The sequence below is a fragment of the Bacillus sp. AFS073361 genome, from assembly GCF_002567005.1.
Lineage (GTDB): Bacteria > Bacillota > Bacilli > Bacillales > Cytobacillaceae > Neobacillus.
In genome coordinates, this window is sequence record NZ_NUZU01000003.1 from 1 (window position 1) to 57,671 (window position 57,671).

Consider the following 57,671-nt stretch of genomic DNA (forward strand, 5'->3'; position numbering starts at 1 on the left):
ATCAAAAGTAAATCCATTATTGTAGATGCCACCCATACAAAAGCTCGCTACAATCAAATGACACCAAGAGAAATACTGATGGACCGTTCTAAGAAGCTGAGAAAAGCTATTTATCAGATAGATGAATCTATGAAAAATAAGTTTCCTGTCAAAAATACAACTGATGTTTTAGAAGATGAAATCGCTTATTGCCAGGAACTTATTGACGTGATTGAAAAGGAAGAAACTCTTATCGAGTATCCAAAAGTAAAGGAACAGTTAAACCTTTTAAAAGAAACAGTTACCGACGATATCGAACATTTACAAAGCTCTGATGATATGGATGCAAAAGTAGGTCATAAAACAGCTGATACATCCTTTTTTGGATATAAAACTCACATTGCGATGAGTGAAGAAAGAATTATTACCGCCGCAACAGTTACGACAGGGGAAAAAAATGACGGAAAGCAATTAGAATCCCTGATTGAAAAAAGCATTAAGGCTGGTCTGAAAGTTGAGACTGTTATTGGTGATGCAGCGTATTCCGAAAAAAGTAATATCGAATTTACAAAAGAAAATAATATAAATTTAGTAGCCAAATTAAACCCTTCGGTAACTCAAGGTTTTCGTAAAAAAGAAGACGAATTTGAGTTCAATAAAGATGCTGGAATGTATGTTTGTAAAGCTGGTCATATGGCTATAAGGAAAGCACGTCAAGGTAAAAAAGGTATCGCAGCTAATCAAGTTGACACATATTATTTTGATGTAGAAAAGTGTAAAAATTGCCCATTTAAGGATGGCTGTTATAAAGAAGGAGCTAAAAGTAAAACTTATTCTGTGACTATTAAATCAAATATACATACAGAACAGGAACAATTCCAAGGAAGCGACTATTTTAAGGAAAAATCGAAAGAACGATATAAAATAGAAGCAAAAAATAGCGAATTAAAACACAGACACGTGTATAATGTTGCAAAATCCTCGGGTCTAGTTGGTATGCAATTGCAAGGTGCCATGGCAATATTCACCGTGAATTTAAAAAGAATATTGAAACTAATAGATCAAAGGTAAGAGTAAAATATAGTCTTAATGAATAAAAAAGACGACTTAAAATTCATATTTAAGAATTTTTAAGCCGTCTTTTTTTGTCGTGATTTAGAAATTTTCGAGAAACCGAAGGTTTTTCAGTGCCCTCGATGATTCCAATGTCTTTTTTAGTGTGAAAGGCTTTTCTTTAAAATTTTCAAAAAGTTGTAATAATTGCAACCGTTTCCGGGCATAATAACTGTTAGAATAGGAACTAAGGACGGTGATACCGATGAGAAAACCAAGAAAACGCTCATTTGCTGAGCTAGTATCTGAAAATAAAACACAACTATTAAAAGATCGCGCTGCGATGGAAAAGATTGAACAGCGCTTAGAAGAAAAACGTCTCGGTAAAGCAGAATAACTAAAAAAGTTTACCAATCATGTTTTCCTCCCACTAGGACAAAATGTAAATAAGGAGGGATCATGACATGGGTAAAAAATATCAAACGAAACGTTTTCAACCAGATCACGTGGGAACACAACCACGTGGCTTTAGCGGGAATAAAGGAAAGAAAATGAATGATACTTCAGGCGAACACGCCCAAGTAATACAAACAAAAGGTGAATAACAATGAATTTAAGACTTGACTGGTAAAACCAGCAAGTCTTTTTTGTTTTTAAAAAATTCTTGTTTATTTTTTTCAGTCCGAAACAAACTATATCTGTACCAATTACACCCTAGGAGGAAATACAATGGCCTATAATAACAAACCGAATCCAGATGACCGCAGTGATAACGTTGAAAAGCTGCAAGCAATGATTCAGAATACTGAAAATAATATTGAAGCAGCGGAAGAATCATTAGCACTTACCGACAGCGAGACACAACGCCAAGAAATTGAGGCGAAAAACGAACGCCGTCGGGAAAGCATTGACTCCTTCCGGTCAGAAATTAAAGATGAAGCACACAACCAACAAAGCTGAAATCGAGGGCAGACCTGTTCATTGTGGACAGGTCTTTTGTTTAGGTATGGAGTGATTGTTATGGTAAGATAGAAAGGAAATTTTGAAGAAGAAGTGATGATTTTGAGACAAATTGTAAACCAGCACATTAATAATAATGAGGAAAAACTCAAACGATGGGAAATGGAACTAAATCAAAATGGTTCGATTTCTAATGAAAGTGCATTAATTTCTGCGTTGACAGATGAATCCAATCCTGTCACCTTATCAAAACTGTTAACAATTGCCGCTCTCTCGCGGATTGGCCGAAATGAACAGGATAAAATGGCTGCAATTTGGATGGAAAGAGCACTTAATTTAAATCCAAATAATCAAGCGGCTAGAGAATATATGTTACAAAAGGATTGGAAAAAATTAGCCGATATACTCTTGCCTCTTACATTTCCTGCAATGCGAGAAACAGATAACCGGACGGCAAAAAAGAAAACAGCCGAACAGTACATAGAAGTATGTCAAAATTTTTTAAATAATGCAGACAAAATACAAACAGATTTAGCCGCAAAAAGAGAATTCTCTGCAACCTTGAGTACGAAGGAAGTGTATCAACGGTATAATCAGATGTTTGAATTATACTCTGCTGCAATTGATGAAACAGGCAAGCTATTAAAGGCCGTAGAGGAGTATGACCAATCAATTACAGGTGTTTTCCATACCTCCACCTATTATGATGATTTAAAATTGCATTTATCCAATTTAGATGAAATCAAAGAAACTTGGCAAAAGCAATTTTACGAAGAAAACATACAATCTGTCACCGATCAAATCAATGCATTAGATCAACTAAATGATATGGTTGGAATGGAGTTTGTCAAGAATCGGGTAAATGACTTTTACCGCTTTCTCAAGTATCAAAAAAAGCGGAAAGATTTAGGATTTCAAATGCAGGACGATTTGAGTCTAAATATGATTTTAACAGGAAATCCGGGAACAGGGAAAACCACACTTGCCCGCTTATTAGCAAAAATTTATCATGAGTTAGGAGTCCTGCCTCGAGAGGAAGTGATCGAGACCGACCGCTCCCAGCTTGTGGGTTCCTTCGTTGGACAAACCGAAGAAAATGTCCGCACCGTTGTGGAACGCTCCATTGGTGGTGTGTTATTTATTGATGAAGCATACAGTTTGAAGCGCGAGGGTCAAACAGGAAATGATTATGGTCAAGCTGCCATTGATACGTTAGTTTCCCTGATGACTGGAAGTGAGTTTGGCGGGAGATTTGCAGTTATTTTGGCTGGCTATCCCGAAGAAATGCGCACCTTTTTGGATGCAAATCCAGGGTTACGCAGTCGCTTTCCACAGTCAAACCTCATTCATTTACCTAATTATTCAAATGAAGAGTTAATAAAAATAGCTGAAAAAGTTTCAGCAGATAATGATTATTTCCTTAGCGACGAAGCGAAAATTGAAATTAATCATCGACTAGAGCGTGAGCGGGTGGATGATACCTTTGGAAATGCACGAACAGTCCGCAATATCGTCATCGATGCGATTTTCAAAAAGGGCTCTAATAAGGAAGTCTCTGACGATAATATCCTTGAATTTATGTTATTGAATCAAGAAGATTTTCTAATCGCAAAAGAAGAAGTTGAAGAATCCCCTTATGAAAAATTAGACCGGCTTATTGGTTTAGACGAATTAAAGATGGAAATGAGGTCATTGATTTCCTTTGTTAAGATGCAGCAATACCGGTCGGAAAAAGGGCTTTCTCCAGTGCCTATTCAATTACATGCGGTTTTCACCGGCAATCCTGGAACAGGAAAAACAACCGTAGCTAAGATTTATGCAGAGCTTTTAAAGGACTGCGGTATGTTAAAACGAGGTCATCTAATTGTCGCAAGCAGAGCAGACTTTGTGGCAGGATATGTAGGACAAACTGCCGGAAAAACGAAAAAAAAGATTAAAGAAGCTCTTGGGGGAGTCCTATTTATTGATGAAGCCTATTCACTTTTCAGTTCGACCTCAGGAGATTTTGGTAAAGAAGTCATCGATACACTAGTTGATGAAATGACAAAGCACAATGAAAACTTAGTGGTAGTCCTGGCGGGTTATCCACATGAAATGGACCTGCTATTAGAAAGTAATCCAGGGCTTCGCTCAAGGTTTAAAAAGTTCTTCTTATTTCCAGACTATTCTTCTGAAGAACTGCTTGAAATTATGACTGTATATGCAGAAAGTTATCAATACCAGTTATCAAGTGAGGCTAAAGGGCTGTTATTGAGTAAAATGGATCAAGAATCCTTTAAAGGAAATGGGCGTTTTGCTACTAATATGGTGGATGAAATGATTCAAGCACAGGCCTCAAGGTTAATGGAAGTGGAAGATGGGGAAGATCTTTTTGAAAAGTCACTCCTGCTTGAGGTTGAAGATGTAATAAAGGCGATCAATAAAATGTAATGACCAATCGAAGAAAGGGTGAGGGCCCATGGAAAACTATTTTATTTCAACTCGAGAAATTCAACTCTATTATGCGGACACGGATATGATGGGAGTCATTTACCACGCTAATTATCTTAAATTCTTTGAACTTGGCAGAACTGGGTTTATTGAGGACCTAGGCTATAGTTATCTCGCAATGGAGGAGTCAGGTTATTTTGCCCCAGTATATGATGTCCAAGCGACCTATAAAAAACCGTTACGGTATGGTGATCGAGGTTTTGTAAAAACTTGGGTTGAATTAAATGACGGCATCAAAACGGTATATGGTTATAAGGTTGTAAATGGTGATGACGAGATATGTGTGGAGGGGAAGACCACACACATTATTGTTAAGAAAGATAACTTTAGACCGACTTCCTTCAAAAAAGCCTTCCCAGAGTGGTTCTTAAAATATGAAGATATTAAGAAAAAATAAACAATTTATAACACATGTGAGGGCATAAGTCTTTTAGGAATGGGGTGACTTAGATGGCTTTTGGAATCAAACGGCAGGAAGTCATCGAGTGGAAGAGAAAAATTGATAATGGAGAATTAGCTTTTTTAACCCATTATTGGTTAGATGACCGCTTTCCAGGATGCAATACGGTAACCAAGGTTGGTTGTAACAATCTTGAGCAATTAGCAGCATGGGGACAAAAACATGGATTAAAAAAAGAATGGATTCATGTTCGTAAGGATGGTTATTCTCATTTTGATTTACTTGGTGAGCGCCAACGAGACATTTTACATAAAGAAGGATTGTTAGAACATATTTGGAAAAAGAATCAGGGCACACTTGAAGAGTAATCATCTTTAAGTGTGCTTTTTGCTATGAACCAAAATATACAGGGATGGACATTACCCCGTTTAGTAGCAAGATGGTTGTGACGTATGTATGTGCAATCATCGCAGGAAGAACACTTCGTGATTTGACCGTTAAAAAAGCTAACATGAATCCTAGAAAAATATAAATCATATATATTATTACTGAAAAACCAAACATGGTGGTGTTGATACCGAAAGCGATGCTCGTAATGACTATCCCAATTGGTTGCGAGGTATGTCTGATCAGTTTCGGGAGAAGGATTCCACGCCATAATATTTCATCAAGAATCGCATTTACCAATGCGAATAACAAAATCAATAGAAACGGAAGCCAATGCAGGCCATCTTTTTGAAATTGTAGTGTGATACCTAAAAATAGAACAGCCATTAGTGCAAATATAAGAACAAATCTCTTAAAGGAAAAAACAATTTTAAAAGGAAGTTGAATTTCTTCAGTGAAAATCGGCCGGTGAAAGTAAGGCGTTATTTCTTGGTTAAACTGCTTAACCACAAAGCTAATCATTAAAATAGGAATCAACAATAATAATTGACTCATCATGATAAGCAAAAAAGGAGATAAATGAAAACTCTCAATAAAATGATCCATGTATCCAAGCAAGAGATTTCCGAGAAAAAATGAAATAATCATCCAACCAAAAAGGCGATTCTCTTCTTTTAAAAAAACAATGATTAAAAATAAACCAATTAATAACACAAAAAAAGGATTGTAAAATCCTCTCGTAAATAGAAACATCATGAGTAAAAAATACCCGGAAATCCAGAGCCCTTTCCGCTTTATCCATTCCATCCGATCTTCTCCTGTCATTCATCTGAGAATAAAAAGGCTCCGTTTTAACGGAGCCACTTCATCATGTGATCTTGAATTTCCGTGTACTTTCCTTTGGCATTACGAAGACCAAATGAACCTGCATTTTCTAAAGGGATTACACGGAAATTATGATTTCTTTTACTAGCGACATAGGTGGGATAAAAATACGGGTTCGATAACTCAATCGAGTTTCCATTACCTGATATATGTTTTGTAATGCCAATCGTAGCTAAACCACCAATATCCTTATAATCATTACGTTGTGATGAGATAAAATTTCCTAATGAATAGACAACAAACGCTTTTCTTCCATCCTTTGTTTTGATCCATTCCATGGGTTGAAGAACATGCGGATGGGATCCAAAAATAATATCGACACCTTCATTTGCGAGAAATCTGGCCAAATCCTTTTGTTCTTTGTTAGGCATTCGGTGGTACTCATCTCCCCAATGGATACTCATAACAATGACATCGGCTTCCTTTTTGGCGCGATGAATCTCATCACGCATCGTTTCACGATTTATAAGATTGACGAGAAAATCCTTTCCGTTTGGAACCGGGATTCCGTTCGTTCCGTATGTATAGGAGAGAAAAGCAATCTTTATCCCATTTTTATTTAAAATCCGCAACTTTTGGCGGTCCTTTTCATCAAGGAAGCTTCCAACGTGAGGTAAACCAATACTTTCTAAATAGTCAGCCTCTGACTTAATCCCTTTTTCACCTTTATCTAAGGTATGATTATTGGCAGTAGATACAATATCTACTCCTGTGTGTACAAGAGCATCTGCCAACTCGTAAGGACTATTAAACCGTGGATAACCAGCAAGCCCTAATGTTTTTCCGCCTATCGTGCTTTCTTGATTGGCAGTTAATACGTCTGGTTTTTTTAATAGAGTTTTTACGTTCTCAAACATCGGGTCAAATTCATATGTAGCTCCATTAAAGGCATCTTGATATACATTATCGTGAATAAGAATATCTCCAATAGCTCCAATGGTTATTTTTTCTGTCATTTCTCGATTGACCAGCAATGAAGAACGGGTTTGAAGATTTTTTGCCGGTAAAACCTTTTGTTCATCCTCGGTCGTGTTTTGCCATTGTTGAATAAAAAGGAATGATGCTAAAGCAATACAAACAAAAATAATTATAACTGAAGGTAGGGCATGCCTTTTCATAATTACTCCTTATCTTTTATCTGATAATTATACTATAGTATATTCTTGTATAATTTTAAAACTATTCTTTGCTTAATTAGGAGTTTTTAACATATAAAAAAGAACCGAAAAATCCCGGTTCTTTTTTGCTATAGCCATTTAATCTTGGGCTCGGTCTTATTCATAATTCGTTTAATATTTGCTCGGTGACGATAAATGACAAACGACGCAAGGAACAGGACGACGATGAGAAGAGGGATGTCCCATTCACCAACTACCCCTGAAACAATGGCAAACATCACGGCTGTAACCCCTGCAACCATCGATGATAAGGAAACATATTTTGATAGGTATAAACTAATAAAAAAGAAAATTAATACAGTAATAAACATATAAGGTGCATAAAACAATACGACACCACCAGAGGTAGCAACCGCTTTTCCGCCACGAAACCCGGCGAAGATTGGATAGGTGTGTCCGACGACTGCAAAAATACCTGCCAATAATGGGTTTATATCAACTTGGAAGAGATGCGGCAAAGCGGCAGCTAAGGTCCCTTTCAGGATGTCAGCAAGTGTAACGACTAATCCAGCTTTCACACCGAGGGTACGAAAGGTATTGGTTCCTCCTAAATTTCCACTCCCATGTTCACGAATATCTGTTTTATAAAAAACCTTTCCGATAATTAAACCAGAGGGGATCGAACCAAGTAAATATGCCAGAATAACTACTAAAATAATTTGAATCATTAACAAATTCTCCTTCTACAAAAAGATCCAGTCCTTCTATTTTACCATGGAATTAAGAAAAAACACTATTAATCCTTTCACATGTTCTTGCTTTTTTGATTAAGGTCAAAAGTAAGAACAAATAGAGTCAAATTTATTACGAAAATAAGGAGAATTTTCAAACCATTTGTTAATTCATTGAAAGCCTTGCATGGAGTCAATATAATTTAGATAAAATCATAGAAATACATACTAAACCGGCCCAAGTTTCGTAATCAATGGTCGGTTTTATCATATTATCCTGAATGATAGAAAGAGGTGCTTCAAAAGTGGCGGCTAATAATCACCCATACTTAACTTACCAATACAAAGATGTGAAACAGCATGAAAAAGAAATATCCAAACAAAAGAAGTTAACGAGAGCTTTAATGAACTTTCAAAATCACCTAATCTTTGTGATTGACAACGAGGAGATTATCGAATTCAATCAAGCTTTTATTAATTTTACTCGAATTAGTAAGGCCCAGACACAGCAATCTATATTGAAATACCTCTCTAGTTTTTTTGTAGATGATGCCAATTATTTTTATCCAATCGACAAAAGTAGATGGTTTGAAGAAATCATCGAAACGGGGAAAAACTCTGTAAATATGCACTGGATCAACAGCAGTCGTGAAGAGAGTTACTTTAATTTACAGTATGAGTCCATACCGGGTTCAAACCAATACTTATGTGTCTGTATGGATATCACTCATTTAGATAATGAGAAGAGTGGGAACAGACAATTATTCCTAATGGATTCTTTAACATACAGTATAAACCAATTGGAAATGAATGCGATCTTAGAAGTGGAAATGAGGCGAGCAGAACGATTAAACCAGGCCTTATCGATGATTATCATGGATATTGATTTCTTTAAACAGGTGAATGAACAGTTCGGGTATGATGCAGGTGATAAAGTACTCTCTACTATTTCCATCATCGTTCAACAACGGATTCGCGAATCAGATATTTTTGTCCGTTGGGGTGGAGAAGAATTCATATTACTCACTCCTGGTACCGACGGAAATGGGGCACAGGAATTAGCAGAATCCATCCGTTCAATTATTGAGGAATTTCACTTTGAGAATATCGATCAAATCACTTGCAGCTTTGGAATCTCCGTGTTTTCTAAAGGGAAAGCGAAAGAGGAGTTAATTTTGGAGGCGAATCATGCACTGTCTATTTCAAAAGACCGTGGAAGGAACGGTGTAACTCTTTACAACTAAGAAGTAAAGATTGAGACCCTTTAAGCTGTTTATTATGTTTTTTTGAAAAAATAGGTAAAATAAAGAAAAAGACCCTAGGAGTGAATATGATGACTATTGAAAATCCAAGTCGCAATGAAATTGGTAATATTTTAAAAAAGGCAAAAAGAATTGCGGTAGTTGGTTTGAGTAATAATCCTGAACGAACTTCTTACCAAGTGTCTGAAGCGATGCAAAAAGCTGGCTATGAAATTATCCCGGTAAATCCCACAATTGATTCTGCATTAGGAGTAAAGGCTGTTGCATCTCTCAAAGATATCGAAGGACATGTGGACATTGTTAATGTTTTCCGCAGGTCAGAACAATTGTTCGATGTAGCTAAGGAGTTTGATGAGATTGATGCAGATATCTACTGGGCACAGCTTGGCCTTGAAAACGAAGAAGCCTATGAATTCTTAAAAAACAAGGGATATACGGTTATAATGAATCGTTGCATTAAAGTCGAACATGCGATATCTAAAGCTTAAAAATCGAACCCTAAAACTGCTAATATTTAGCAGTTTTTTTATTTTTAACTCGCTTCAAACCGATGATTATATTATTACAAAAATATGTTGTTTAAAATTACGTATTTGCTAAATCGAAATAAATCGCTACAATATAGCATAGACGCCGCAAGATTTATGTTAAAATAAGAAGCGGCAAACATTGGTTCTATTTTTTAATTTTATAAAAGATTATATAAAGAATGACTAATCAATTAGTTCATGAGCAATTAGAAGGATACTTCTTTTTGTAGGGAATGAAAGGGGTATTTTAGTGGCAAGAAATCAGCAAGTTTTTGATTATAATGATGATGCCATACAGGTACTTGAAGGTCTTGAGGCGGTTAGGAAACGTCCAGGAATGTACATTGGCAGCACTGATTCACGCGGTCTCCATCATCTTGTTTATGAGATTGTCGACAATTCTGTCGATGAAGCTCTTGGTGGATTCGGTGATCAAATCATTGTAAAAATACACAAAGATAATTCTATTAGTGTAAATGACCGTGGACGCGGAATGCCTACTGGTATGCACAAAATGGGGAAACCAACACCAGAGGTTATATTAACAGTGCTTCATGCCGGCGGTAAATTTGGCCAAGGCGGTTATAAAACAAGCGGCGGTTTGCACGGTGTAGGGGCATCTGTTGTTAATGCCTTATCAGAATGGCTAACTGTCACCATTAAACGGGACGGTTTCGTATATGAACAGCGTTTTGAAAATGGGGGAAAACCGATAACAACCCTCGAAAAAATCGGCAAAACCAATCAAACGGGTACAACGATTCATTTCAAGCCAGATCCAACTATTTTTTCAACGACCACTTTTAATTTCGAAACGTTATGTGAAAGGTTAAGGGAGTCAGCCTTCTTGTTAAAAGGTTTGAAAATCGAAATTATAGATGACCGAAATGATTTCCATGAAATCTTCCATTATGAAAATGGGATTGAAGCATTCGTTGCCTATTTAAACGAAGAAAAGGATGTCCTCCATCCAGTTGTCAGTTTGGAAGGATCCCAGCATGGAATTGAAGTGGACTTTGCGTTTCAATTTAATGATGGCTATTCTGAAAATGTCCTCTCCTTTGTCAATAATGTCCGCACAAGAGATGGCGGTACCCATGAAGCCGGGGCAAAAACTGCGATGACAAGAGTATTCAATGATTATGCTCGTAAGGTATCATTCTTAAAAGACAAAGACAAAAACCTTGATGGCGCAGATATCCGTGAAGGATTATCGGCAATTATCTCCGTTCGAATCCCGGAAGAATTGCTCCAGTTTGAAGGACAAACAAAAGGGAAATTAGGAACAAGTGAAGCTAGATCAGCCGTCGATTCAGTTGTTTCTGAACACCTCTCCTATTTTCTAGAAGAGAATCCTGATATTAGCTCCCTTCTTATCAAAAAATCAATCAAAGCCTATCAAGCAAGAGAGGCAGCCAGAAAAGCACGTGAGGACGCACGCAGCGGAAAAAAACGCAAGCGTTCGGATGCTGTCTTATCTGGTAAACTAACACCTGCACAATCACGTAATCCGCAAAGAAACGAAATCTACCTGGTTGAAGGTGATTCTGCGGGAGGCTCAGCGAAACAGGGACGTGACCGACGTTTTCAAGCAGTTCTTCCACTCAGAGGTAAGGTCATTAATACGGAAAAAGCCAAGCTCGCTGATATTTTTAAGAATGAAGAAATCAATACGATTATCCATGCCATCGGCGGCGGAGTCGGTTCCGATTTTAGTGTCGAAGATATCAATTACGATAAAATTGTCATTATGACCGATGCCGATACAGATGGGGCACATATTCAAGTTCTACTGCTTACTTTCTTTTATCGCTATATGAAGCCGTTGTTAGAAGCAGGGAAAGTGTTTATTGCCTTACCTCCGCTTTATAAAGTAAGCAAGGGAACGGGCAAGAAAGAAATTATCGAATATGCTTGGAATGATGATGAACTTCAAGGAGCCATCAAGAAAGTAGGCAGAGGCTATATTATCCAGCGCTATAAAGGACTTGGCGAAATGAACGCCGATCAACTATGGGAAACAACGATGGATCCTGAAACAAGGACGTTGATTCGGGTAAAAATCGATGATGCGGCTAGAGCAGAACGCCGCGTTACCACTCTTATGGGCGATAAAGTTGAGCCGCGCCGTAAGTGGATTGAGACGAATGTCGCATTTGGGTTAGAAGAAGATGACACCATCTTAGAAAATGAAAATATTACGGTCGCCGAGGAGGGTTCTGAAGGATGAGTGCAACTGAAAAATTCCGAGACTTGCCTCTAGAAGATGTCATTGGTGATCGTTTTGGTCGATATAGTAAATATATTATTCAAGAACGAGCCCTTCCAGATGCACGTGACGGTCTAAAACCGGTGCAGCGGAGAATTCTTTATGCAATGCATTTTGAAGGAAATACTCACGATAAAGGTTTTCGTAAATCTGCAAAAACTGTCGGTAACGTTATTGGTAACTACCATCCACATGGTGATTCCTCTGTTTACGAGGCCATGGTACGGATGAGTCAGGACTGGAAGGTTCGAAATGTTCTTGTGCAAATGCATGGTAACAACGGAAGCGTCGATGGTGACCCGCCTGCTGCGATGCGTTATACAGAAGCAAGGCTATCCGCGATTGCCGCAGAATTAATGCGTGATATCGAAAAAGATACGGTTGAATTTATTCCTAACTTTGATGATACTTCCAAAGAACCAACAGTTTTGCCAGCGATGTTCCCAAACCTTCTTGTCAATGGATCAACAGGAATCTCTGCTGGGTATGCAACAGATATTCCTCCGCATCACCTTGGTGAAGTCATTGACGGAGTAATTAAGAGAATGGACCATCCTGATTGTTCCGTAGAGGAACTCATGACGATTATCAAAGGACCAGATTTCCCTACGGGCGGTATCATTCAAGGCATTGATGGAATTAAAAAAGCCTATGAAACTGGTAAAGGAAAAATTATCGTTCGCAGCAAAGCCGACATTGAAGAGGTTCGCGGCGGTAAGCAGCAAATCGTTATTACGGAAATTCCCTATGAAGTGAATAAAGCCAATCTCGTCAAAAAAATGGATGAGTTCCGTCTTGATCGTAAAGTGGAAGGAATCTCTGAAATTCGTGATGAAACAGATCGGACCGGCCTCAGAATAGTTATTGAACTGAAAAAAGATGCCGATTCAGCAGGTGTCTTGAACTATTTATATAAAAATAGTGATCTTCAAGTAACCTATAATTTTAATATGGTTGCTATTCATAAGAAACGTCCGAAATTAATGGGTCTTAGAGAATTATTGGATGCTTATATTGAGCACCAAAAAGAAGTGGTCACAAGAAGATCTCAATACGATCTGAATAAAGCCAGAGAACGACAACATATTGTTGAAGGTCTGATGAAAGCTTTATCGATCCTTGATGAAGTAATTGCTACCATTCGTGCATCTAAGGACAAACGCGACGCGAAGGACAATTTGATTGCAAAGTTTGACTTTACAGAGCCGCAATCAGAAGCAATTGTTTCCTTACAGCTATATCGTTTAACAAACACCGATATCACTGCCCTAAGACAGGAAGCAGAAGAGTTAGCGAAGAAGATCGAAGAGCTTACAAGCATTTTAGCAAGTGAGAAAACTCTTTTCTCCGTTATTAAAAAAGAATTAAAGGACGTAAAAAAACGCTTTGCAGATGAACGGCGTTCGAAGATTGAGGCAGAAATTGAAGAATTAAAAATCAATCTTGAGGTTACTGTCCCAAGTGAAGATGTTATTGTAACGATTACGAAACATGGATACGTAAAACGGACAAGTACTCGTTCCTATGCAGCTTCCAATGGTCAGGATTTAGCAATGAAGGATTCAGACCGTTTATTAGCGCAACTCGAAATGAATACGAAGGATGTCCTGCTTCTCTTCACAAATAAAGGAAACTACTTATTCTGTCCTGTTCATGAGCTGCCAGATATTCGCTGGAAAGACCTTGGACAACATGTGGCTAATATCATTCCAATTGACCGTGATGAAGAAATCATCCAGGCGATTCCAGTCAAAGACTTTGAGGCTGACCTATTCCTTGTCTTTATCACGAAAAATGGCATGGCCAAGAAAACGGAGCTAAAACAGTATAAAGCACAACGATATTCTAAACCACTTGTTGGTATCAATCTAAAGGATGATGATCAAGTAATTGATGTTCATTTAACCGATGGAACAAATGAATTATTCTTGATTACCCACTTAGGATATGCCTTATGGTTTCATGAAGAAGAAATTAGTATTGTAGGTGCTCGTGCTGCAGGTGTGAAAGGGATTAATTTAAAAGAAGATGATTTCGTGATTGGTGGAAAAATCATTCATCCAGACAGTAACGAAACGATCGTTATCGCTACACAGCGTGGAGCTGTAAAGAGAATGAAAATGAAAGAATTTGAAAAAGCTACTCGTGCCAAACGCGGTGTAGTCATTTTAAGGGAACTTAAATCAAATCCACACCGCATTGCAGGATTTGATATTGCCAATGAGCAAGATGTGATTTTTATCCAAACGGAAAAAGGACATCTCGAGGAACTTAATACAATCGATATTCACTACAGTGACCGTTATTCCAATGGTTCATTTATTTTGGATGAAGAGGAAAACGGAAAGGTTACGGCTGTTTGGAAAGTATCTGCATCGGAAAAACCTAGTGAATAAATGATTAAGGGACACTCTAAAAATTAGAGTGTCCCTTTTCATCTTTTTTCCAAAACTGGTTATACTAACAAGTAATAGAGCTTCTGGGAGGTTCATGGATGAAAAAAGAGATGCTTTTGGTCATTGTTTCATTTTTTCTCATGTCACTTACTGCAATTACTGGGGTATATGCGATTGAAGAAACGACAAAAATAATCACTATTTCAAATGAAAAAGCAGATATTACCGGTGACGGAAAAGAGGAAGAAATACTTTTAAAGGGGGTTCCTTATCAGAAAGAGGAGGCATTTTTGGAAAAAATCTATATTGAGATTAATGCTTCAAATGGTAGGAAATACACCATTCCACTAAATAGTGGTGCTAAGGCGGCATTGGAACTTGTCGACTTAAACAATGATGGAGTGAAAGATTTGTTTGCAAGTGTGGTGAAAGGGGGGAATGAACCAACTGTCCAAAATTACTCCTACTCTATTAGGAATTTTGAACAGACGAAACTTTTTCTGCCAGAACCACTTGAAATGGAAAGCCATTTTCTTCATGGGTATAAAGCAGAGATTAAACTCGCCAAAACAGGAAAGTCGTATCTATTTGATTTAAAGGACCGTAAGAAGTATTATAAAAAACTAGGATTATATTATCGTGGCAAGCTAAATGAGCCGACAGAATTAACCGTTAATCCATTTAGCAGTCTCCAACCTATACCTATAGAAAACAATCAAGTGGGGTTACTGGGCGAGCAGAAAATTACCGGGATTGCCAATGCTGACGTGATTGCTACTGTCGAATCAACTTGGTCATTTGACCAAGGTCAGTGGAAGTTAATTCGGATAGTTGTTCATAAAGAACGTAATAAATAGCTGTATTTTATCGACACAGGAGATCCTGTGTTTTTTATTTTCCAAAAATTTGACGAGATTTCCAGACGGGAATATACTTATTCTTGCCAAATTTTATCAAAGGAGTTGGATAAAAAACTCATTTCCATTTAATTGTTCATATTTAGTTCATAAAAATAAGCTACAGTTACTCTTAATCAATTAAAAACGGAGTTGAAGGAATTGATTAAATTAACCAAATTTCTAAAACCATTTCAATTAGCCATTTATCTGGTTTTAGGTCTCGTCCTCTTACAATCATTATCAGAATTATATTTGCCAACGTTAATGTCCGATATCGTTGATAAAGGGGTTGTCAAAGGAGACACGGGCTACATATGGAAAATTGGCGGTTTTATGCTGCTTGTGGCGGCAGGGGGAATGATTTGTTCGATAGCAGCAAGTTTCTACTCAGCAAAAGCAGCATCAGGCTTTGGAAAATTATTAAGAAGCAAAATTTTTTCTCACGTTGGAAACTTTTCACTGCACGAGTTTGATCAGCTCGGAACAGCCTCGTTAATTACTAGAACCACCAACGATATCACCCAGATCCAGCAAGTATTAGTAATGATGCTCCGAATGATGGCGATGGCACCGATGATGTGTATTGGCGGGATCATCATGGCATATTCAAAAGATGCGAAACTTACCCTTGTTCTCGCTGTTGCTCTGCCTGTTCTCGTGCTGGCGATCGTGATCATTGCCAGAAAAGGGATTCCACTTTTTAAAGCGATGCAAATAAAGTTAGATAATCTCAATCGGGTTTTACGTGAAAACTTAACCGGGATTCGTGTCATTCGCTCTTTTAACCGAGTGGAGCATGAGAAGAAGCGTTTTGATGAAGCGAACTGGGATTTAACTGAAACAGCCATTAAGGTCAATAAAATTATGGCCGCAATGATGCCGATTATGATGGTGGTCCTTAACCTTTCCTCAGTCGCGATTGTATGGTTTGGCGGCCTGCGGATTAGCAATGGTCATATGCAGGTAGGAGATATGATGGCCTTCATCCAATATGCGATGCAAATTATGTTTTCGTTCATTATGCTGTCGATGATGTTTGTCATGATCCCAAGGGCATCGGTATCGGCTGTTCGAATCAATGAAGTACTAGAGACAGTTGCAGATATTAAAGATCCTTCATCGTCAAAAGTTGATGAAGGAAAAAAAGGCTTTGTTGAGTTTCAAAAGGTAACATTCAGTTATCCGGGCGCGGAAATGCCAGCCATTTCAAATATCTCTTTTTCAACAAAACCCGGTGAAGTAACTGCCATTATTGGCGGTACTGGGTCAGGAAAATCAACACTCATTAACTTGATTCCGCGTTTTTATGATGTCGATAGCGGGAAAGTCCTTGTCGATGGGATAGATGTAAGGGATATGGCACAAGAAAAACTTCGAGAAAAGATAGGGTTTGTCCCACAGCAATCCGTACTTTTCACCGGATCGATTGCTGAGAACATCCGCTATGGAAAAGAAAATGCCACAGCAGAAGAGGTTGATCATGCTGCTGAAGTAGCCCAAGCGAAAGAATTTATTTCTAATATGCCAGAAGGCTTTGATGCGGTAATCTCCCAAGGGGGAACAAATGTTTCAGGGGGACAAAAACAGCGATTGTCGATCGCTCGAGCCCTTGTACGAAAGCCGGAAATCTATATATTTGATGATAGTTTTTCTGCTTTGGATTTTAAAACAGACGCCAAGTTACGGGCTGCCCTTAAAAACGAAACGGGGAACTCAACGGTATTAATAGTAGCACAGCGTGTAAGCACCATAATCGACGCTGATCAGATTATCGTTCTCGATAACGGTGAAATATCTGGAATTGGGAAACACAAAGAATTAATGGAATCATGTGCGGTTTATCGCGAGATTGTCATGTCACAGCTGTCAGAGGAGGAAATCGCATGAGTAAGGATTCCAATCAAAACCACACCCAAGGGATGGGGACTAGAAAACCTGGCCCTGGACCAGGCGGCGGATTTGGCCCGATGGGCATGGGCATGCCTGTCCAAAAAGCAAAGAACTTTAAAGGAACTCTAAATAGACTTATCAGCTATTTGAAACCATATAAATTACAGCTTTTAGCGGTTTTAATTTCAGCCATTATTAGTACCATTTTTGCGATCGTCAGCCCTAAAATATTGGGGAAAGCGACGACTAAGTTATTCGAAGGCTTGATGATGAAATTTAGAGGAATCCCTGGAGCTAAAATCGATTTTGATTATATCGGTCAAATTATTATTTTACTCATTGGCCTCTATATTCTAAGTGCGATTTTTGCTTATATCCAACAATATATTATGGCGGGTGTCGCGCAAAAGACAGTTTACAATCTTCGGAAAGAGGTAGAAGAGAAACTGAACCGACTTCCGCTTAAATACTTTGATTCACGTACCCATGGTGAAATTCTCAGCCGTGCAATAAATGATGTTGATAATATTAGTACGACCTTACAGCAAAGCTTAACCCAGCTGATTACCTCCGTTGTTACCATTATCGGTGTCATTATCATGATGCTGTCGATTAGTCCATTAATGACGTTGATTGTCATTTTGACACTGCCGATTAGCGGTGTTGCGATTGCAAAGATAGCTAAAAAGTCGCAACAGTATTTTAAAGGGCAACAAAAATCATTAGGCCAATTAAATGGGCATGTGGAAGAGATGTATACCGGTCATAAAGTAGTCAAAGTTTTCGGTCACGAACAGAAATCAATTGAAACATTCGAGGGAATCAATGAAACTCTCTACCAATCCGCTTGGAAGGCACAATTTGTATCCGGCCTGATCATGCCATTAATGGGATTTATCAATAATATTGGCTATGTTCTCGTATCAGTCGTTGGTGGAATCTTGGTAACGAAAAAAGCGATTGAAATTGGTGATATACAGGCTTTTATCCAATATGCACGTCAATTTTCCCAACCGATTGCTCAAACTGCATCGATCGCAAACGTCATTCAATCCACGATCGCCAGTGCCGAACGGGTCTTTGAAATTTTGGATGAAACAGAAGAGGTGCCTGAAGCCATTGATGCGAAGGTGATCGCTAGGCCAAAAGGTGAAGTAACCTTTGAACATGTAAGTTTCGGTTACGAGGAAAATGAACTTTTAATCAAAGATATGGAAATCGATGTGAAACCTGGTCAGACAGTAGCGATTGTCGGACCAACAGGAGCGGGTAAAACCACACTAATTAATTTGCTGATGCGTTTCTATGAAATTAATTCTGGCAGCATACTCATTGACGGAGTCGATACGAGAGAGGTAAAAAGGGAGCACCTAAGAAGTTTATTTGGTATGGTACTGCAGGATACATGGTTATTTAATAGTACGATTTTTGATAATATTGCCTACGGAAAAGAGGGGGCAACAAAGGAAGAAGTGGTGGCAGCAGCTCGCGCGGCAAACGCTGATCACTTTATTCGAACGCTCCCAGATGGGTATGATACGATTTTGAATGAAGAGGCATCCAACATTTCTCAGGGGCAAAAACAACTGTTAACAATTGCTAGGGCGATCCTTGCTAATCCAGCGATACTTATTTTGGATGAAGCGACCAGTAGTGTCGATACGCGAACAGAGGTTCAAATCCAAAAAGCGATGAACCACTTAATGAAAGGGAGGACCAGCTTTGTCATTGCCCACAGATTGTCGACGATTCGAGATGCTGATTTAATCCTAGTAATGAATAACGGAAGTGTCATTGAAAAAGGAACTCACGTGGAATTACTAGAAGAAGGCGGTTTTTATGCAGACCTGTATAATAGTCAGTTTACAGGGAGTAATTCAGTGAAAAATGTAGGTTGAGAGAATGCGTTTGGAAAGCTTACGAACTTTCTGAACGCTTTTTTTATTTTAAATAAGTGTTGAATTATGAAAAAAATTCATTTCGTCTCATTATCTTAAGTATACTTAGGAAATGAGATATTTTACGTTTTTGTTACCATAATATTATTATGTAAACTGATTAAAATTTAAAATAAGACTGCCGCGAAAACGACAGTCATTGATCATTCTATTTGCTCTTTCGGCATATCCATCTTATCCACAGCAATTTTTAAATCATCATTCTTAATATGCGTATAGATCATCGTCGTTTGGATGGATGAATGACCTAATTGCCGTCTTAATTTCGGTACATCATTGATTTCAGCATGGTATCTAGTCGCGAATGAATGACGCAGCTTATGTACCGATAACGATGGTTTACCAAATGCGGTTGCATATTTTTCAATGAGTTTTTCAACGGATCGGGCTGTTAATTGCCGTGATTTGCCCTTGGGACCAATCGGAGCTGAAATAAACAACGCCTTATTGCTTTTCTCAACCTGGTACTTAGCCGTTCTAATTGAAAGGTATTCTTGTAGGTCATCCATTGCCACTTGGCTAAAATAAACAAATTGTTCTTTATTTCCTTTACGGATTACTCTCACACAATACTTACTATAATCAATATCGTCTAATTCAATCCCAACTAATTCCGAAAGACGCAGCCCGGAACCCAAGATTAACGAGACAATGGCCGTATCACGTTCCTTATTTAATTGATAAAAATTATAGAGTCTTTTATTATCTTTATTCAATTCACCATAATCATTCGCAACAAATAAGCGGAATTTTTCATATTCGTCCCCGAGGAGGATTTTACCTTCCATTTTAGTTGCCTTGGTTTCCATGCTGTCTTTTACTTCATTAAATTCAATTTTAGCCATAACATTCCGGTTCAAATAAGGCTTTAGATCTGGGGTTTCCGCAATGTTTTGTAAGTAATTAAACAGTGATTTTAACGCAGATAATTTCCGATTTACGGTAAGTTCTTTATTATTTAATTGATAATGCAAATAATTTAAAAAACCTTCAACCTCCAAGACAGTCAGTTGCTCTAAACGCTCTAAAGGAATTTCTTTGATGGTGCCTGACACCAATTGCTCACTGACCATCCAGTTAAAGAAGATTTTATAATCATGACAGTAATTAAATAAGGAAGCCGTTGAAAGCTTACGTAATTTATGATTAATATATTCGTCAACATACCATGGAAGTTCTTTGAGCAACGTTTGAAGTTTTTGAAATTGTTGCTGCTTTGATTGATTTACCATAAAATCACCCCGCTTCTATATTTTACTAAACGGTCTTAATTACGTCAAATTTATATTTTACGTAATTATCTTTTGGAGTGTTATAAGCTATAGGCATCCGCCAGATTCCCATGCACTGTCTAAAAAATCTCTAAAAATAGATAGGAACTAAAACAATTAAAATTTCCAATCAATTAACTCATAAAAAAACGCCGACTGGTCTCTAAGACCAATCGGCGTTCCCCTGCTGCACCTAATGAGCTAAAACATTTGTATTCTCTCGCACCATTTCAATAAAATACTTCATAACTCTACTATCCTCTGTTAATTCTGGATGAAAAGAACAACCTAAGAATTGTCCTTCTCGCGCTAAAACAATACGCTCTTCATGTTTTGCTAGAATTTCAACATTCTCACCCGCCGAAACGATATGAGGTGCTCGGATGAAAACAGCGGGAATATCCTCTCCTACTCCACTGATGGACATCTCGACTTCAAAACTATCAACCTGGCGACCAAATGAATTCCGTTCAACCATGATGTCCATCACCCCGAGATGTGACGTATCATAGCCAACAATTTCTTTTGCCAGTAAAATCAGGCCTGCACATGTTCCAAACATCGGAACTCCCTTGGCGGCTAGAGCACGAATGGGTTCAAGCAACTCGTATCGGTCCAGCAGTTTCCGCATTGTTGTACTTTCTCCGCCAGGCAGTACAAGACCATTTAATTCTTTTAGATCTTCAGCCGATTTAACTGAAATGGCCCTACAGCCAAGCTCTTCAATTTGTCTTATATGCTCTCTAACTGCACCTTGTAATGCAAGTACCCCAATGTTCAGCATATTACCAACCACGTTCCTGCATACGGTCTTTTGCATCTAGCGCAGAAATTTCAATACCTTTCATCGGTGTCCCCAGCTCTTTTGAAATTTCTGCAATCAGTTTATAATCTTGGTAGTTTGTTGTTGCTTCTACAATGGCACGTGCGAATTTTTCTGGATTATCCGATTTGAAAATACCTGATCCGACAAATACACCATCCGCTCCAAGTTCCATCATTAAAGCAGCATCAGCAGGTGTCGCTACCCCGCCGGCAGCAAAATTGACAACAGGCAGCCTACCCAATTTTTTAATTTCTAGCAATAATTCAAATGGTGCTCCTAAATTCTTTGCTTCTGTCATTAATTCGTCCGTATTCATACCGACAACGCGTCTTACTTGAGCATTTACTTTGCGAATATGACGAACCGCCTCGACAATATTTCCAGTTCCCGGTTCCCCTTTTGTCCGTAACATAGATGCTCCTTCACCAATGCGGCGTGCAGCTTCCCCTAAATCACGGCACCCGCAAACAAAAGGTACAGTGTATTCGCTTTTTAATAAATGATATTCTTCATCCGCAGGTGTTAATACTTCACTTTCATCTATATAATCGACGCCCATAGCTTCTAATACACGTGCTTCGACAATGTGGCCAATGCGTGCTTTTGCCATTACTGGAATGGTTACAGCGTTCATTACTTCTTCCATAATCCGAGGGTCTGCCATGCGAGCTACCCCACCAGCTGCCCGGATATCGGATGGTACCCGCTCCAAGGCCATAACCGCAACCGCACCGGCAGCCTCTGCTATTTTTGCCTGCTCGGCATTAATGACATCCATAATAACGCCGCCTTTTTGCATTTCAGCCATTCCGCGTTTTACTCTTTCAGTTCCTACTAATTTCATAAAATTACCTCCATTTCATTTATGATTTTAGTATAATAGAAATTGACTACATGAAAAGGTTCAGTTTTATAAAAAACAATGTGGTCAGTTGGAGGGGATTGCGAATGGATATGCTAATGTTTAAGTTGGATAATAGTACAGAAAAACCATTGTATGAACAGCTTTATAATGGGATCAAAGATGCTATTATCCAAAAACAAATTGAAGTGGGAACCAAATTGCCGTCGAAGAAAAAATTAGCGGAATTTTTAAATATTAGCCAAACTACCATTGAAATTGCCTATGCTCAGCTCATAGCAGAAGGCTATGTGGTCTCCAAACCCCGCATCGGTTTTTTCGTGGAAGAGATCGACGAATTACCTTATGTTGAAAAAGAATTCCTAAACATGCCTGAAAGTAAGGTTGATAAAAAAATCGTTCAATTTGATTTCCATCCCGGAAAAATTGATGCAGATTCCTTCCCTTTTTCACTTTGGCGAAAATATGCAAAAAATATATATGATAGCAGTTCAAAAGAGTTGTTGGAACTGGGAGACCCGCAAGGAGAATTCGCCTTAAGAGTGGAAATTGCAAAATATCTTTATCAATCGAGGGGGATTGTCTGCAGCCCCGAACAGATTGTCATTGGTTCGGGAACGGAACAGCTGCTTCCAATGATTTTAAGGTTACTTGGAAATGATTTGAAATTTGCACTTGAAAATCCTGGCTATTCGGCCATACCCAAAATACAAATGCAAAATAGAGCCATCCCTATTCCGGTGGATGAAAATGGTTTAATCGTGGATGAACTGGAAAAAACAAAGGCCAATATTGTTTACATAACTCCTTCCCACCAGTTCCCTACGGGTGCCGTCCTATCCGCAACAAGAAGAACACAGCTATTAAACTGGGCAGCAAAGGATAAAAGCCGCTACATCATTGAAGATGATTATGATAGCGAGTTTCGTTATATCGGAAAACCTATTCCTGCCTTACAAGGGTTAGACCAAAACGAAAAAGTTATTTATTTGAGCACATTTACCAAATCATTAATGCCTTCCTTACGCGTCGCTTATTTTGTCTTACCATCAACCTTACTGCAAAAATATAAGGAGACATTCAGTTTTTACTCATCAACCGTACCAAGATTCGATCAGCATATTTTAGCTGACTTTATGAGAGATGGCTATTTTTCCAAACACTTAAACAGGATGCGGAAAATTTATCGCAAAAAACATGAAAAATTAACTCAAGTTTTAGAAACGTATTATCCGGATGTCATCATTACAGGAGATCTGGCAGGAATGCACATTTTAATTTCCGTCCCTCTGTCAAAACGGGAAGATCAGTTAAAACAAATAGCCGTTAATGCCAATATTGCCATCCATCCATTAAGTGATTATCTGTTAAGTCCTATTGACTATCCATATCCAACTTTTTTATTAGGTTTCGGCGGCATTCCATTGGACCAAATTGAAAAAGGCATACACCAATTAATGCAATGTTGGAACCACGAGTGATCGGAATCTAGAATAGAACCGACTGTTTTTTATACAACAACCAAGTTCCTTTTTAAAAAAATAGAGCAGTATTAGTTTACTGCTCTTTCTGAAAGGCCATATATCAGGCCTGGAATCTTGTAAAAGCTTCGTTTTTGGAAACCCGTATCATTTCACTAGAAAAATATTTTTTAAAATATTTTTCCACTTTTACATGTAGATTGTTTTCATACCACCCTGAATGTCCATGTTCTTCAAATAATTTTGGCATTCCTAATCTTTCTGAACGTTTACCCATAGCACCATCTCCAATGGATAGTGTATCAATCCATATATGATCTACAATCCCATCCAATACTTTCGGAAACTCTGGGGTAAAGGGCAAAACGGGCGATATTGAAGCTTGGGTCATTATTCCGGCTTCATGAACTTCTTTTAAGGCTTTTAACCGCAAATTAATTCCTGGTGCATATGGAGCAAAAATTTGCTTTATGTCTTCCCTGTCCGTTTCAATCGTTATAGATACTAATACTTTACATTTTTCCTTTAGTTTGACGATCAAATCAATATCTCTTGTTATTAGTGGTCCTCGTGTTTGAATTTGAAGAAAATCAGGAGGATTTTCAATCATTTCTTCTAATATCCCTCTTGTAATTTCTGCCTTACGTTCAATTGGTTGGTAAGGATCTGTTGCGGAAGACATAAAAATGTTCACAGGATTTTTTTTCTTCCGAAGTTTAATGATTTCTTTGCGGTAATTTTCTGCTGCATTTGCTTTAATTTCCAACCATTCTCCCCAGAGAATTCCTTTGAATCTTTGAATTGGCATTTCTCTAACATAGCAATATCTGCAAGCAAACGCACAACCACTATACGGATTCAATGAATGTGTATAGCCAACATCCAAATAACCTTTTGCCTCAGTCAGGATGTTCTTTGCAAGTATTTCTTTAATTTCAATTCCCATATAGAGCACACCTCTTTTTTTAAAGTCTACCGTATAATAAAAGCCATGAGAATAGAACTTATTTTAAAAGGTTATATTTAAAGGATATATTTTTAGTTCTCAATGGATAAGATAGCTGCTGACTATTCTGCAGCTAATTTTAAAATTATTTGTAGGTGGGATGTTTGTGGAGCAACATATGAATTACCTTATCGAACATTTTGGATATTTTGGAATTATAATAGCATTAATTGGAGGAATTGTAGGTCTCCCCATTCCTGATGAAATTCTTTTAACATATGTCGGCTATAATGTGTTTCAAGGAGAATTATCTTACATACTCTCATTATTGAGTGCTTTTGTTGGAGCAACCGGTGGCATTTCGCTTAGCTACTTTATTGGTTATAAGTTCGGTTTGCCGCTAATAAAAAAGATTGGCCCTAAGGTTCACATTACAGAAGAAAAAATCGATAGAACGAAAAATTTATTTAAAAGAGTGGGACCTCCGCTCATAATAATAGGCTATTTTATTCCTGGTGTTCGACATCTTACTGCATATGTAGCAGCCCTTAACAACTTCCCTTTTAGTAAATTTTCTTTGTATGCTTTTTCTGGGGCAATCCTTTGGAGTTTTACTTTTATCACATTAGGAATAAAACTAGGAGAAAAATGGGGACAAGTTGAACTATATATGTCAAAATACAGTATTTATTTCATCTTGTTCTTTCTCCTACTCTCAGTTAGTGTCTATTTTTTATGGAGACGAAAACAGAAACTTGGAAGAGTGTGAATCTGGAATGCCTGAACCACCTCGAGATATGGCCGAACAAGTAGGGGATTTGTTAGAGAGGGTCTTTTATGTTTACAGCTATAGATTGAAATATAAATAAATATAAAATAAGCACTTTCTTAGTAACAAGATGCCTTCTTAGAAAGTGCTTTAAAAATTACAAATGAAAAATGATCCTATATTTCTAAATGAAAATGATAAATTTTCTGAAATAATACCAAAAACTATAAAATTCCAATCCAAGTCTTCACGGCAGTAACCAAAATTAAACTTCCCAAAATGACTTGCAACACTTTGGTATTCACTCTTTTCCCAGTGTTTGCTCCAATTGGTGAAGCTATTAAACTAGCAGCGACCATGATAAGTGAAGGTAAAATTGGCACTTGTCCTGTTGCGATTTTACCCGAAACAGCCCCAATCGACGAAATAAGTGTAATGGCTAAGGAAGAGGCAATGGTCATCCTTGTTGGAATCTTTAACACAACAAGCATGATAGGTACTAACAGAAAAGCCCCCCCTGCCCCAACAATACCAGCTCCAATCCCAACGATAAAGGCGAATAGTGCAGCATACCACTTATTAAACTTCACTTGTTCCAAAGGAGTATCATCGATTCCTTTTTTCGGTACAAACATCATGATAACGGCAATCAACGCTAAAATACCATACACGATATTAATTCCGCTTTCCGGTATGTGCGTAGAACCGAATCCCCCAATAAAACTTCCGATCAAAATACTTATTCCCATATAGGCAATCAGAGTTTTATTTAAGAATCCTCCTTTACGGTAAGCCATAACACCGCCAATTGTCGCAAAGAAAACTTGGATAGCCGTAATCCCTGAGACTTCATGTGCTGTAAAATGACCTACCCCCAGTAAAACCGGAATGTACAATAACATTGGGAAATTAATAATTGCACCGCCAATACCTAACATCCCTGATATAAATGATCCAACAAATCCAATTAGGAAGATCGAAATGAAAAAACTAATATCCATGATGTCCCCCTTTTGTAAAAAAGGGAACCCATACTGGTTCCCCATATTTTTAACTTTTTCAATCTAAAAGTTATCGAACTGCACAGCGGTTTGGACCAATTTCCATTTCTCGTTGTTGATCGAGGTCTGGATTGATTTTCCCCATATTGGTTTGACGAATTTCTTGATACGCGTTTGGCTGCGGGGGCAAGTTTTCCGTTACTATTCTTCTGAATTCATATTCGTCGTCGATATTTAAACCATGATTTTTCGCAAATAGTGTTCCTAATTTTTCTGCCACACTGCCATTTTCATTTAACTCATCAATTATCATAAAGTGAGCTGGTAGAACGATAAGTTCTTCTGATAATTCTCTGTAACGGTTATAAAGAGTTTCCCTTAAATCACCAACCCAGTCTTCTGCCATACCCGCTAGGTCCGGTCTTCCGATGGAATCAATAAACAAAATATCACCAGAAAGCAGGAACTTTTCATCAATTACAAAGGAAGTGGAACCAATCGTGTGACCTGGAGAATACAATGCATGAATATTAATAATAGAATTTCCGATAGTTACATCATTACCGTCTTCTAATGGTTGATAATTAAAGGTTACTTCTGTTGCATCCTTTGGTGGAAGCCAGTAGGTTGCCCCTGTTCTTTCAGCAATGGTACGTCCACCAGAAATATGGTCAGCATGAAGGTGTGTATCAAATACATGTGTAATTTTTGCACCGATACTTTCAGCAAAATTAAGATAGCTATCAGTCATTCGTGTTGCATCAATCAGTGCTGCTGTACCGTTTGAAACCACCATGTAGGATAAACAGCCTTTACCGATCCGAACAAACTGATATATTTCGCCTTCATTATTTAGGTCTCCCACTTTAACCGGTTCTAAATATTCACTCCATGCTTTCATTCCCCCCTGAAGGTATGACACGTTTAACCCAGCATCCGATAACATTTCTGCCACCATTACTGATGAGCCTTCCTTCGCACAAACAACCACTACTTCTTTATCAGTAGGAACTTTATCTATAATTTCTTCTACACCATCAAGCAATTCAAAATAGGGAATATTGAAATAATCAAAGTTTTCGCCTTCGATTTTCCAACCGTTAAAATCACTTTCATTCCGAACATCAAGTATAAATAACTCTTCTTTATTAAATACTTTTTTCGTTACTTCTTTTGAAGTCATTACGTTAACCGCCATTCTCTATTTACCCCCTATGGTATTTTTATAGTTAAAAAAATAGGCTAATTAAAACATTTGCTTTTGTAAAACCATCTGCAAAATGATTTATTTAAGGTCAATACCAATTGTTTTACCTTTCCACCCGCTCATACCTGGTACCACATTATTTACATTTGTAAATCCATTTTGTGATAGTTTTTGAGCAGCAAGATCACTTCGATTTCCTGTGCGGCAAACTACAAAAATTTCATCCTGCTTATTAAGTTCATTTATTCTTTCTTCCAATTCACCTAAAGGAATTGAGGTCGCCCTTGGAATATGATTAAAAGCATATTCTGCAGCTTCTCTAACATCGATAATGACGATTTTTTCATTTGCTTCAAGTTTTTTCTCAAGATCTTCATTATTGATAACATTTGGATGTTTCTTTTCAGCGGCATCATCATTAGAAGATTTGCGAAGATAATGTTTCAATACTTCGCCTTCTTCGATCGTTCCCAAATATTGATGACCTGAACTTTCAGCCCATGCTTTCATGTCTGCTTTGGATCCTTTGTCTGTCGCTTGGACTTCTAACACTCGTCCTGCCTCAAGGGTATTCATTGCTTTTTTTGTTTTAACAATCGGCATCGGACATGCTAATCCTTTAGCATCTAAAATTTCGTTTGATTTCAAGTTTTCCAATTTTATTTCCTCCTATATACCTATAAGGGTATTATTTTTCTTAAAAAAATTTATTCAACTCTTTTTAAATAAACAGATTGACATTCCCTTCCTCTGCATCTCCTAAATACGCAGCAACTCCTGCATATTCAATTGATTCTAATAACTCTTCCTGTTTAAGACCTAACAAATCCATTGTCATGGTACATGCTACTAGTTTTACATCTTGTTCCTGTGCCATTTCGATTAATTGTGGCAGTGGCATCGCGTTATGTTTTTTCATAATATCCTTAATCATTTTAGGACCGAAACCGGCAAAATTCATTTTAGAAAGACCCATTTTATCTGCGCCTCTAGGCATCATTTTTCCAAACATTTTCTCCATAAATCCTTTTTTCACCGGAACATGTTCATTTTTACGAAGGGCATTTAATCCCCAAAACGTGTGAAAAATGGTTACTTCATGGTCATAAGCAGCTGCACCATTCGCAATGATATAGGCTGCCATTGCTTTATCGTAATCCCCACTGAATAATACGATTGTTGTTTTTTTCTTTTCTGTCATGTAATAACCTCCTGATGTTTTATACCTAATAGGGTATTATATTAGTCAAAAAAATTATCCTTTTTTAATCCAAAATTTTAAGATATTAGCTTCTTCTTCGTGTTTCAACAATTCATGACCACCTGATTTAGCCCAGGCTGCTAGGTCGTTCTTAGCACCTTTATCTGTTGTATGAATTTCTAAAACTTCACCAGAATCAATTTCATTAATCGCCTTTTTTGTTTTTACAATTGGCATTGGACATGCTAAACCTTTTGCATCTAATACTTTCACAATTTTCATTGTTGAATTCCTCCTTGTGGCAAATTACCTCTACCCCTATGGGTATAATATTATTGAAAATAAAAGAGGGTGTCAACCCTTTTTTATCGACTTTTTACTAGCAAATTAACAGCTTCTTGTACCAATTCTTCCATGCTTTTTTCACCTGGTTCATTTGCTTTTTGAACGCATTCCACTAAATTGGAACTAACTATAACTCCAATAGTACGGTCGATAGCACTTCTTGTTGCAGATAACTGAGTGATAACCTCTTTACAGTCCTTGTTTTCTTCCATCATTTTTAAAATTCCTCGTAGCTGTCCTTCGATACGTTTCACTCTATTTTTCATTTGATCATTGTATTCCATTGTTTTTCCCTCCTTTACAATTAGTTTTTATTTTTAAGCTATTTTCTTCTTTCGAAAGTAAAGGTTATAATTTGACAATTATATCCTTTTATATAAATAAAAGTTGAACATGTTTCTGTTAATATTAAAAATGTCATGCAAACTTTCTTCAATGAAACAATATCATTGACAAGCTCTATAATATACCCCTGCAGGTATGATGTCAATAAATTAATTTAAAAAATTACTTATAGAAGAAAATGACCGCAATTAATATGGCGGTCATTGAAGGATATAATTAGTCAAATGAGTCAATAGAAAATTTCCTATTGACTCAAATTTTTATTATTGACTCTTTTTTAAGATTTAATTTATGTTCAATGGTCGTAATTTTTCTTCGATTTCTTTCCGATTTGGTTCCAAAAATGGTGGAAGTGATAGTTTTTCACCCATTGTTTCCATGGGCTCATCCGTAGCAAATCCTGGTGTATCCGTTGATAATTCAAATAAGATACCATTTGGTTCCCTGAAATATAAGGCCTTGAAGTAATACCGTTCTACTTTCCCTGAAGTCGGTAACCTGTATTCTTTTAAACGAGCTGCCCATTGATCATATTCTTCCTCATTCGGAATACGGAAGGCAACATGGTGAACACCTCCTCGACCTAAGCGGACTCTTGGCAAATCGGTTCTTGTTTCAATGTGAACCTCCGCTCCGCTGCCGCCTTCTGCAGTTGCATAAATCAATATATCTGGATAATTCCCTTCAAGTGAAGGATAAGAACCGGCAAAGCGAAAACCCATAACTTCTGTTAAAACACCGATCGTTGGTTCTGCGATTGCCACGGTAAGGGTTACAGGTCCTAAACCTATAATGGCATGTTCCAGTGGTATGTCATCCCTTTGCCAAGGAATCCCAGCTCTCACACCATTTTCACCGTTATCGGCTACTAGAATTAAGCGAGTCCCCTCGAAATCTCTGAAAGCTAAAGTATCACGATTTGCCCTTTTTTGAATATCATCATGTTCAACCTCAAATTGTTTAAATCGTTCTTTCCAAAATAACAATGAATCCGAATTTCTAACCCTTAGTGATACTGTAGAAATATCTGAAGTTCCCCTGTATGTTTGGCCGAGATGAGGAATATCAAAGAACGTAACCTCTGTTCCTGGGGTTCCTTCCGCGTCAGCATAGAAAAGATGATAGGATTCTGTATTATCTTGGTTAACAGTTTTCTTTACCAATCTCATTCCTAGAATTTTTGTATAAAAATCATAATTTTTTTCCGCTTTTCCAGTTAATATTGATACATGATGTAGTCCTAAGAGTTCCATCTCCTATTCACTCCTTCGAAAGTTAAGTTCGTAAAATCATTTCATAAAAGACCAGATATTTTAGAATAAAATTGCATCTAAAGCATATTGACCGGGACCGATCAGAGCTACACCGATAGCAACTGCAAGTAGAGTTAGGTTATATTCATATCCATTAGCTGTGGCCCATAATCCGTTTGGCGCATGCACTTTAACAATAGACATTACCATAGTCCCAGCAATTATTATTCCTGCAAGTGGTGTTAATAGTCCTAATGCAAACAAAAGTCCCCCAATAAGTTCTGCCAATCCAGCGAAAAGAGCCATTGTTACCCCAGGTTTCATGCCAATAGATTCAAACCAGCCACCGGTTCCTTTCAATCCATATCCACCGAACCAACCAAATAATTTCTGAGCACCGTGACCCACAAATAGTAATCCAATGACTAAACGAATGACTAATAAACCAATATTTATCATCTTTAAATCCTCCTAATTTTTTATCTCGATTTCGAGATAATAGTATAAAAAAAATGAATGTGCGAAACAAGTATGATGAGCTGCCTCAGCAGCTCGTTATTAACTTCTAAGGGTTCATTTAGGTCTGTCTATTTCAAAAATCTCACCGATTCTCGCATAATTATTACCAGCCAATCTGCTTACAGCTGCTAATCCCCTTGGATCTATCCTTCCATTTTCATAAATATCATTGTCTACATGAAATTGAACAATTTTTCCTATAATAAAATCACACCCAGGTGTATCCGATCCACCTAATTCTAAAGAATGCTCCAATGTGCATTCCATTCGAATTTTGGCTTCCTTAACACCTGGTACTGAAATTATTAGACTTTCAATAGGAGTTAAGTTTGCTAATTCTATCTCACTCTGGTCAGGAGGCAGGTTTGATGCTGTCTTGTTCACTTTTTCAACATTGCCTTCATCAACAATGTGAATGACAAATTCTTTAGATTCGATGATGTTTCTCGCTGTATCCTTCTGCCTCCCCGCTGAGCGCTGAATAGATAAAGAGATCATCGGAGGATTGGATGAGACGATATTAAAATAACTAAATGGCGCACCATTTAAAACACCGTCTTTTGAAATCGTTGTGACGAAAGCAATTGGCCTAGGAATAATACTTCCTATTAAAAATTTATAATTTTCTCTTTCAGACATGGAAACTGGATCAATCGAAAGCAAGGATATCATTTCCTTTCATTAAATTAGTCTAATATTCTTACATCAAACGGAAGTAAACCCTGTTCTATTTGTGCTCTATTTGCTTCATACTGATCAGGTAACATCAACTTTTTACCCATTGTCTCCTGTGATTCATCATGTGCGAATCCTGGAGGATCAGTAGCAATTTCAAATAAAATTTCCCCGTGTTCTCTGAAGTAAATAGCATTGAAATAATTTCTGTCCTTTACAGGAGTGACACCATACCCATTTGCTGAAACATATTTTTTCCAATCCATTTGATCTTCGTCATCAATGGCCCGCCATGCGATGTGGTGTACTGTACCTACTCCCATTTGTCCGCGCCCAATCGGAGTTAATTTAAGGTCAATAACGTTTCCAATATCAGCAGTGGAACGATATCGAGCGAAATCTCCTTCCTTACCCACTAATTCAAGTCCCATTACTTTCTCTAACAAATCAGCGGTCTTGTCAGGTTGGGTTGATAATAGGGTAGCACCACCAAACCCTTTAATGGCAACCTCAGGTGTGACTTCTCCAAAGGTCCATGAATTAACTTCTCCTTCTTCTCTTTCAACAATTTCCAAGTGAAGCCCATGTGGATCATCAAACACCAAATATTGCTCTCCGAAGCGGTCCATTTTAGTAAAAGGAATATTGAACTTTTCTAGTCTTTGTTCCCAAAATCCCATGGCACCTTTTGGTACAACATAGGAAGTGACTCCTACTTGACCGTCACCGATGATGCCTTGACGAGCTCCTGCCCATGGAAAGAAAGTAATAATTGTTCCTGGCTTCCCGCCTTCATTCCCGAAATAAAGATGATACGTCCCTGGATCATCAAAATTGACCGTTTGCTTGACTAAACGTAAACCCAATACTCCTGCATAGAAATCTACGTTCTCTTGCGGATGACCGACAATTGCGGTGATATGGTGAATCCCCATTGTTTTTTTGTTCATTTTTCAACTCTCCTTTTACATATTAAATAAAGTCAAATAAAGGTCCTTGATATTTTATCTTGTTCTTTCTTAAGATTTTAAAATCACAAAAAATCTATGTTATTTTAAGAATCTCTATTTAGTGATATTCACTAATTCCTCCTAAAAGCATTTTATCTCGAATTTGAGATATTGGTTTAAAAAATATTTAAATCTGTTTTGAAATTGAATATCTTGAATCTGAGATAATCATAATACTTCTAAAAACTTTTGTCAATAACCTTTTCAATTTTTACGTTAGTCCATTAAAAAGGCTGCTTTTTAGCAGCCTTTTTAAATACTTTGCTCCAACTTCATCAAGAATCTATCGCTACAAAATGATTACAACGATTATGTTCATATTGGTCCAATTCGGCATGAACACTTTCCACTTGAATGGTAGCATGTTCCAAATCAAAGGTATCGTGTAATTCTCTTAATGCATTCTTTAAAATCGAGTCGTGATTATGTTCTGATATTACCAAGTGACAGCTAATCGATGGGAAATTTGATGTGATACTCCACACATGAAAATCATGCATACTTACCACCCCTGGAATTTGAAGTAATGTTTCTCGCACTCTTTCCACATCCAAATTCGCTGGTCTGCCTTCCATCAGCATGTGAATAGCATCATTGGTTATCCCAATTCCACTTTTTAAAATTAAAAGGGAAACAATTAAACTTGTAATCGGATCGGCAATGGTCCAACCAAAATACATAATCAGTAAGGAAGCAAGAATAGCACTAACAGAACCCAGTAAATCACCAATTACATGTAAAAAAGCAGCTCTCATATTAATGTTATCACTAGTTTCTGATTGATGCATAATCCAAGCAACAATTATATTCACGAACGCGCCTATACTAGATATCAAAAGCATACCCGGACCTGAAATGACTTGAGGTTCAGTAAAACGTTGAAATGATTCCCACATAATTAAAATAGAAATAACAATTAATAGAACCCCATTAAATAAAGCTGATAAAATTTCCAAGCGCTGATAACCAAAGGTTTTACTCTCGCTTACCGCCCGTCTTCCTAAAATAAGAGCTAGTAATCCCACTCCCAAGGAAATCGAATCACTTAACATATGTCCAGCATCTGAAAGAAGAGCTAGACTATTTGTCAACTTCCCTCCAATGTACTCTAAAACCATAAAAACGGTAATAATGAGAAACGCGACCATCAAAGCTTTTTTATTTTGATTGTGATGAGTGTGATTGTGCCCCATAGTACCTCCTTTGCCATTAAAAAATTTCATTTTAAAGTTTTTTTTGGGGGGGAATTTTTTCTATTCTATTATTCAATCTAATAAGAAAATATATTCGACTGAATCTAGTATTATTCTTATTTATCTCTAAATGCGTACATGACAACTTCATAAGTAGCACTATTTACTATAATTATATATGCGTCTCTTCCTCAATTAATTGTGGTATGATTGTATCAATATATTTTAGGAGTGATATCATGAGTGTACATAAAGATCTAATTAAACATGCGGCAAATCAGCATGAAACCTATCAACAATTCTTAGCGCTCGATCAACAACGTGAGCAGTATATCGAAGAAGCGATTGCCTTATGTAAACAGGGTCTACCCTTTTCAACTGATAAAATAAACGCCTTAACAAATAGTATAAATAAAATCAACCTGCGCTTTATCCCAACACGAGAATTCGTTACGGGCGAAATGGTTCAAGAATTTGTAAATAAAAGTAACTGATAAAACAAAGACGGACAGTNNACTGTCCGTCTTTGTTTTATTACTTTTTAAAAATAGTAGCGATAATTTGATCATAGGTCATTTCTGTATCAACCACGAATGTACCAGGGCGTAAGTTTTTTTCGACACCCTTCTTCTCGACATCTTTTGAGAATTTAAAGGCATCAGGTACAATTTTCGCTTTTACAAGCATTTTGCCGACATCGATGCTCGTCATCCCTTGTGTAACGGAAATAACTGATCTGTAAGCAATCTTTTGAGTTCCATTAGTAGCTGTGGATGCGGTGGAAGCTGAAGCTGCTTTTTTTGCTGCCTCAAGCGTCTTATCATATTCTGCCTTTGGTTGAACAACATATCCAGCAGCTAGAAGTTTGTCCTTCATCTCGGTTTCAGTTGGTTGAGCAACTGTTTTCTGCTCGGTTTTAGCTGGTTTGGCAGTTGCTTTTGTGACAACAGGATCTTCAGAAAAGTAAACAGCACCACATATGGTCGTAGCTAGAAGAATTCCGGCCGCAAAGCTGCTCACTACATTAAATTTCATGGGCTAATTTGCTCCTTTCATCCTTAGCTGCTAGATACGGTGCAAGAAATTGCTGAATTTCACTCTCTGAAACTTGTTTTTTCTGTGCAATAGTCTCAATTGAATATTTACGTTTATATAAATCTAGTACTTCGCGTTTGAAAATAACTTCCTCAGGAGTCAGCTGAATGCCTGCTTCCTTGGTGACCACTTCAATATCTAGTTCTAGACTTCGAATTTGCTCCTGTACGTTATTGATATCTTTCATTACCGCAACATGAACCAAATCAATTTCTTTTTGTTTTTGTTTCTCTACTTTACGATTCGATGCCATTGAAACGATGAGCAAAACAGCAGATATCGCAATCAATAGAATTATTGTCCATTCCATCATATTAATTTCCTCCTTATTAACACACAGCAATCCACAATTACCTATTATACATCGTAAAAATAAATTTTTCGACTAAAACCGACTAAATAAGACCCAAGTCGGATAGATTTTACAAATCGAACCTCTAATTCTATTTAATTACTAATAAGTACTTGGTGTTTATTTACATTAAAAAAAGCAATGCTGATACAAATGCATTGCTTTCTCCTCTCTAATATTTTTAGCTCGAAAAGAACTTAAATAATGGATTATTCATTCTCACAATTCAAACTCCCACTCATCAAGAAGTACTAAATAAAGCACAAGAAGGTTGTTTTCTAACTCAGCGGTGGTTTTCCCTGAGGCGTCCATTCCGATTTTCGGAAATAATATCATAGCGATTTGTTCCGTTAGTTGATTTCTTTCGTCTAATGGGATATGCAGAAATCGATTTGCATAGGTTTTGATAAGTTTCCAATCTCTCATTCCTAATGATTTCAGCGTCCATTCATCAAGAATAAGATCATCCTTTGAAAGTCCTCTGCTGCCGAGTTCATTTTCTATAGGGGAGAGTTTCTTTTTCCGCTTTGCCTTGCGCTCATGGACAACAATCGTTCCAGCCACAAGATCTCCAAGCCGTTTATGTTTGGAATGAAAAAAAATCATGATAATTCCTAGAAAATATGCTGTTGGCAATGAATCAATGATCCGAATCAAATTCCGAATAAAGCTGGACAGCAAGGTGATGCTGTGACCATTCTCTTGAATGACCCGGATTCCCATTAGCTTTTTCCCAAGTGTTCTTCCGCCTGAGAAAAACTCATACGCAAAAAAGTAACCCCCATTAACGATAAACAGTGCAATAATTGTTATCGCAATAGGCAGTGAATTCCCGATGAAAATAAATTCCATTTTAGACATGCCATCTAAAACGAAAAAAAGGACAATCAAAGTCAAAATATTAAACGCCATTAAAAGCAGCTGGTCGATTATAAAGGCAGCCGATCTGCTGCCTAAACCAGCAATCTGAAACTGAATGGAAACAAATTCAGGTGTTTTTATATCTAAATGATCTTCATTCATAAGTTTCCTCCATCACAAGATGATAATTCCTATTTCTATTTTTCTACAATATTACTATAATAAGGAGAATAAAGTCTTATTTTCCCAGCCCCTAAAAGTAGGTGTCAGAATGAATGTTAAACAATTTGTGAAAATGCATCGAGAAGATTGGAAACAGCTAGAACAATTAGTGGCAACCATGAGTAAGCGCAGACCTGCTATTACAGGAGATCATATAACGCAATTCCATCGACTCTATCAAAAAGCAGCCCAGAATCTCTCTTACAGTCAAACCTATTTTCCTCATGATGAAGTCACCAATTATTTGAACGGCCTTGTGGCGAAATCACATAATCTTTTGTACAAAGACCAAGTCTCTAGCTTTAAACAAATTCGTTATTTTTTCAGCCAAAAATTTATTGGTTTATTGCTTGAACAATGGAAGTTTGTCATAGCTGCAATGATCTTATTTCTCATTGGCGGTTTTGGAAGCTTCTTATCCGTTCTGAATGATCCATTGCATATCTATTCGATTCTCCCTGCGGAAATTGCCAAAGGTGTGGACCCGGAACAACTCGGGAAGGGTCATGAAGCGGTAGACTCCTCCCTCATGTCGGCGAGCATCATGACAAATAATATTAAAGTCGCCATCTTTGCTTTTGCGGGGGGCATCACCTTTGGGCTCGTAACGGTTTATTTAATGGTCTACAATGGCATCATTATTGGTGCGCTTGCTGCCCTGTTTTGGCATCACGGAAAATCGTATGATTTTTGGGCATACATCGTTCCCCATGGAATGATCGAACTCACAGCCATTTTTATTGCTGGCGGCGCTGGGCTATTAATGGGCTATAAGCTGTTTGTGCCTGGACAATATTCTCGAAGTTTCCAATTAAAACAGCATGCAAAAAGATCCGTTCAACTATTACTCGGTACAATTCCTTTGTTTATCATAGCGGGTATTATTGAAGGCTTCATTACCCCGGCTGCGATTTCATTAGAAGCAAAGTACATTGTTGCTTTCTTAACCGTGATTGGACTGATCCTTTATGTAGCGATTGGCAAGATCAAACGAAAGAAAGCTATAATAGATTCTGATTCATAATATCAATATATTGAGAAACGGCAGTAATCGCTAATTGCTCCTCACGGGCCTCGATCATAACGAGGCCTTGCTTTTCCCATTTTTTCTTTTCCCTTTTCTTAAACAAAATTTGCTGCTGCGCCATACTTTTTCGCATCACTGCTTGGACCGTACTCGGCTCCTCATTCACTCTTTTTAAAAGTGTCTGATCTTCAATTCCAATCATTAAAAATAAATGCCGCTGCCGAAGTCGTTTTAAAAGGATTAAACTACTTTCCTCGTGAAGGAAGGTCCGTACATCACTAAATAATAACAGCAGACTTCGTTTCTTTTGCACCGTTTCTAAGTACTGCAACACCGCTGCATAATTTGTTTCAGCGGCATCTATGTCTACTGAATAGATTGCTTGGAGAATGGTCTGCAGGTGCGCCATTCCTTTGGCAGGCGGTACAAAGACTTTTATATCCCTTGAAAAGGCAAGGACCGACACATAATCCCCCTTTTGGAGGGCAGCAGCTGTTACCGTCAAGGCGGCTTCTAACACTTTTTCTAATCGATTTCCCTGCGACAATTCTGCCCCCATCATTCTTCCACAATCAATTAAAATGGTAATATATTTTCCATGCTCTGGTTCATACTCATTCGTCATCACTTCTCGGAGTTTAGCGGTTTGTCGCCAGTTGATTTTCCGTGGATCATCTCCCACTACATAACTTCTAATCTTGGAAAAATCACCAACCCCGCTTCGCTGCCTCCGGATCTTTACCCCTTCGTACACCAAATATTTCTGGGCATTTTCTAAATACTGTTTCGTTTCAGTTAAATCTGGAATAACTTTTATTTCATCCCGCAATTCAACATTCACTTGCTTTTCCCACAAACCAAGCAAACTGGAATAGCGAAAATAAATCTTTTTAACTTCGTACATGCCTCTGGTCATCGCATTAGTTTCATAAGAAATGCTCACAATTGCTTCCTTAGGGATCGACCCGGCGATTGGAAATGGCCTTACAAAAGACTGTGGCAAGTCATCCACAAGACGGTATGAGAAATGATAGCTTGAAGCATTCTGAACCTCAATCGTTACCAGATAAGTTTGTCCTCTTTCAAATTCCCCAGAAACGGTCCGTTGAAAGGAAAGTTGTTTTTTAGAAGGTGAAAAAAACAAATCAAACAAACTGGCCATAAATAATATAAGATTGGCGGCAATGACCAGGCTCCATGATATTCCCCAAATAGTACTAATCCCTAATGCAATGGATAGAAAGAGGAAAACCAATACTAATCTTTTAGTCGGTATAACTCCCCTATCTTGGAACAGGAACCGAGCCCACCAGCTCTTCAATAATTTGGTCAACGGTTGCTCCCTCCAATTCTACATGCGGCGATAACTGAATGCGATGTCGTAAGGCTGGTTTGGCGACCATTTTGATATCGTCGGGTGTGACGTAATCCCTGCCTGAAAGGTAGGCCCACGCTTGCGCTGCCTTGCCAATCGAAATTCCAGCTCTCGTACTAGCCCCAAATCGGATGGATTCTGCTTCACGTGTTTTCCTGACAATCTTCATGATGTAATCTAATACATTCTCGCTCACCGTGACTTTTTCAATGTCTCTTCTTATTTGTAAAAACGTGTCCATATCTAAGATCGCTGACACAAACTTTTCGTCAAAGCTGTTTTCAATCATGCGTTTTAGGATATTTTTTTCTTCCTCGAAGCTTGGAAATTCAATTCTAAGCTTGAAGAGGAAACGATCCTGCTGTGCTTCGGGAAGTGGGTAGGTCCCTTCAAATTCAATTGGATTTTGGGTGGCAACCACAAAAAACATCTCGGGTAATGGATATGTTTCACCTTGAATCGTTACCTGTTTTTCTTCCATGGCTTCGAGCAGGGCAGCTTGTGTCTTTGCAGGGGTCCGGTTAATTTCATCCGCTAACAAGATATTGGTAAAAATCGGCCCCTTCAGCGTTTGAAAGGTGCTTTCCTTCATATTGTAAATTGTGCTTCCAGTGATATCACTTGGCAATAAGTCTGGGGTAAACTGGATTCGGTTAAAGGTGCCCCCTAAGAGATTGGCAAGTGTACGCACCATTTGTGTTTTTCCAGTGCCAGGCACCCCTTCTAATAGGACATGGCCACCAGCTAGAATAGCTGATAGCATTAGTTTAAGATTTAGACTTTGTCCCAAAATCCGCTCTTCATATTTATTTAAAAAAGATGTTAATTCTGTCTTCATTCTTCAACCTCTTTCCTTAATTGCTCGAGCCTTTTCGACCATAATAAGTATTCCTGTTTTGTGATTGATTCTTTTTCAAGAATGTGAACCAAACCTGTTAAAAAGGAGTTGATTTCATTAGCAGACATTCGAGTCCACTTTTTCTCCATATAACTCGATAAATCCTGCCATTCTCTATGATACGGAATCTGCCAACGTTCCTGGAGAAGAAGTTTGACATAATCTGATTGGATGATGATCGAGTCATGGTATCGTTTACCTCGGAGGTACCAAGCAGCTAATGCCTTCAATCCTTCATCACTAAAGCGAACCGATTCTTCCCTTAGGACGAAAATAGGTCCAAATCGCTTGCCTTTCAGCCAAAGCCATAACGTCATTAAAAGAATCATCTGGATAACAAGAACCAAAAACCACATCGGGTATACATTCCAAACTGTTGGTGCATTCTCACCGCTATGAATGTATTCATCAAACAGAATGGTGTTTGATTTTCCTTCATTTAATAGATACAGTAGCAAGGGTAAATGATCCCTCTTTATTAGATTTCCATTCGTCATCCACTCTGGGGTAATACTAACAATTAATTGTCCTTTTCCAAAAGATCGTTGAACTGAAATCGGACCGGTCTGGTCAGAAAGCAACACCCGATCTCCTTTTTTCGTCTGCAAACGGATAGTTGAATGAATTTGAGCACGATAGGATGTTTGGTCTTGCGTAAAAACCTTCTGCGACTCACTTGAATTTGTTCCACTCGTTTTAATATCAAACATCCCTTGTGGATTGGTTTGCAACAATAAAATGGTATTGCCGGCTTTCATATAATTAATGTAAGCCTTCATCTCTTCCGTTTCAAAGCTAATAGCTGGCTCGACCATAATTAGCAATTGGTGGTCTGGTTTGGTAGACAGTAAATCTGGAGAATGTCTCCATTCCTTTCCTTCAATTTCCTTCTTAACATATGTATAAAATGCTTTCACTCCACCAGGAGCAGGTGACTCAGACACGTAATTGGGATAATACTTCGGCTTCGGTGTCGAACTTAAATAACTAAAGAGCAAAAATAAACCAAGCAGGATGACCAAGCCAATCCAGGTACGCATGTTGGAAAGAGATTTCATCAACTATTCTCCTCCCTCAAATCGCCAAGTACCTTCCATACCTTCTGATGAAACTGTATATATTCCGATTTACTCACGGTACGTTCCCCGTAGGTCACACCTTCAAAAAGTTGTGCAAATTGAAAGAATTGTTCTGCCATCGACTGATCTACTTTCCTTAGTTCATCATAATAGTCCCAATTTGTTTTCCAAATTCTAGCCTCAAGCAATCCTTTTTCATGAAAAGAAAGAAGCAATGCTAAAAATAAATGGCGCGTGGAAAGTGTATATTCTTCCAAACTCTCATTCATATCTGCTTCAGCAAGATGTCTTTGCGAGGTCCAATTCAATTCTTTCCTCGATTGAAGCGGTTTTTGAATGCGGAGGATTCGATTGCGTCGCATATTCCGAATCACAAAAAAAGCAGCAAAAACAAGTAAGAAAACAATTAGTACTATGATCGCAATAAGAATGGTGCCTGACACCCTGCTCGCGGAATCGATGGCTGGAAATAATTTTTCCAGTTGGGTGGCTATCCATTCTTTTGCTTTATCCCACCATGTGGCAATTAATCCTTTTGATTCGTAATAAACTTGATATTCTTTTCCTTTTAATATTTCTTCAAGGTCACCACGTGCCTTGTCTGCATTGAACATTTTCATCACCTAACATAATAGGTTTTTTAAACCGTTTTGAATTCTTCTAGCATCTCTTTTAAATCGTCTGCATCATGTCGAGTTTTGGCATCCAGATACATAACCCCATAGCCTACAGAGAAAATCATTGTCGTGACTAAGGTAATGAGGTTTGTAATCAGTGTTAGCAACACACTGTTCCCTAAAACCATGCCAAAAGTCATTTGAACACCAAAAGAAATACACGATATAATTAAATAAAAGACGATATAAAGTCCCAGCAATACCCATGTACGCTTTCTTGTTAATCTCCAACTTCTTCCTAATCCGGGTGAAACTTTATCAAGGACAACAGAGCCAAAATAAAAGCTCCAGCGAGTTAATAAAAGTCCTACAAGAATAGCAAAGACAAGAAACAGGACGATTCCAAGAAGAATTCCTCCGACCGGATGAACAGCGGCCGCAACAACCACACCTGTGAATGCGATAATTACGATTGGAACAATGATAATCCCCAAACTAATCAAACCGAATAAAATACTGCTTCCGATGATTGGCCAAAATCGGGAAAAGGCCTCTTTAATGACCGAACCCACCGAATAATCTTCATTTCGACGGACATGATTGATAGTGAAGAGAATGGCCGCCTCAGCAACAGGTGCCAAAATAGCACTAAGTATACCGATAATAATCAAACCAATGTCAGCACCCAAACTGCTGGAATCGAATGTGCCTGATTCTTCAAAACTCGTAAGAATTTGGTCAAACCATTCCCCATCACTGCCAACCTCTCTAAAAAAGCTAGTTCCAGAACTTAGTTGCAAGATCGCTTGGACCAGGTAAACAGGACCCATAAAAATCAGTAAAATTATGAAAAAGTCCTTAAAGCGATTTTTAGTTAGTTGAAAGGTGTGGTCGAGTATTTCGCCAAATCCTTTTGGGGTAGAAAACTTATTTTCCAACGTTTAAATCCTCCTAGATAAAATTATGAATATGACCTATTTTATCATTATTCAGATATATGTAGTGTAAAAAGTTGTCAATGTACGCAAAATCTGGATAACTAAGATGTAACGTTAATTATTTTCGAATAAGATTCGATATTTTGTCCAAAAATAAATAATGGTTTGGAGTTTTTTACATAAATATGAATTCAAACACTAGAATTGGTCGAAAGATGAGGTGAAAAAACATGGGTTGGATTTGGAATAAAAACGCAAAAGATTACTATATTGTTGATCAAAAATTACCCACTGAACAGGATCCTACATTGGTCACTGTCGTTACCCCCGTTTATAACGCGGAAAAATCACTCAGAAAAACCATCGATTCTGTGATTAATCAATCACTCGGCGTGGATCAAATCGAATATATATTAATCGATGATTGTTCCACGGACTCCTCAAGAGAAATCCTCTTAGAATACTCCGCGAAATACGCGAACATCATTGTTGTTTTCCTGAAAAAAAATTCGGGCACACCTGGCCACCCCCGAAATATCGGAATCCAATTGGCTCGGTCTAATTATATTACGTTCCTAGATGCCGATGATTGGCTTGACCCTAAAGGCTTAGAAGTATTATCGTCCATTCTATTAGAAACTGGCGATGATTATGCAGTCGGAAAAACTATACAGGTCACATCTAAAGGGATGTCTATAGTTGGTGAACATGAATCTTGTAAAGAAAGACGAAGGGAATCCCCCTTTTCAATACCGCATATTTTCCATCATTTAGGACCACGAGCACGAATGATTAAAACGAGTGTCATAAAAGACAATCAAATTTTATTTCCTGAAATGAAATTTGCGGAAGACAAGCAATTTTTTATTGATGTGTTAACCCACTGCCGGACAATTTCGACGACAGCACAACCTATTTACTATTTAAATCGGATGGATAACCAGGATTCGCGTTTAACCAATCAAACGAATATTATCCAAAAAACAAATTGTAATCTCAAAGTGATTAATCATATTATAAAGAAAGATTTAGATATTGAAAAACAGAAAATGGTCTTAAACCGTCTCTATGAATTTGATTCGATTTCGAGATTCTTCCATACACCACATTTTCAAAAAACGAGGCTGAAACGCGTTTATTACTATAAGTTCAACCAAGTGTTAAAAACAACAAAGAAATTAAATTATGAGTTTTCTGAGGAATTTTTCCAACCGATGAATAAGGTGGTTTATCACTTGTTTCGCGATAGGAAATATAAGGACCTTGAGAATCTTTTTGCCTGGGAAAAGAAGGAGAAAATTAAAGAGGTCATTATCAAAGACAATCTTCCCTATGCGGTTGTACCGTTTTTAGAGGACAAATATAAATATATCCGCGTACCCATGCATTCCATACTAAATGAGGAATATATCGATAAGTATAAATATACGCTAAAATTTAAGGTGTTTGGTGATCACATTGATACACTCTCACATGGACTGGTTCGGAATTCAAATAACGCATTGCTTGAATCAATTCTTCCGGTATACATAGATACTAACGGAAATGGGACATTAGAACTCGACTTAGAGGCATTAGGCCAACTTCCAGCTGCGAACTACTCCATTTTTTTACGCTTTAATGATTATTTGAAAATTAACATCCGCAAACCAACACCAGGCAAAAACAACTATCACTATAAAAACCGTCAGTTTACTTTTTACGATACCATCTACTCAAACATCGGTTTAAAAATTTCATCTATAAAATAAAGGGACAGTGAGGACTGTCCCTTTTTAGTGAACATTCAGTTTTTAGATTTCACGACATGGTCGTTGTTTTCATAAACTAGCCAATCAGAGCCTTTGATTTTGTTAGAACCGTCAATGATTTTTTGCTTGACCCTTTTCTTTTCTGAGCCAGTTAATAGTGTAGGCTGATAATCATTCTTTGAAGAAACCGAGGAAATTGAAAATGGAACGATATTGATCTCTTTCGTATCGGATAGAACCCCATTTTTCAAATGAAAGGTTTGCTGAAAAACAAACGTATCCTTATCACTTGGATTTCGATTTCCGCCAAACATAAAGTTACCGAGGCTATATACAATGAATTTTCCTTTATATTCTTCAATTCCTTGAACCACATGTGGATGGTGACCGAGAATAAGGTCAGCACCACTGTCGATGGTAAATCGGGCCAACGACTGCTGAGAATGATCAGGGACATAATGGCGTTCATTGCCCCAATGATAATGAACGAGAATGATCTGCGCTCCTTGCGCTCGCAGCTCTTTAATATCATTCTCCACTTGATTGCGTATTTCTTGGGTATCCGACCACCCCTCATATCCTAGAGCACCGATTTTTGTTTCTTTTACCGTTGTAATATATTTATGATCATACCCAAAGTAACCAATGTTCTGTTTTTCTAGAGAAGTCAATGTATCCTGATAGCCTTGATCGAGGTAATCATGGATATGATTATTGGCTAAATTAACAGCCTCAATCCCACCCAATTCAAGGATTTTCGCATAGGATGGATCTCCTTTAAAACGAAATGTCTTCACTGCTTTTTGGGTTGCATTTGTAAGTGTGGTTTCTAAGTTGACCGTTGTAAAATCATCATTGATAAAAATATTATCCAAGCCTTTGACGAAATACGGCAACCCATTGTCATCAGCAGCTTTGATAAAAGAACTACTATAGTTAAACGATTCGTCTGAACCAAGTGTAAAATCCCCAGCTGCACTAATTTTAATCGTTGTTTCTTTCACAGGTTCAGGTTTTGTTTCTGGGACAACTTCTTGTTTAGTCTCTTGCGTTTGCTCCTCTTTTTTTATCTTCTCATCCGCTTTTTCCTTTAGATTGGAGATTTGCGAATCAGCATTCTCTTCCGTTTTACTGCTGTTCAAATAATAACCACCCGCAATCAGTAACACGACAACAAGAATAAGGAATGGGAGAAACGATTTCTTCCTTCCTCGGTATTTATCTCTTCTACTATTCATAATCCAAATGACCCCTTTAATTTACTTAACTTTCCTTATATTACAATAAGTTCAACTATTACACTATAAAAAAATATACCCATGGCTTTCTTCAGAGGGAGAAAGTCATGGGTATTAAAGGGTGGATTAATATTAAATCTGTGAGAATTCCTCTACTAGTTCACCAAATCGTTTTAAAGAGTTTTCAATTGGGGAGGATGTCGTAAGATCAACGCCGGTCTTCTTTAACAATTCAAGCGGATAGTCTGAACTGCCGCTCTTTAAGAATTCTAAATAAGAAGTTAATGTTTTTTGGTCCCCTTCAAGAATCTTGGTCGCCAAATGAATCGCTGAAGCAAATCCAGTAGCGTACTTATAAACATAGAACGGGCGGTAAAAATGCGGGATTCTTGACCAGCCAAATTTAACTTCCTCATCGAAGACTACCTCATCACCATTATATTCGCGGAATAATTTCTCATAGGTTTGGTTAAATACTTCGACAGTAAGCGGCATACCTTTTTCAGCCATCTCATGGGTCTTCATCTCAAACTCGGCAAACATCACTTGTGTGAAAAACGTTCCCTTAAATTGGTCGATGAAATGGTTCACTAAATGCTTCCGAACATCAGGGTTTTTCTCATTGTTTAATAAGTAGTTAATTAATAATACTTCATTGACCGTGGAGGCCACTTCTGCCACAAAAATACTATACCTGGCAGTGATTTGTGGTTGATGTTGTGAACTTAAACGGCTGTGGACGCCATGTCCGCATTCATGGACCAACGTAAATAAACTATCCAAATCATCTTGATGATTGAGAAGGATATAGGGGTGAACGCCGTACACTCCCAGATTGTAGGCACCTGACCGTTTCCCAGGAGTTTCTCTGACATCTATATACCGTTTTTCTTTAAACTCCTTCAGGATATTGACATAGTCCTCACCCAATGGGGCTAACGCCTTGCACATCGTATCATAAGCTTCCTCATAGGAAATGTCTTGCTTCACGCCACTAACAAGTGGGACACTCATATCATATTGACGTAGTTCATCCAGATTCAATTTCTCCTTGCGTATCCGTGAATATTGATGAAGAGGCTGAATATTTTGCTTCGTTGTTTTGATTAAATTCTCATAGACCTCTTTTGGTACGTTATCCCCAAACAGGGATTTTTCCAACGCGGAAGGGTATTGACGGATTTTAGCCGTAGTCACATTAGTTTTGATGGCAGCTGAAAGTGTAGCAGCAATTGAATTTTTTAATTGCAGGTAAGGCTGATAATATGCCTTATAGGCTTCTCTTCGTTTTTCTCGGTCCGTATCTTCGATTATTTTAGAGTACATTCCCCTCGTTAATTCCACACGTTCCCCGTCTTCACTGGTTACTTCCCCGAATTTAATATCTGCGTTATTCATCATCCCAAAAATGTTCCCTGGAGCCGAGAGGGCTTCCCCTAATTGGGAAAGGACGGCTTCCTGTTCTTTAGATAATACATGTTGTTTATAACGAAACGACTCCCATAAGTCCTCTGCAAAGTAATCCAGCTTCTTTTCAGATTTTATGTATCCTGATAATGTTTCTTCGTCTAGTGTTAATAAATAAGGCATAAAGAAGGAGGTCGACGCACTTACTTTTACACTCAGTTGTTTTGCGCGATCTAAGTTGGACTGAGCCTGGGTATCCCTAGTATTTTGATCCACACTCAACATCGCATAAGCATAAACCTTATTGAATAGGAAAGATAATTCTTCACGTTGATGAAGATATTGATACAATGAGTGCCCATCTTGAATCGTTCCATCATATTGTTTCAGTTTTTTTGCCATTTCTTCTATAGTTAGAAGATCCTCTTCCCATTTACTCTTATCGGAATAGATATCGTCTAAATTCCACTTTTCATGCGTGGGTACATCATTTCTATTAGTATAGGTCACCATTTATATATCCGCTCCCTTTTATGTAATCCGTTTTTATACTCTTATCATAATCAATATATTCCGAAATTCCTATTGGCAAAACCTAAAAGACATAAGAAAAACAGGCCACTGTAATGACCTGTTTCCCTTTAATTAATTTATTTGGTTAGCTCTTTTTCTTTCTCAATGACAGACAATCTTTGCGCTACCTCTTCTTTACTTAGACCGTGCTGTGCTATATAACGGTTGCGTGGATGAACACGACATTCGTGTGAACAGCTTCGTAAGTGCTTATGTTCGTTCTCCTCCGAGCAAAGGATTTTACGATTACATTCTGGGTTGGCACAATTCACATAGCGTTCACATGGCTCGCCACTATAAAAATCCTTCCCAACAACGACATGCTCTTTACGGTTAACAGGAACACTTATGCGCTCATCAAACACATAAAGTTGACCATCCCATAAGTCTCCCTGAACTTCGGGATCTTTACCATAGGTGACAATTCCGCCTTCAAGCTGTGATACATCTTCAAAACCTTCTTGAAGCAGCCAGCCGGAGAATTTTTCACAGCGAATCCCACCAGTACAATAAGTAAGAATCTTCTTGCCTTCAAACTCCTGCTTATTTTCGCGAATCCATTGTGGCAGATCACGGAAGTTAAGAATATCCGGGCGGACAGCTCCACGAAAATGACCTAAATCAAACTCATAATCGTTTCGTGCATCAATAACAACCGTATCTTCATCTTGCATCGCCTCAAAAAATTCCTTAGGCTTCAAATGCTTGCCGGTTTGCACATTCGGATCGACATCATCTTCCAAACGCAATGTAACTAACTCTGGTCTTAACCGAACTTTCATCTTTTTGAAGGCATGCTCAGAAGCTTCATCAATTTTAAAAATAGTACCCGCGAACAACGGATGTTCGTTCATATATTTGATATAGGCGTCAGTTTGTTCAATGGTGCCTGACACCGTACCATTAATTCCTTCAGCAGCAATGATAATTCGGCCTTTAAGGCCAAGTTCATTACAGAATTGCAGATGTTCCTGGGTCACTTCCTCAGGATTCTCTATGTTTACATATTTATAGTACAATAACACTCTAAATTCTTGATTCATGGTTACCACCTTACAAATTTTTATATATATAAAACACTTGGTTTTTAGCATTAACCTTATGATTATAGCAAAAAGAAACATCTCAATTCAAATTTTTTCACTTCCCAATGGCGGCAATTCCTTCATAGGTGGATATTACCAACCTTCTTACATCGCTTTTTCTGTTACAATTTTTTAAGTGAGCAATAATAAGGAGGACATAAACAATGAATAAACGTCGTCTCCTCGTTTGCCTGGTAATTGCGGTTACCTTTATTGGAGGAATATTAACAGGGGTCCTTTTCACCTCTAACCATAAAAAGCAAGAGCGTCCTAGTACGATCATCATAGAAGATGCACCGAAATCAGCGATTATGCCAAATGCAAAAGAGTTTCCAAACTTAAAAAAAGCACCCTCTAAGGTACTCATCGGTTATGTTCAGGATTATCGTGATCCGAACATGGTAGATTATTCGAAATTAACACATGTCATTTTCTCGTTTGTGCATCCGACCAAGGATGGAACAGTTTTATTTAATGGCGACCAAGCTTTAAAAAACCTGCGAATGGTTGTTAAAAAAGCAGATAGTCATAACACCAAAGTAATCCTTGCAATCGGTGGTTGGTACCATATTAAGGGCGGAGAATCCTATAATTATTTTCAACCAGCAATCTCTCATTCTAAATCTAGAACAAAGTTAGTGAAAGAGCTAACTAATCTTGCAGTCCGCGAGAAACTGGATGGAATTGATGTCGACTTTGAACACCCGCGCAATGCAGCGGATGCAAAAAATCTCGCTTCCTTTGCGAAAGAATTAAGTGCCCAGCTTCATCGGAAACAGAAAGAACTGTCTATCGCTGTTCATTCAAAAATTCATGCGGTCACGTTAACCGAAGCTGGCTTTATACAGTATGAACCAACCATGTTCCAATATGTTGACCATGTCAATATTATGGCCTATGATGGTCAATGGGACGACGGGTACAATGCCGCTAATCTATCGCCCTATCCATTTACTGAGAAAATAGTAAACTATTGGACAAATCTCTTTGACACACATAAAATTTCAAAAGAGAAATTAGTCTTGGGTGTCCCTACGTATGCCCAACCAGATGATCCGAAAATTAAACAAGTCTCATTTGCTGCAATTATTAACAAAAATCCAGCGAATGCAGGCAAGGACACCGTCAAAATGAATGGGACAACCTACCATTATAACGGCAGTGCGACGATGAAAAAGAAAACGAGACTCGCACTTAATCACGGTTTTGGCGGGATGATGATGTGGGAAGTAGGTCTAGACGCTCAAGGGTCACATAGTTTGACTGGGACAATTGCTTCCGAACTAAAAGCGTCAAGTAAAGAACCAGTGAAATACTATTCGGCAAAAGGCTATTAGGCGCTAAAAAAATCACCAAACAACGCTCTGAGAACAAATCGTTCTGAGCGTTGTTTTATTATTATAACCTGTTTGGCCAGCTATTTTTGAATATATTGCTATGGAAATCCTCAAAAAACTGAACTAATTCTCAATAGGACGGTTTTTAGCTTGAAAGGTTAGCTGTCTCTGAAATTAGTTGATAGGAGCGAAGCCTATCATCTGGAGAATGTGTAATGGTAACAATCATTATTTCATCCGCGTTATATTTATCCTGAAGGTCCTTCAGTTTATGGTAAACCTTTTGTGGGTTCCCAATAAGCATCTTCTGTTTCATATTTTCTAATGATTCCTTTTCAATGTCTGTTAGTGGATATTGCCTAGCTTCCTCGATGGAAGGGACTCCACCGCCTTCGCCTTTTCTCCTTTGCATTGCCCATACAAGTGTACTTATTGCGACTTCTTCCGCCCGCTCATCCGTATCCGCACAAATAGTGGAAACCGCCACAATTACTTCTGGTTCTTGGGTCTGTTTCCGTGGCTTAAAGGTCTGTAAATATTGTTCAATAATTTCTGTCCCGTCCTTTTCACTCATAAATTGTCCAAAGGCATAGGGAAGGCCATTTTCAGCTGCAAGCAAGGCGCTTTTTTTACTAGTCCCCAATAGCCAAGGAACAGGTGAAAACTCTGGGATTGGCGAAGCCGATACTTTAGCAAACTCATGATCACTTGGAAATTTATTTTCTAAAAAGTAAAGCAGCGTTTCCACTGATGCTGGCATGTTCCATATCTGCTGAAGAAAATTATCTGATAAGGCATTTGTTGCTTCAGCTGAGCCCCCTGGTGCGCGACCTATTCCAAGATCTATTCTTCCTGGAAATAAAGTGGCTAACATATTGTAAACTTCTGCCACTTTATATGGTTTGTAGTGTGGTAATAAGACCGCTCCCGAACCAATCCGAATTTTGCTAGTGTTTGCCCCGATATAAGCTAACATTACTTCTGGCGCAGAACAGGCTAATCCTTCTAAGTCATGGTGTTCAGCAATCCAGTAACGCGTATACCCATATGTTTCTGCCGCTTGGGCTAACTTCATTGATGCATTCAATGCTTCTTGAACAGTTTGATTGGATGAAATTGGGGCTTGATCTAAGATACTTAACCTCATTCCAATCTACCTCCCTTCCTTTTTCTATTTTATATTATTAGAAGCTAATTATGGAAAAATGACAACTACTCGGTGCCTGACACCCATTTTGACACGAAGTTGTAATAAATAAAGCAGTTTGTCGAAGATTTTCCTAAGTTTTTGAAGGAGAATGTCGAAAAACAGAGAATGAAGTTAAGGAGGTTTTATAAAGGAGGAGAAACATTTGAAGAAATTATTAACAATTTTATGTGGAATCATTATTGGATTATCGTTGTTTGTGAGTATTGGGAATACGGCAAAGGCAGCTGAGTGCGGATGCGACGTAACACCTGTTTTAGGAGCTGAAAAGAATAAAATTGTTGCAAATTTATTAAGTAGTCATGAGTTTAAGAATGTAAAACATTTGCTTAAAAGTGAAGGATACAGCTATAGAGGAGCAAAAAACATCGAAGTTCTTATTAATCATTCGCATAAGGATACAGTAATGGTGGGAGTACCTTTTTATAATGAGGATGGTACTATAGAAATGGCAGCATTTTTTAATGGAATTTATATGGGGCTTGGGTCCAATGAAGATTAATTTTATTAAATAACAAAATCCTTTNNAAAGGATTTTGTTATTTAATCTAGTTCACCCAAACTGCCAAACACTATGACTCAAGTTTCCATATCGAAAGCTGCGATGCAGCAACTTCGCTTTTTGACTATCATCAGCAGCTCCCATTGCATAGAAAATTGGGATAAAGTGTTCGTTTCCATAGCGTGGGACGGCATATTCAGCATAAGGAGCAAGGGAATCATATTTAAATAATGAATCTAGGTCCCATTTATTTAAATGGTGAGCCAACCAATCGTCAAACTCAAGTGCCCATTGATCGATTTCGTTATCTGCCCATTTCACTGCTCTGAGGTTATGCACAGTTCCTCCACTTGCAATGATTAATATATCATTTGACCGTAATGAGGCTAAGCTTTTTCCTACTTTATATTGCTCTTCCGGTTTAAGATTCGGATTAACGGACATCGAAATGACAGGGATATCGGCATTCGGATACAACTTTCGAAGCACTACCCATGCCCCATGATCAAGGCCGCGTTTCATTTCGCTTTCAAATGGTACTCCGTTTTTCGCGAACAGGTCTTTAATTTCTTGTGAAACCTGGTGGTCCCCTTTAGCCGGATATTTAATTGTGTATAATTCTGGGTCGAAGCCGCCAAAATCATAAATGGTGTCATATGTGTCGACTTCGCTTACTTTTTGCATCGATGATTCCCAGTGGGCTGAAAACAATATAATTGCTTTCGGCCTTGGCAGTGTTTGTCCGAGCTGGCTTAGAAACTGAGTATACTCATTGTTCTCAATTGCTAATAATGGTGCTCCATGGGCAATAAAAAAAGATGGCATCATATTTACGTCCCCCTTTTAATTATTATAGCTTTTTGAAAAAGATGTAGTTTCTTCCTTCTGACCTTTGAAGATAAGTTGATCTACTGCAAACATTTTACTACCATTTATCGCAATAAAAATAGCCATTGCTAGGAGAGCCAAATCTAATTCATAACCAGCCATTTGTCCGTTTCCTAAAAATCCAACAGCAAGTTTTACTTTAACGATTGCACCAATCATTAGTAACGATAATAGAGCTGAGACAATTTGACTGCCTAAACCTAGAACTAATGCAGCTCCACCAACCATTTCTACAACTGCTACTCCATAGGCTAAGAATCCTGGTAGCCCTATACTTTCAAACCAGCCAACGATATTTTCAATTCCACCCTGAAATTTAACTACCCCATGGACAAAGAACGTAATACCTAACACAACTCTTAAAAGTAATGTACTAACTTCAAATTTTTTTAACATAATATTATTTTCCCCTTTTATTATCATTATTTTTCTACTTTTTCCATTAACCAGTTCATGAAATCCCGATGGTTATCCATTGAAACGGTATGTCCTTCTTGGTAGGTTTTAAAGGTGACATCTGCCCCTAAACCACTAAAATACTCATTATTTGCCAATCCCCAATCAAACGGAAGAACCTGATCCAGCACACCATGGGATATAAATAAGGACAAATTATCAACTGACTGGATTTGGTACTCTTCTTTTACAAAAGCAGGAATGTATCCGCTTAGTGCAATAATGCCCTTTATTCGGCTGCCTAATGTTAATCCAAGCGTCATCGACAAAATTGCTCCCTGACTAAAGCCAAGTAAGAACAATTGGCTCTCATCTAATGGATAATCCTCGCAGGCATAATCAATAAAACTTGTCAGTTTACGGATTCCCTCATCAAACACTTCCCGGTGCGGTTTTCCATATCCTTGAATCGTAAAAAACGCATAGCCTGGAGGTTGTGGAAGATGCCCACGGATACTAAAAATGTAAAAACGGTCTTCTAAGCCGTTTACTAGTGACAGCATATTTTGTTCATTACTGCCAATCCCATGCATTAAAAACAACGCAGGGTAAGTCTTTCCCGGTTCAGTTTGTGCTGGACGACGAAGCTCATAAATCATCGGTGAATTCATCCTATCATCCCTTCTTTTAAACATATATTCCTAATATTTTTAGGATGGCTGATTATATGATTTCTTACACTTTATTCAAATCCAAGGACTTTGAATCGAAATAAACAAAAAAGATTCATATAAAGAAACTAATATACAAAAAAGATATCACATCGAAAGTTTTCTAATGTGAATCTTTGTTGTTTATAGAATAACAAGTAAATCACTATGATGTCAATAATTATTTTCTAATATATAAACTTGTTTTATATTAGAATACAAAAAATAGGAACCAAGTTGGTTCCTATCATCTTCATTATAGAGTCGCTAAAAATGCCTGTATCTCGGATATAAGCTCCATAGGATTTTCAAACATACTCATATGGCCCGAATCTTTAATGATTGATTGCTTGATATTCGCTCTACTAACAGAAAATGTTTTTTCTGCTGGAATGATCTGATCCTGTTCCCCTGCAACTAAAAGAACGGGCAATGTCGAGGATTCCAATACTCGATTCCGGTCTGGCCGGTCCTTCATCGCATGAAGCGCATCAATCGCCCCCTCTGCTGAAGTAGCATAGCCAATTTCCATTGCAGTACCAACAAAATTCTCATCCTGATTTTCCTGTGAAAATAATTTTGGAACCAATCCGTCAATGAGTGAGTAAATTCCCGAGCGGTTTACTTTTTCAATATTGGCGGCTCTGGCTTGTTTCGCCTCTTCTGAATCTGGAAAGGCAGTTGAATGGATAAGTGAATACCCGTTTAATTGACCACCGTATTTTTCTGCAAAAGCCAGGGTGATATACCCGCCTAATGAGTGACCAAACATTGTGACTTCCGGTAAATTTAAGGCATCCAAAAGATGTTTCACTTGATCTGCCATATTTTCAATCGTGCTGGTGCCTTGAAGAGGCTCTGACTGTCCATGTCCAGGAAGGTCTGGTGCAATCACCCTGTAATCTGCTGACAACGTTGGGATAACAAACTCCCAATAGCTAGAACTCCCACAAAAGCCATGCAGGAGCACGATTGGCTTCCCTTCGCCGCTGTCTATGTAGGCGACCGTTGACGTTGAATCTTTTGCTTTGAGTTTCTTCAATTCCATAGGTTCACCTCAGTGTTTGTTCAGCTAATTTGCTCTTCATTATTATCATTACTTAATAATATTCTTTTATTTGGGATTAATGTTAAGTTTGATTTTTTCAATAGATATTCTAGATGATCGATTGGCATAGAACCATGACCTTTACTATCTGCAAGTGTAAATTGAACAGTGACGCCATTATAACTCTTAACGGTAAAAGATTCAGCGGAATTGAAAAAACTTTTAATACCTTGAGATATTTGATATTTAGTACCTTCTTCAATAAACATTACATTACTCCTTTATTGATGTTCTTCATAAGTAGTATGCCTAGAAAGGGTTTATACATACATATTTTTTCCAAATGAAATTTATCTAACAAAAAAGGAGAGATGGTGTCATCTCTCTCTTACTCTTCCATTCCCTCTTCTTCATCCATCATGGCATCAAATGCCTCAGATACCTTGTCAAATTCTTCATCACTTTCGATAGCGGCTAAATCACCTTCATCATCGACTTTCATAAAAAAGATATCAATATCTTCATCAGATTCCTGCCTAATTTCATCCGCAAACCCAACAGCAACATAATCTGTACCCTCTATTGTCATGACCCCAAGCACTTCAACTTCTTGTTCTTCACCATTTTCATCCGTAATCGTAAAAATTTCTTGAACTTCAATTTTACTCATTATACGTTCAACTTCCTTTAAAAGTATTTTCATAAAACAGTATCCCTAAAAAGATGGAGTTTATTCGAAAACATGTATTTCCATTATATATTCGACAAAAATCTTATATAATTAATACATAACGCTTGCTAAGGAGAATCCAATGAATCCAAAACAATTAGAAGAAAAGATAATCGAAAACTTTCGTGGCGAAGAGAAAATGATGATTCTCGTCTTTGCTCAATGGTGTGTGAATCATGACCTTGATCCGGAAGAGTTATATTTAAAAGCCTATCCTAATCAGGGTTCTAATCCTGCTTTAAGAGAGGCCATTGAGTTAACTGTACCTAAAGAAGAAGCTGGAGAAGTCGACGATCAAACCTTGCTTGGTGTGTTAGCACTGTTTGGTAATGATGATCTTGCATTTGTGGTTACCGAAGAAATTAACAAACTGAGGAAATAACGTTTTGTACAATTTATGAAGGGTTTTGTGCAGATTTCGGGTCATTTTGTACGAATCCATGAAGTTAAGTACAAATAACGATCAGTTTTGCACAATTATACATTTTCTTCCAATTCTTCCTAATAAAGCAGACATAGTTCACTAGCTATGTCTGCTTTATTACTTAATACTGATATTCCCTGTTTACCGGCGAAGGCTTCATTAAGAAATCCTTTAACGCCTCTCTATTTTCCTCCAAATTAATCTCCAGAACCGCCCCGGCGTGAGGGTAGGTTTTATTTACATAGCTATTTTGAACCGGAATACGTAAACTGTCGATATTTTTGATTGGATAAAAAACTAATTTTGATAGTACAGCTAAAATCTCTCCTTTATCCATGTCCGACTCGACATGATCTAAACTTTCATCAACAAAATCGGGCAGTGCTGCTAACGACTCTATATGACTAAATTTATTTTTTAACTGCTCCTTTACCTTGACGACGACTTCCTGTTGTCGTTTCACACGGCCAAAGTCACTTTCGTCATCATGCCTAAACCGAACATATTTTAACAACTCTCTTCCCTTCAGCGCATTTTCTCCAGGCTTCACATCCATTTTAAAATCGTCTATCATCTTTTGACTAACATTGACAGTTATACCTTCGGGGGCAATTAGGTCAATAAAGTTAGCAAAGCCATCAAAATCAATCGAAATGGAATGGTCCACTTTTATTCCGAAATTTTGATAAATCGTCTTTTTTAACAATTCATTTCCACCAATAAAATAGGCCATATTGAGCTTGTCGTAGCCTTTTTTATGCCCGGGAATCTTGACATAGCTGTCTCTCATCAGACTAATTAACTTGATATTACCTTCTTTAGGAACATATTGAGCAATAATGATGGCATCTGAAAAGGATTGAGGTTCGCCTCTTGAATCACTTCCAATTAAGAGAAAGTTCATCATTCCTTTTTTATCTTTATGATTGGTACTATCTTCAATTTTGGATGGTGAAGAGGGTTGAACTTGATGTTGCTCACTTAAATTTCCTGCAGAACAGCCTCCTAATAACATAGAAAATAAAATTATCATGAATTTTCTCAAGCTTTTCACCAACTTTCGATAAAATTCAATTAATTACCTAAGGTGTCACCTACTTAATTTCTCTTTTTTTCCCTTGTTTATTCTTCCTTACTATAATCTCTACTTACATTATTCATGGGTAAATTGCATAAAATTTCCCATTCTGCACAAAATGAAAAAAATATTTTGAGGGCTGCCAATGACAACTAAGAATGAACTTCTAGGTGCTGCTGAAGATAGTTCACAAAGTAATATGGATCAAAATTGGATCAACCGTTTATCAAAATCCAATGACTTCTTTCATGAGCAAACCTCCTTAAAAGAGGAAGATCCTTATTGGCTTTCTTACTATCGCACACTAATTTCATCTGATATCCTCCATAAGGATGTTTTGCCCTACTTGCAGGAGCAGTTACCATTAGAAGAATTAAAACGCATCATTCCTGTCGAAGTAATTATTTTTACGAAAGATTCTAAGGAAATCATTCAAAACCTCATGAGGGGATTCCTCGCTCTTCATATGCATGAAGATGATGAACAATGTCTATTAATTAATATTGCTAACAGTAAATTCCGAGATGTTAGCGTATCAATGATGGAATCCTTGGCTGTGGGACCACAAGTGGGTTTTATTGAAGAAATAGACACGAATATTAATCTTATTCGAAAGCGATTACCAGTTCCAGAACTACTTGCCATCGAAATGAAAGTCGGCGAACTTTCCAAAACAAATGTTGCAGTTATCTATATGGATGGGATTGCCGATCCGGAAAATG

General features: G+C 37.8%; 60 protein-coding genes (1 of these 60 running past the window's edge). 23 read left to right on the top strand and 37 right to left on the bottom strand.

Features of this window, described 5'->3' with window-relative positions:
* The 7 genes from COJ96_RS01385 to COJ96_RS01415 all read left to right on the top strand — a co-directional run.
* On the top strand, positions 1-1,050 hold a 1,050-nt coding region (locus COJ96_RS01385; protein WP_098571217.1), incomplete at its 5' end, for a transposase.
* Positions 1,051-1,297: 247 nt separating this feature from the next.
* Positions 1,298-1,429, top strand: coding sequence for an FbpB family small basic protein (locus COJ96_RS01390; protein ID WP_026567322.1), 132 nt, complete (start codon positions 1,298-1,300; stop codon positions 1,427-1,429).
* A 67-nt stretch (positions 1,430-1,496) separates the two neighbouring features.
* Positions 1,497-1,637 carry an acid-soluble spore protein N gene (locus tag COJ96_RS01395; protein WP_026567323.1) on the top strand — a complete coding sequence of 47 codons (141 nt, stop codon included), beginning with the start codon at positions 1,497-1,499 and terminating at the stop codon, positions 1,635-1,637.
* A 124-nt stretch (positions 1,638-1,761) separates the two neighbouring features.
* Positions 1,762-1,992 carry a small acid-soluble spore protein Tlp gene (gene tlp, locus COJ96_RS01400; RefSeq protein WP_098571218.1) on the top strand — a complete coding sequence of 77 codons (231 nt, stop codon included), beginning with the start codon at positions 1,762-1,764 and terminating at the stop codon, positions 1,990-1,992.
* Positions 1,993-2,088: 96 nt separating this feature from the next.
* Positions 2,089-4,422 carry an AAA family ATPase gene (locus COJ96_RS01405; RefSeq protein ID WP_098571219.1) on the top strand — a complete coding sequence of 778 codons (2,334 nt, stop codon included), beginning with the start codon at positions 2,089-2,091 and terminating at the stop codon, positions 4,420-4,422.
* 28 nt (positions 4,423-4,450) lie between these two features.
* On the top strand, positions 4,451-4,879 hold the full coding sequence (locus tag COJ96_RS01410) for an acyl-CoA thioesterase (RefSeq protein ID WP_098571220.1): 429 nt from the start codon (positions 4,451-4,453) through the stop codon (positions 4,877-4,879).
* Between the two features lie 53 nt (positions 4,880-4,932).
* Positions 4,933-5,250: a hypothetical protein gene (locus COJ96_RS01415; RefSeq protein ID WP_098571221.1), complete on the top strand. Its 318-nt coding sequence runs from the start codon at positions 4,933-4,935 to the stop codon at positions 5,248-5,250.
* Between the two features lie 22 nt (positions 5,251-5,272).
* Here the strand turns inward: COJ96_RS01415 and COJ96_RS01420 are convergent, their stop codons facing one another.
* The 3 genes from COJ96_RS01420 to plsY form a co-directional block, all read right to left on the bottom strand.
* A complete protein-coding gene (locus tag COJ96_RS01420; RefSeq protein WP_180229940.1) occupies positions 5,273-6,076 on the bottom strand; it encodes a CPBP family intramembrane glutamic endopeptidase in 804 nt (267 codons plus the stop codon).
* A 44-nt stretch (positions 6,077-6,120) separates the two neighbouring features.
* Positions 6,121-7,272 (bottom strand): CapA family protein, encoded by a 1,152-nt coding sequence (locus COJ96_RS01425; protein ID WP_098571223.1) that lies wholly within the window; start codon positions 7,270-7,272, stop codon positions 6,121-6,123.
* A 128-nt stretch (positions 7,273-7,400) separates the two neighbouring features.
* Positions 7,401-8,000 carry a glycerol-3-phosphate 1-O-acyltransferase PlsY gene (gene plsY / locus COJ96_RS01430; protein ID WP_098571224.1) on the bottom strand — a complete coding sequence of 200 codons (600 nt, stop codon included), beginning with the start codon at positions 7,998-8,000 and terminating at the stop codon, positions 7,401-7,403.
* 308 nt (positions 8,001-8,308) lie between these two features.
* On the opposite strand from plsY, the gene COJ96_RS01435 reads away from it, so the two are divergent.
* The 7 genes from COJ96_RS01435 to COJ96_RS01465 all read left to right on the top strand — a co-directional run bounded on the left by COJ96_RS01435 (position 8,309) and on the right by COJ96_RS01465 (position 19,147).
* The gene (locus tag COJ96_RS01435) at positions 8,309-9,247 is read left to right on the top strand and encodes a GGDEF domain-containing protein (protein WP_180229941.1); all 939 of its coding nucleotides are present in this window, start codon (positions 8,309-8,311) and stop codon (positions 9,245-9,247) included.
* An 89-nt stretch (positions 9,248-9,336) separates the two neighbouring features.
* Entirely contained in the window at positions 9,337-9,753 is a 417-nt protein-coding gene (locus tag COJ96_RS01440) for a CoA-binding protein (RefSeq protein ID WP_098571226.1), read from the top strand.
* A 292-nt stretch (positions 9,754-10,045) separates the two neighbouring features.
* Positions 10,046-12,025: a DNA topoisomerase IV subunit B gene (gene parE / locus COJ96_RS01445; protein WP_098571227.1), complete on the top strand. Its 1,980-nt coding sequence runs from the start codon at positions 10,046-10,048 to the stop codon at positions 12,023-12,025.
* Positions 12,022-14,460, top strand: a complete 2,439-nt coding sequence (gene parC / locus COJ96_RS01450; RefSeq protein ID WP_098571228.1) for a DNA topoisomerase IV subunit A — start codon at positions 12,022-12,024, stop codon at positions 14,458-14,460. Before parE ends, parC begins: the two co-directional genes overlap by 4 nt.
* 98 nt (positions 14,461-14,558) lie before the next feature.
* Positions 14,559-15,317 (top strand): hypothetical protein, encoded by a 759-nt coding sequence (locus COJ96_RS01455; RefSeq protein ID WP_098571229.1) that lies wholly within the window; start codon positions 14,559-14,561, stop codon positions 15,315-15,317.
* Between the two features lie 201 nt (positions 15,318-15,518).
* Entirely contained in the window at positions 15,519-17,246 is a 1,728-nt protein-coding gene (locus COJ96_RS01460; protein WP_098571230.1) for an ABC transporter ATP-binding protein, read from the top strand.
* Positions 17,243-19,147 (top strand): ABC transporter ATP-binding protein, encoded by a 1,905-nt coding sequence (locus COJ96_RS01465; RefSeq protein WP_098571231.1) that lies wholly within the window; start codon positions 17,243-17,245, stop codon positions 19,145-19,147. The genes COJ96_RS01460 and COJ96_RS01465 overlap by 4 nt, the downstream gene beginning before the upstream one ends.
* Positions 19,148-19,350: 203 nt before the next feature.
* On the opposite strand, the gene xerS is transcribed toward COJ96_RS01465, so the two are convergent.
* From xerS to pdxS, 3 genes are all read right to left on the bottom strand, one after another.
* Positions 19,351-20,439: a tyrosine recombinase XerS gene (gene xerS / locus COJ96_RS01470; protein WP_098571232.1), complete on the bottom strand. Its 1,089-nt coding sequence runs from the start codon at positions 20,437-20,439 to the stop codon at positions 19,351-19,353.
* Between the two features lie 232 nt (positions 20,440-20,671).
* Positions 20,672-21,262 carry a pyridoxal 5'-phosphate synthase glutaminase subunit PdxT gene (pdxT, locus tag COJ96_RS01475; protein WP_098571233.1) on the bottom strand — a complete coding sequence of 197 codons (591 nt, stop codon included), beginning with the start codon at positions 21,260-21,262 and terminating at the stop codon, positions 20,672-20,674.
* Between the two features lies 1 nt (position 21,263).
* Entirely contained in the window at positions 21,264-22,148 is an 885-nt protein-coding gene (gene pdxS / locus COJ96_RS01480; protein ID WP_098571234.1) for a pyridoxal 5'-phosphate synthase lyase subunit PdxS, read from the bottom strand.
* 104 nt (positions 22,149-22,252) lie between these two features.
* Here pdxS and pdxR point away from each other — a divergent pair, with 104 nt between their 5' ends.
* Entirely contained in the window at positions 22,253-23,647 is a 1,395-nt protein-coding gene (gene pdxR, locus COJ96_RS01485) for a MocR-like pyridoxine biosynthesis transcription factor PdxR (protein WP_098571235.1), read from the top strand.
* 103 nt (positions 23,648-23,750) lie between these two features.
* On the opposite strand, the gene COJ96_RS01490 is transcribed toward pdxR, so the two are convergent.
* Positions 23,751-24,593: an SPL family radical SAM protein gene (locus tag COJ96_RS01490; protein ID WP_098571236.1), complete on the bottom strand. Its 843-nt coding sequence runs from the start codon at positions 24,591-24,593 to the stop codon at positions 23,751-23,753.
* A gap of 166 nt (positions 24,594-24,759) precedes the next feature.
* Between COJ96_RS01490 and COJ96_RS01495 the strand changes: the two genes are divergently transcribed.
* On the top strand, positions 24,760-25,362 hold the full coding sequence (locus COJ96_RS01495; protein ID WP_098571237.1) for a DedA family protein: 603 nt from the start codon (positions 24,760-24,762) through the stop codon (positions 25,360-25,362).
* Between the two features lie 224 nt (positions 25,363-25,586).
* Here COJ96_RS01495 and COJ96_RS01500 read toward each other — a convergent pair whose 3' ends face one another.
* The 11 genes from COJ96_RS01500 to COJ96_RS01550 form a co-directional block, all read right to left on the bottom strand.
* Entirely contained in the window at positions 25,587-26,363 is a 777-nt protein-coding gene (locus COJ96_RS01500) for a sulfite exporter TauE/SafE family protein (protein ID WP_098571238.1), read from the bottom strand.
* Positions 26,364-26,433: 70 nt separating this feature from the next.
* On the bottom strand, positions 26,434-27,561 hold the full coding sequence (locus tag COJ96_RS01505; protein ID WP_098571239.1) for an MBL fold metallo-hydrolase: 1,128 nt from the start codon (positions 27,559-27,561) through the stop codon (positions 26,434-26,436).
* Positions 27,562-27,648: 87 nt separating this feature from the next.
* Entirely contained in the window at positions 27,649-28,227 is a 579-nt protein-coding gene (locus tag COJ96_RS01510) for a sulfurtransferase TusA family protein (protein ID WP_098571240.1), read from the bottom strand.
* 64 nt (positions 28,228-28,291) lie between these two features.
* Entirely contained in the window at positions 28,292-28,771 is a 480-nt protein-coding gene (locus COJ96_RS01515) for a DsrE/DsrF/DrsH-like family protein (protein WP_098571241.1), read from the bottom strand.
* Between the two features lie 54 nt (positions 28,772-28,825).
* Positions 28,826-29,053, bottom strand: coding sequence for a sulfurtransferase TusA family protein (locus COJ96_RS01520; RefSeq protein ID WP_098571242.1), 228 nt, complete (start codon positions 29,051-29,053; stop codon positions 28,826-28,828).
* 83 nt (positions 29,054-29,136) lie between these two features.
* The gene (locus COJ96_RS01525; protein WP_098571243.1) at positions 29,137-29,400 is read right to left on the bottom strand and encodes a metal-sensitive transcriptional regulator; all 264 of its coding nucleotides are present in this window, start codon (positions 29,398-29,400) and stop codon (positions 29,137-29,139) included.
* Positions 29,401-29,745: 345 nt separating this feature from the next.
* Entirely contained in the window at positions 29,746-30,714 is a 969-nt protein-coding gene (locus COJ96_RS01530) for a ring-cleaving dioxygenase (protein ID WP_098571244.1), read from the bottom strand.
* Positions 30,715-30,774: 60 nt separating this feature from the next.
* Positions 30,775-31,173, bottom strand: a complete 399-nt coding sequence (locus COJ96_RS01535; RefSeq protein ID WP_098571245.1) for a DoxX family protein — start codon at positions 31,171-31,173, stop codon at positions 30,775-30,777.
* Positions 31,174-31,287: 114 nt separating this feature from the next.
* A complete protein-coding gene (locus tag COJ96_RS01540) occupies positions 31,288-31,896 on the bottom strand; it encodes a flavin reductase family protein (RefSeq protein WP_098571246.1) in 609 nt (202 codons plus the stop codon).
* A 23-nt stretch (positions 31,897-31,919) separates the two neighbouring features.
* The gene (locus tag COJ96_RS01545) at positions 31,920-32,858 is read right to left on the bottom strand and encodes a ring-cleaving dioxygenase (RefSeq protein WP_098571247.1); all 939 of its coding nucleotides are present in this window, start codon (positions 32,856-32,858) and stop codon (positions 31,920-31,922) included.
* A gap of 335 nt (positions 32,859-33,193) precedes the next feature.
* The gene (locus tag COJ96_RS01550) at positions 33,194-34,111 is read right to left on the bottom strand and encodes a cation diffusion facilitator family transporter (RefSeq protein WP_142332948.1); all 918 of its coding nucleotides are present in this window, start codon (positions 34,109-34,111) and stop codon (positions 33,194-33,196) included.
* A gap of 239 nt (positions 34,112-34,350) precedes the next feature.
* On the opposite strand from COJ96_RS01550, the gene COJ96_RS01555 reads away from it, so the two are divergent.
* Positions 34,351-34,605 carry a DUF2533 family protein gene (locus COJ96_RS01555; RefSeq protein ID WP_098571249.1) on the top strand — a complete coding sequence of 85 codons (255 nt, stop codon included), beginning with the start codon at positions 34,351-34,353 and terminating at the stop codon, positions 34,603-34,605.
* A 40-nt stretch (positions 34,606-34,645) separates the two neighbouring features.
* Here the strand turns inward: COJ96_RS01555 and COJ96_RS01560 are convergent, their stop codons facing one another.
* The 3 genes from COJ96_RS01560 to COJ96_RS01570 form a co-directional block, all read right to left on the bottom strand.
* Positions 34,646-35,146, bottom strand: a complete 501-nt coding sequence (locus tag COJ96_RS01560; protein ID WP_098571250.1) for an aminodeoxychorismate lyase — start codon at positions 35,144-35,146, stop codon at positions 34,646-34,648.
* A complete protein-coding gene (locus COJ96_RS01565; protein ID WP_306460574.1) occupies positions 35,136-35,519 on the bottom strand; it encodes a hypothetical protein in 384 nt (127 codons plus the stop codon). Before COJ96_RS01565 ends, COJ96_RS01560 begins: the two co-directional genes overlap by 11 nt.
* Positions 35,520-35,777: 258 nt before the next feature.
* Entirely contained in the window at positions 35,778-36,581 is an 804-nt protein-coding gene (locus tag COJ96_RS01570; protein ID WP_098571251.1) for an RDD family protein, read from the bottom strand.
* A gap of 109 nt (positions 36,582-36,690) precedes the next feature.
* Between COJ96_RS01570 and COJ96_RS01575 the strand changes: the two genes are divergently transcribed.
* Positions 36,691-37,665 carry a stage II sporulation protein M gene (locus COJ96_RS01575; protein WP_098571252.1) on the top strand — a complete coding sequence of 325 codons (975 nt, stop codon included), beginning with the start codon at positions 36,691-36,693 and terminating at the stop codon, positions 37,663-37,665.
* Here the strand turns inward: COJ96_RS01575 and COJ96_RS01580 are convergent.
* Genes COJ96_RS01580 through COJ96_RS01600 form a run of 5 tightly spaced genes read right to left on the bottom strand, consistent with a single transcriptional unit; the run spans position 37,643 to position 42,575 of the window.
* Positions 37,643-39,001: a DUF58 domain-containing protein gene (locus COJ96_RS01580; protein ID WP_257148372.1), complete on the bottom strand. Its 1,359-nt coding sequence runs from the start codon at positions 38,999-39,001 to the stop codon at positions 37,643-37,645. The genes COJ96_RS01575 and COJ96_RS01580 overlap by 23 nt on opposite strands.
* On the bottom strand, positions 38,952-39,881 hold the full coding sequence (locus COJ96_RS01585; protein ID WP_098571253.1) for an AAA family ATPase: 930 nt from the start codon (positions 39,879-39,881) through the stop codon (positions 38,952-38,954). The genes COJ96_RS01580 and COJ96_RS01585 overlap by 50 nt, the downstream gene beginning before the upstream one ends.
* A complete protein-coding gene (locus COJ96_RS01590) occupies positions 39,878-40,999 on the bottom strand; it encodes a DUF4350 domain-containing protein (RefSeq protein ID WP_257148385.1) in 1,122 nt (373 codons plus the stop codon). Before COJ96_RS01590 ends, COJ96_RS01585 begins: the two co-directional genes overlap by 4 nt.
* Positions 40,999-41,634, bottom strand: a complete 636-nt coding sequence (locus COJ96_RS01595; protein WP_098571255.1) for a DUF4129 domain-containing protein — start codon at positions 41,632-41,634, stop codon at positions 40,999-41,001. The genes COJ96_RS01590 and COJ96_RS01595 overlap by 1 nt, the downstream gene beginning before the upstream one ends.
* A gap of 26 nt (positions 41,635-41,660) precedes the next feature.
* On the bottom strand, positions 41,661-42,575 hold the full coding sequence (locus COJ96_RS01600) for a DUF7847 domain-containing protein (protein ID WP_098571256.1): 915 nt from the start codon (positions 42,573-42,575) through the stop codon (positions 41,661-41,663).
* A gap of 230 nt (positions 42,576-42,805) precedes the next feature.
* On the opposite strand from COJ96_RS01600, the gene COJ96_RS01605 reads away from it, so the two are divergent.
* Complete coding sequence (locus tag COJ96_RS01605; protein WP_098571257.1) at positions 42,806-44,326, top strand: glycosyltransferase family 2 protein; 1,521 nt, start codon at positions 42,806-42,808, stop codon at positions 44,324-44,326.
* A 35-nt stretch (positions 44,327-44,361) separates the two neighbouring features.
* Here the strand turns inward: COJ96_RS01605 and COJ96_RS01610 are convergent, their stop codons facing one another.
* The 3 genes from COJ96_RS01610 to trhO all read right to left on the bottom strand — a co-directional run bounded on the left by COJ96_RS01610 (position 44,362) and on the right by trhO (position 48,587).
* Positions 44,362-45,564, bottom strand: coding sequence for a CapA family protein (locus COJ96_RS01610; protein WP_098571258.1), 1,203 nt, complete (start codon positions 45,562-45,564; stop codon positions 44,362-44,364).
* Between the two features lie 132 nt (positions 45,565-45,696).
* On the bottom strand, positions 45,697-47,484 hold the full coding sequence (gene pepF / locus COJ96_RS01615; protein WP_098571259.1) for an oligoendopeptidase F: 1,788 nt from the start codon (positions 47,482-47,484) through the stop codon (positions 45,697-45,699).
* A gap of 137 nt (positions 47,485-47,621) precedes the next feature.
* Positions 47,622-48,587 carry an oxygen-dependent tRNA uridine(34) hydroxylase TrhO gene (trhO, locus tag COJ96_RS01620; RefSeq protein WP_098571260.1) on the bottom strand — a complete coding sequence of 322 codons (966 nt, stop codon included), beginning with the start codon at positions 48,585-48,587 and terminating at the stop codon, positions 47,622-47,624.
* A gap of 206 nt (positions 48,588-48,793) precedes the next feature.
* Here trhO and COJ96_RS01625 point away from each other — a divergent pair, with 206 nt between their 5' ends.
* Entirely contained in the window at positions 48,794-49,966 is a 1,173-nt protein-coding gene (locus COJ96_RS01625; protein ID WP_098571261.1) for a glycoside hydrolase family 18 protein, read from the top strand.
* Between the two features lie 145 nt (positions 49,967-50,111).
* Here the strand turns inward: COJ96_RS01625 and COJ96_RS01630 are convergent, their stop codons facing one another.
* Entirely contained in the window at positions 50,112-51,113 is a 1,002-nt protein-coding gene (locus COJ96_RS01630) for an LLM class flavin-dependent oxidoreductase (protein ID WP_098571262.1), read from the bottom strand.
* 205 nt (positions 51,114-51,318) lie between these two features.
* Here COJ96_RS01630 and COJ96_RS01635 point away from each other — a divergent pair, with 205 nt between their 5' ends.
* Positions 51,319-51,675 (top strand): hypothetical protein, encoded by a 357-nt coding sequence (locus tag COJ96_RS01635; RefSeq protein WP_098571263.1) that lies wholly within the window; start codon positions 51,319-51,321, stop codon positions 51,673-51,675.
* Positions 51,676-51,726: 51 nt separating this feature from the next.
* Here COJ96_RS01635 and COJ96_RS01640 read toward each other — a convergent pair whose 3' ends face one another.
* The 6 genes from COJ96_RS01640 to COJ96_RS01665 all read right to left on the bottom strand — a co-directional run bounded on the left by COJ96_RS01640 (position 51,727) and on the right by COJ96_RS01665 (position 55,387).
* Positions 51,727-52,503 (bottom strand): dioxygenase family protein, encoded by a 777-nt coding sequence (locus COJ96_RS01640; protein WP_098571264.1) that lies wholly within the window; start codon positions 52,501-52,503, stop codon positions 51,727-51,729.
* A 15-nt stretch (positions 52,504-52,518) separates the two neighbouring features.
* Positions 52,519-52,959, bottom strand: a complete 441-nt coding sequence (locus COJ96_RS01645) for a DoxX family protein (protein ID WP_098571265.1) — start codon at positions 52,957-52,959, stop codon at positions 52,519-52,521.
* Between the two features lie 26 nt (positions 52,960-52,985).
* Positions 52,986-53,630 carry an alpha/beta hydrolase gene (locus tag COJ96_RS01650; protein WP_180229943.1) on the bottom strand — a complete coding sequence of 215 codons (645 nt, stop codon included), beginning with the start codon at positions 53,628-53,630 and terminating at the stop codon, positions 52,986-52,988.
* A 295-nt stretch (positions 53,631-53,925) separates the two neighbouring features.
* Positions 53,926-54,717 carry an alpha/beta fold hydrolase gene (locus COJ96_RS01655; protein WP_098571267.1) on the bottom strand — a complete coding sequence of 264 codons (792 nt, stop codon included), beginning with the start codon at positions 54,715-54,717 and terminating at the stop codon, positions 53,926-53,928.
* A 20-nt stretch (positions 54,718-54,737) separates the two neighbouring features.
* The gene (locus tag COJ96_RS01660; protein WP_098571268.1) at positions 54,738-54,986 is read right to left on the bottom strand and encodes a hypothetical protein; all 249 of its coding nucleotides are present in this window, start codon (positions 54,984-54,986) and stop codon (positions 54,738-54,740) included.
* A gap of 119 nt (positions 54,987-55,105) precedes the next feature.
* The gene (locus tag COJ96_RS01665) at positions 55,106-55,387 is read right to left on the bottom strand and encodes a DUF1292 domain-containing protein (protein ID WP_098571326.1); all 282 of its coding nucleotides are present in this window, start codon (positions 55,385-55,387) and stop codon (positions 55,106-55,108) included.
* Positions 55,388-55,529: 142 nt separating this feature from the next.
* On the opposite strand from COJ96_RS01665, the gene COJ96_RS01670 reads away from it, so the two are divergent.
* Positions 55,530-55,829 (top strand): hypothetical protein, encoded by a 300-nt coding sequence (locus COJ96_RS01670; protein ID WP_098571269.1) that lies wholly within the window; start codon positions 55,530-55,532, stop codon positions 55,827-55,829.
* Between the two features lie 163 nt (positions 55,830-55,992).
* On the opposite strand, the gene COJ96_RS01675 is transcribed toward COJ96_RS01670, so the two are convergent.
* A complete protein-coding gene (locus tag COJ96_RS01675) occupies positions 55,993-56,904 on the bottom strand; it encodes an LCP family protein (protein WP_251458903.1) in 912 nt (303 codons plus the stop codon).
* 190 nt (positions 56,905-57,094) lie between these two features.
* Here COJ96_RS01675 and COJ96_RS01680 point away from each other — a divergent pair, with 190 nt between their 5' ends.
* A protein-coding gene (locus COJ96_RS01680; RefSeq protein ID WP_098571270.1) for a spore germination protein crosses the window boundary here: on the top strand, positions 57,095-57,671 show its 5' portion. It continues 923 nt past the right edge of the window; the window shows 577 of its 1,500 coding nt (coding positions 1-577); it begins with the start codon at positions 57,095-57,097; its stop codon lies off the right edge, out of view.

Coding starts and splice junctions, on each gene's coding strand:
- COJ96_RS01390 (WP_026567322.1), top strand. CDS start 1,298: ATGAGAAAACCAAGAAAACGCTCATTTGCTGAGCTAGTATCTGAAAAT.
- COJ96_RS01395 (WP_026567323.1), top strand. CDS start 1,497: ATGGGTAAAAAATATCAAACGAAACGTTTTCAACCAGATCACGTGGGA.
- tlp (WP_098571218.1), top strand. CDS start 1,762: ATGGCCTATAATAACAAACCGAATCCAGATGACCGCAGTGATAACGTT.
- COJ96_RS01405 (WP_098571219.1), top strand. CDS start 2,089: ATGATTTTGAGACAAATTGTAAACCAGCACATTAATAATAATGAGGAA.
- COJ96_RS01410 (WP_098571220.1), top strand. CDS start 4,451: ATGGAAAACTATTTTATTTCAACTCGAGAAATTCAACTCTATTATGCG.
- COJ96_RS01415 (WP_098571221.1), top strand. CDS start 4,933: ATGGCTTTTGGAATCAAACGGCAGGAAGTCATCGAGTGGAAGAGAAAA.
- COJ96_RS01420 (WP_180229940.1), bottom strand. CDS start 6,076: ATGGAATGGATAAAGCGGAAAGGGCTCTGGATTTCCGGGTATTTTTTA.
- COJ96_RS01425 (WP_098571223.1), bottom strand. CDS start 7,272: ATGAAAAGGCATGCCCTACCTTCAGTTATAATTATTTTTGTTTGTATT.
- plsY (WP_098571224.1), bottom strand. CDS start 8,000: ATGATTCAAATTATTTTAGTAGTTATTCTGGCATATTTACTTGGTTCG.
- COJ96_RS01440 (WP_098571226.1), top strand. CDS start 9,337: ATGACTATTGAAAATCCAAGTCGCAATGAAATTGGTAATATTTTAAAA.
- parC (WP_098571228.1), top strand. CDS start 12,022: ATGAGTGCAACTGAAAAATTCCGAGACTTGCCTCTAGAAGATGTCATT.
- COJ96_RS01455 (WP_098571229.1), top strand. CDS start 14,559: ATGAAAAAAGAGATGCTTTTGGTCATTGTTTCATTTTTTCTCATGTCA.
- COJ96_RS01465 (WP_098571231.1), top strand. CDS start 17,243: ATGAGTAAGGATTCCAATCAAAACCACACCCAAGGGATGGGGACTAGA.
- xerS (WP_098571232.1), bottom strand. CDS start 20,439: ATGGTAAATCAATCAAAGCAGCAACAATTTCAAAAACTTCAAACGTTG.
- pdxT (WP_098571233.1), bottom strand. CDS start 21,262: ATGCTGAACATTGGGGTACTTGCATTACAAGGTGCAGTTAGAGAGCAT.
- pdxS (WP_098571234.1), bottom strand. CDS start 22,148: ATGAAATTAGTAGGAACTGAAAGAGTAAAACGCGGAATGGCTGAAATG.
- pdxR (WP_098571235.1), top strand. CDS start 22,253: ATGGATATGCTAATGTTTAAGTTGGATAATAGTACAGAAAAACCATTG.
- COJ96_RS01490 (WP_098571236.1), bottom strand. CDS start 24,593: ATGGGAATTGAAATTAAAGAAATACTTGCAAAGAACATCCTGACTGAG.
- COJ96_RS01500 (WP_098571238.1), bottom strand. CDS start 26,363: ATGGATATTAGTTTTTTCATTTCGATCTTCCTAATTGGATTTGTTGGA.
- COJ96_RS01505 (WP_098571239.1), bottom strand. CDS start 27,561: ATGGCGGTTAACGTAATGACTTCAAAAGAAGTAACGAAAAAAGTATTT.
- COJ96_RS01515 (WP_098571241.1), bottom strand. CDS start 28,771: ATGACAGAAAAGAAAAAAACAACAATCGTATTATTCAGTGGGGATTAC.
- COJ96_RS01520 (WP_098571242.1), bottom strand. CDS start 29,053: ATGAAAATTGTGAAAGTATTAGATGCAAAAGGTTTAGCATGTCCAATG.
- COJ96_RS01525 (WP_098571243.1), bottom strand. CDS start 29,400: ATGGAATACAATGATCAAATGAAAAATAGAGTGAAACGTATCGAAGGA.
- COJ96_RS01530 (WP_098571244.1), bottom strand. CDS start 30,714: ATGGAACTCTTAGGACTACATCATGTATCAATATTAACTGGAAAAGCG.
- COJ96_RS01535 (WP_098571245.1), bottom strand. CDS start 31,173: ATGATAAATATTGGTTTATTAGTCATTCGTTTAGTCATTGGATTACTA.
- COJ96_RS01545 (WP_098571247.1), bottom strand. CDS start 32,858: ATGAACAAAAAAACAATGGGGATTCACCATATCACCGCAATTGTCGGT.
- COJ96_RS01550 (WP_142332948.1), bottom strand. CDS start 34,111: ATGGGGCACAATCACACTCATCACAATCAAAATAAAAAAGCTTTGATG.
- COJ96_RS01555 (WP_098571249.1), top strand. CDS start 34,351: ATGAGTGTACATAAAGATCTAATTAAACATGCGGCAAATCAGCATGAA.
- COJ96_RS01560 (WP_098571250.1), bottom strand. CDS start 35,146: ATGAAATTTAATGTAGTGAGCAGCTTTGCGGCCGGAATTCTTCTAGCT.
- COJ96_RS01565 (WP_306460574.1), bottom strand. CDS start 35,519: ATGATGGAATGGACAATAATTCTATTGATTGCGATATCTGCTGTTTTG.
- COJ96_RS01570 (WP_098571251.1), bottom strand. CDS start 36,581: ATGAATGAAGATCATTTAGATATAAAAACACCTGAATTTGTTTCCATT.
- COJ96_RS01575 (WP_098571252.1), top strand. CDS start 36,691: ATGAATGTTAAACAATTTGTGAAAATGCATCGAGAAGATTGGAAACAG.
- COJ96_RS01585 (WP_098571253.1), bottom strand. CDS start 39,881: ATGAAGACAGAATTAACATCTTTTTTAAATAAATATGAAGAGCGGATT.
- COJ96_RS01590 (WP_257148385.1), bottom strand. CDS start 40,999: ATGAAATCTCTTTCCAACATGCGTACCTGGATTGGCTTGGTCATCCTG.
- COJ96_RS01595 (WP_098571255.1), bottom strand. CDS start 41,634: ATGTTCAATGCAGACAAGGCACGTGGTGACCTTGAAGAAATATTAAAA.
- COJ96_RS01605 (WP_098571257.1), top strand. CDS start 42,806: ATGGGTTGGATTTGGAATAAAAACGCAAAAGATTACTATATTGTTGAT.
- COJ96_RS01610 (WP_098571258.1), bottom strand. CDS start 45,564: ATGAATAGTAGAAGAGATAAATACCGAGGAAGGAAGAAATCGTTTCTC.
- pepF (WP_098571259.1), bottom strand. CDS start 47,484: ATGGTGACCTATACTAATAGAAATGATGTACCCACGCATGAAAAGTGG.
- trhO (WP_098571260.1), bottom strand. CDS start 48,587: ATGAATCAAGAATTTAGAGTGTTATTGTACTATAAATATGTAAACATA.
- COJ96_RS01625 (WP_098571261.1), top strand. CDS start 48,794: ATGAATAAACGTCGTCTCCTCGTTTGCCTGGTAATTGCGGTTACCTTT.
- COJ96_RS01630 (WP_098571262.1), bottom strand. CDS start 51,113: ATGAGGTTAAGTATCTTAGATCAAGCCCCAATTTCATCCAATCAAACT.
- COJ96_RS01640 (WP_098571264.1), bottom strand. CDS start 52,503: ATGATGCCATCTTTTTTTATTGCCCATGGAGCACCATTATTAGCAATT.
- COJ96_RS01645 (WP_098571265.1), bottom strand. CDS start 52,959: ATGTTAAAAAAATTTGAAGTTAGTACATTACTTTTAAGAGTTGTGTTA.
- COJ96_RS01650 (WP_180229943.1), bottom strand. CDS start 53,630: ATGAATTCACCGATGATTTATGAGCTTCGTCGTCCAGCACAAACTGAA.
- COJ96_RS01655 (WP_098571267.1), bottom strand. CDS start 54,717: ATGGAATTGAAGAAACTCAAAGCAAAAGATTCAACGTCAACGGTCGCC.
- COJ96_RS01660 (WP_098571268.1), bottom strand. CDS start 54,986: ATGTTTATTGAAGAAGGTACTAAATATCAAATATCTCAAGGTATTAAA.
- COJ96_RS01665 (WP_098571326.1), bottom strand. CDS start 55,387: ATGAGTAAAATTGAAGTTCAAGAAATTTTTACGATTACGGATGAAAAT.
- COJ96_RS01670 (WP_098571269.1), top strand. CDS start 55,530: ATGAATCCAAAACAATTAGAAGAAAAGATAATCGAAAACTTTCGTGGC.
- COJ96_RS01675 (WP_251458903.1), bottom strand. CDS start 56,904: ATGATAATTTTATTTTCTATGTTATTAGGAGGCTGTTCTGCAGGAAAT.